At 51.5% G+C, this 51,478-nt stretch carries 33 protein-coding genes; 19 read left to right on the top strand and 14 right to left on the bottom strand.

The features are described from left to right. The 5 genes from Q0W37_RS04540 to Q0W37_RS04520 form a co-directional block, all read right to left on the bottom strand. Positions 1–545, bottom strand: a 545-nt coding sequence (locus tag Q0W37_RS04540; RefSeq protein ID WP_297699205.1) for a 3-methyl-2-oxobutanoate hydroxymethyltransferase, incomplete at its 3' end; no start/stop codon positions are given. Further along, on the bottom strand, positions 524–1,312 hold the full coding sequence (recO, locus tag Q0W37_RS04535) for a DNA repair protein RecO (protein ID WP_297699203.1): 789 nt from the start codon (positions 1,310–1,312) through the stop codon (positions 524–526). The genes Q0W37_RS04540 and recO, both read right to left, overlap by 22 nt. Before the next feature lie 129 nt (positions 1,313–1,441). Then, entirely contained in the window at positions 1,442–1,798 is a 357-nt protein-coding gene (locus tag Q0W37_RS04530) for a histidine triad nucleotide-binding protein (RefSeq protein ID WP_297699201.1), read from the bottom strand. 86 nt (positions 1,799–1,884) lie between these two features. After that, positions 1,885–2,676, bottom strand: a complete 792-nt coding sequence (locus tag Q0W37_RS04525; RefSeq protein ID WP_297699199.1) for a type IV pilin protein — start codon at positions 2,674–2,676, stop codon at positions 1,885–1,887. Between the two features lie 54 nt (positions 2,677–2,730). Beyond that, positions 2,731–3,513, bottom strand: a complete 783-nt coding sequence (locus Q0W37_RS04520; protein WP_297699197.1) for a type II secretion system protein — start codon at positions 3,511–3,513, stop codon at positions 2,731–2,733. A gap of 287 nt (positions 3,514–3,800) precedes the next feature. On the opposite strand from Q0W37_RS04520, the gene Q0W37_RS04515 reads away from it, so the two are divergent. The 6 genes from Q0W37_RS04515 (at position 3,801) to truA (ending at position 12,517) form a co-directional block, all read left to right on the top strand. Continuing rightward, positions 3,801–6,200, top strand: coding sequence for a Tex family protein (locus Q0W37_RS04515; protein ID WP_297699195.1), 2,400 nt, complete (start codon positions 3,801–3,803; stop codon positions 6,198–6,200). Positions 6,201–6,739: 539 nt separating this feature from the next. Then, entirely contained in the window at positions 6,740–7,582 is an 843-nt protein-coding gene (locus tag Q0W37_RS04510) for a TIGR02147 family protein (protein ID WP_297699193.1), read from the top strand. Continuing rightward, entirely contained in the window at positions 7,582–9,057 is a 1,476-nt protein-coding gene (locus tag Q0W37_RS04505) for a LamG domain-containing protein (RefSeq protein ID WP_297699191.1), read from the top strand. The genes Q0W37_RS04510 and Q0W37_RS04505 overlap by 1 nt, the downstream gene beginning before the upstream one ends. A 60-nt stretch (positions 9,058–9,117) precedes the next feature. Next, on the top strand, positions 9,118–10,473 hold the full coding sequence (locus Q0W37_RS04500) for a GGDEF domain-containing protein (protein ID WP_297699189.1): 1,356 nt from the start codon (positions 9,118–9,120) through the stop codon (positions 10,471–10,473). 308 nt (positions 10,474–10,781) lie between these two features. After that, positions 10,782–11,765, top strand: a complete 984-nt coding sequence (locus Q0W37_RS04495) for a hypothetical protein (RefSeq protein WP_297699187.1) — start codon at positions 10,782–10,784, stop codon at positions 11,763–11,765. Beyond that, positions 11,765–12,517, top strand: coding sequence for a tRNA pseudouridine(38-40) synthase TruA (gene truA / locus Q0W37_RS04490; protein ID WP_297699185.1), 753 nt, complete (start codon positions 11,765–11,767; stop codon positions 12,515–12,517). Before Q0W37_RS04495 ends, truA begins: the two co-directional genes overlap by 1 nt. A 427-nt stretch (positions 12,518–12,944) precedes the next feature. Here the strand turns inward: truA and Q0W37_RS04485 are convergent, their stop codons facing one another. After that, positions 12,945–14,582, bottom strand: coding sequence for a fumarate hydratase (locus Q0W37_RS04485; RefSeq protein WP_297699183.1), 1,638 nt, complete (start codon positions 14,580–14,582; stop codon positions 12,945–12,947). Between the two features lie 331 nt (positions 14,583–14,913). Here Q0W37_RS04485 and Q0W37_RS04480 point away from each other — a divergent pair, with 331 nt between their 5' ends. The 10 genes from Q0W37_RS04480 to Q0W37_RS04435 all read left to right on the top strand — a co-directional run bounded on the left by Q0W37_RS04480 (position 14,914) and on the right by Q0W37_RS04435 (position 37,010). Then, the gene (locus tag Q0W37_RS04480; protein ID WP_297699181.1) at positions 14,914–15,570 is read left to right on the top strand and encodes a hypothetical protein; all 657 of its coding nucleotides are present in this window, start codon (positions 14,914–14,916) and stop codon (positions 15,568–15,570) included. Between the two features lie 407 nt (positions 15,571–15,977). Further along, positions 15,978–22,445 carry a glycoside hydrolase family 9 protein gene (locus Q0W37_RS04475; protein WP_297699180.1) on the top strand — a complete coding sequence of 2,156 codons (6,468 nt, stop codon included), beginning with the start codon at positions 15,978–15,980 and terminating at the stop codon, positions 22,443–22,445. A 127-nt stretch (positions 22,446–22,572) separates the two neighbouring features. Beyond that, complete coding sequence (locus Q0W37_RS04470) at positions 22,573–28,497, top strand: glycoside hydrolase family 9 protein (protein ID WP_297699178.1); 5,925 nt, start codon at positions 22,573–22,575, stop codon at positions 28,495–28,497. A 1-nt stretch (position 28,498) separates the two neighbouring features. Beyond that, complete coding sequence (locus Q0W37_RS04465; protein ID WP_297699176.1) at positions 28,499–30,838, top strand: ATP-binding protein; 2,340 nt, start codon at positions 28,499–28,501, stop codon at positions 30,836–30,838. Further along, the gene (locus Q0W37_RS04460; RefSeq protein ID WP_297699175.1) at positions 30,838–31,212 is read left to right on the top strand and encodes a response regulator; all 375 of its coding nucleotides are present in this window, start codon (positions 30,838–30,840) and stop codon (positions 31,210–31,212) included. Before Q0W37_RS04465 ends, Q0W37_RS04460 begins: the two co-directional genes overlap by 1 nt. A gap of 8 nt (positions 31,213–31,220) precedes the next feature. Then, the gene (locus Q0W37_RS04455) at positions 31,221–32,687 is read left to right on the top strand and encodes a sigma-54 dependent transcriptional regulator (RefSeq protein WP_297699173.1); all 1,467 of its coding nucleotides are present in this window, start codon (positions 31,221–31,223) and stop codon (positions 32,685–32,687) included. Between the two features lie 17 nt (positions 32,688–32,704). Continuing rightward, a complete protein-coding gene (gene dnaB, locus Q0W37_RS04450; protein ID WP_297699171.1) occupies positions 32,705–34,117 on the top strand; it encodes a replicative DNA helicase in 1,413 nt (470 codons plus the stop codon). A 10-nt stretch (positions 34,118–34,127) separates the two neighbouring features. Beyond that, positions 34,128–34,910 (top strand): ABC transporter permease, encoded by a 783-nt coding sequence (locus tag Q0W37_RS04445; RefSeq protein WP_297699169.1) that lies wholly within the window; start codon positions 34,128–34,130, stop codon positions 34,908–34,910. 8 nt (positions 34,911–34,918) lie between these two features. Further along, positions 34,919–35,704 carry an ABC transporter ATP-binding protein gene (locus Q0W37_RS04440; RefSeq protein ID WP_297699167.1) on the top strand — a complete coding sequence of 262 codons (786 nt, stop codon included), beginning with the start codon at positions 34,919–34,921 and terminating at the stop codon, positions 35,702–35,704. Positions 35,705–35,828: 124 nt separating this feature from the next. Next, positions 35,829–37,010 (top strand): hypothetical protein, encoded by a 1,182-nt coding sequence (locus Q0W37_RS04435; protein WP_297699165.1) that lies wholly within the window; start codon positions 35,829–35,831, stop codon positions 37,008–37,010. Between the two features lie 83 nt (positions 37,011–37,093). Here Q0W37_RS04435 and polA read toward each other — a convergent pair whose 3' ends face one another. From polA to Q0W37_RS04420, 3 genes are all read right to left on the bottom strand, one after another. Then, positions 37,094–39,970 (bottom strand): DNA polymerase I, encoded by a 2,877-nt coding sequence (polA, locus tag Q0W37_RS04430; protein ID WP_297699163.1) that lies wholly within the window; start codon positions 39,968–39,970, stop codon positions 37,094–37,096. Between the two features lie 60 nt (positions 39,971–40,030). Beyond that, entirely contained in the window at positions 40,031–40,987 is a 957-nt protein-coding gene (locus tag Q0W37_RS04425; RefSeq protein WP_297699161.1) for a hypothetical protein, read from the bottom strand. A 115-nt stretch (positions 40,988–41,102) separates the two neighbouring features. Next, positions 41,103–42,275: a sugar transferase gene (locus tag Q0W37_RS04420; RefSeq protein WP_297699159.1), complete on the bottom strand. Its 1,173-nt coding sequence runs from the start codon at positions 42,273–42,275 to the stop codon at positions 41,103–41,105. Between the two features lie 219 nt (positions 42,276–42,494). Here Q0W37_RS04420 and Q0W37_RS04415 point away from each other — a divergent pair, with 219 nt between their 5' ends. The 3 genes from Q0W37_RS04415 (at position 42,495) to nadC (ending at position 46,254) form a co-directional block, all read left to right on the top strand. Further along, positions 42,495–43,784: a homoserine dehydrogenase gene (locus Q0W37_RS04415; RefSeq protein ID WP_297699157.1), complete on the top strand. Its 1,290-nt coding sequence runs from the start codon at positions 42,495–42,497 to the stop codon at positions 43,782–43,784. A gap of 42 nt (positions 43,785–43,826) precedes the next feature. Next, a complete protein-coding gene (locus Q0W37_RS04410; protein WP_297699155.1) occupies positions 43,827–45,278 on the top strand; it encodes a sugar transferase in 1,452 nt (483 codons plus the stop codon). A gap of 112 nt (positions 45,279–45,390) precedes the next feature. After that, positions 45,391–46,254 carry a carboxylating nicotinate-nucleotide diphosphorylase gene (gene nadC, locus Q0W37_RS04405; RefSeq protein ID WP_297699153.1) on the top strand — a complete coding sequence of 288 codons (864 nt, stop codon included), beginning with the start codon at positions 45,391–45,393 and terminating at the stop codon, positions 46,252–46,254. 89 nt (positions 46,255–46,343) lie between these two features. Here nadC and nth read toward each other — a convergent pair whose 3' ends face one another. Genes nth through Q0W37_RS04380 form a run of 5 tightly spaced genes read right to left on the bottom strand, consistent with a single transcriptional unit; the run spans position 46,344 to position 51,226 of the window. Further along, positions 46,344–46,967: an endonuclease III gene (gene nth, locus Q0W37_RS04400; RefSeq protein WP_297699152.1), complete on the bottom strand. Its 624-nt coding sequence runs from the start codon at positions 46,965–46,967 to the stop codon at positions 46,344–46,346. Beyond that, positions 46,960–47,748 carry a serine O-acetyltransferase gene (gene cysE / locus Q0W37_RS04395; protein ID WP_297699150.1) on the bottom strand — a complete coding sequence of 263 codons (789 nt, stop codon included), beginning with the start codon at positions 47,746–47,748 and terminating at the stop codon, positions 46,960–46,962. The genes nth and cysE overlap by 8 nt, the downstream gene beginning before the upstream one ends. Next, complete coding sequence (locus Q0W37_RS04390) at positions 47,745–48,251, bottom strand: hypothetical protein (RefSeq protein WP_297699148.1); 507 nt, start codon at positions 48,249–48,251, stop codon at positions 47,745–47,747. The genes cysE and Q0W37_RS04390 overlap by 4 nt, the downstream gene beginning before the upstream one ends. Further along, positions 48,252–48,797, bottom strand: a complete 546-nt coding sequence (hpt, locus tag Q0W37_RS04385; protein WP_297699146.1) for a hypoxanthine phosphoribosyltransferase — start codon at positions 48,795–48,797, stop codon at positions 48,252–48,254. A gap of 14 nt (positions 48,798–48,811) precedes the next feature. After that, the gene (locus Q0W37_RS04380) at positions 48,812–51,226 is read right to left on the bottom strand and encodes a DUF3536 domain-containing protein (protein ID WP_297699144.1); all 2,415 of its coding nucleotides are present in this window, start codon (positions 51,224–51,226) and stop codon (positions 48,812–48,814) included. Between the last annotated feature and the right edge of the window lie 252 nt (positions 51,227–51,478).

Genomic DNA, 51,478 nt, shown 5'->3' with positions numbered 1-51,478 from the left:
GTGCCGAGCTCTTCGGGAATGTGTTCCAGCACCATCTCGAAGCATCCCAGGCTGTCTACGTACTTGGCCGCCTCGATGATTGCGGCCGCTTCTTCTTCGGTGCGGCCCTTCTGCTTGAAGTTTTCGGCCGTCTGCGGCAAAAGTCCGAGGTGCGCGCAAATAGGAATGTCGTGGCTCAGCAAATATTCGTGCACGCCAGCGGGAGTACCCTCGATTTTGACGCAAGAAGCTCCCACGTCCATAAAGCGGCGAGCGTTATCGTAGGCCGTTTGCGGGTCCTTGTCGCTCAAGTAGGGCATGTCGGCCACTACGTGGGTGTTGGGGGCGCCGCGGCAAACCGCCGACACAAAAATCAGCATCTCGTTCATGCCAATTTCGCGGGTACTCTTGTAGCCGAGCATGGTATTTGCAAGGCTGTCGCCTACCAAAATCTGGTCAACGCCTGCCGCTTCTGCCATCTGGGCAAAAGCGTAGTCGTAGGCTGTAATCATCGAAACTTTTTCGCCTTTAGCCTTCTTGTTCTTTATGTCGATGGGGCTGAGCATAACTTACGAACCTCCTGTAGCCATGAAAGGGAATGGATTTCTTTCAGGAATCCGATGTGATTGCGCAGATAAGATAGCAAAGCGTTCTCCACAAAGACGCGCCCGCTCAAGTTTTGTACGGCCTGATTCGGGTGAATTTCGTGCAGATGTAGTTCCCATAGGCCCTTGAGCGTCTCTTGGCGTGCGCGGGGTGACTGTACGCCTAGGCAATGCTTGCAAATCAGCGAGCCAGATTCCGGAGAAAAGTCTGCCGCGGGTTCTACCAGAATTTTTTCGCAGCGGCTGCATACGCCTAGGTCCAGGTGGTAGCCCCACAGGTCGCAAATGTCTAAAAGCCAACGGGAAAATATGGAATCGTCGGTGCTTGCTTGGCCTGCGGCGTGGCTTGCGGTGGAGTCGAGTTCTGCGAGGGCATGGTCGAGTAAGGTAAACTCGTCGGGAATTGGGGTCGCGGGCGGTGCATACCGCAGCACGATTTCTGCCATCACCTGGGCGATGGCAAGCTCCATCAGCGAGGCCCGTAATTGACCGTGCCAATCGATGATGGAGGCCTCCTTGACGAACTGGAGGTCGGTCGAGGGATTTTGCCGGAATACCACTTCCGAAAGAGCGAGCGGGTCGAGTGCTCCCTTAAAGGGAGACTCCTTTCGCTTTGCTCCCTTGATAATAAAGCTCACCACGCCACACTCTTCCGTGAGCGCTTTCACGATAAAGCTGGAGTCGCTGTAGGGGAAGCGATGCAGTACAATGGCGCGAGACTTAATCATAGACGAGAGACGAAAGACGAGAGACGAAAGATGATGAATCGCGGCACTGCCGCACAATATTAATGCGCAAAGCGCCTTTATAAAATCTATCGTCTCTAGTCTGTAGCGAGTTTACGAGCGTTCTTTCGTCTATTTTTCCGGGAACGGAGGCCAGCCCATGACTTGTCCGCCGAGCACGTGCAGGTGAATGTGGAACACCGTCTGTCCGGCGTCGGCCTTGCAGTTGAATACGAATCGTGCACCGGATTCCTCGATGCCGAGTTCCTTCGCGATAATTTGTGCGCGGTAGAGCATCTTGCCCACGAGTTCGCAATCTTCAGGCTTCATGTCCATGATGGTTGCGATGTGGCGCTTCGGCACCACCAGAAAGTGTACCGGAGCCTGCGGGGCGATGTCATAGAAGGCGAATACGTCATCGTCTTCGTAGATTTTCTTGGAAGGGATTTCTCCCTTGATGATTTTGCAGAAAAGACAGTTTTCACTCATAGTAACTACAAGGTAGTAAAAAGAAGGGCCGCCCGTTTTCCTTTTTGGGGCGACCGCGATAGGAAAGGGTTGTTGGTAGAAGCGCATTAGTTGCAGAGTGCGTGATCTGTTGAAAAACAGGTGCCGAGACGTGTCGTAAACGGTTTTCCCGCTCCTGTGCCTTGTGCGCTCTGTATGAAAACTTCGAGAGAATGACTTTTCTCGTTTGCGCCAGTCCACCTGATTTTAAAGTTGTACCTATTTTGCCCACCGACTCCAGTCATGGCGGCGTCAGGGTCTCCATTCATGGCCTTGCTGACAAAAAGGGACTTGGTGGGGAACGTTCTCCACCAGTTTTGGTTGTTAATCTTCACTTGGTAGGCGGTGTAACCCTTATCTTTTCGGTATTTGCCGGTTTGCCTGTCGATGAGGATGTTCGCTACGGCTTCGAAACCAGCTTCCCTAAGAGCGTCGTTCCAAAAGCCTTCGCTTGTAAGGAGTCCGCACATGTTTTGGTTGTCCGAGATTCTGTTCTTGTTGTCAGGTTGATAATTGGCAGGGAGTATATCGTGTAGCTCGATAATGAATAACGTTACGCCGTCTTTGCTAGCTAACCATTTGCTTAAGTTTTCTTTGCTGTTTTTTCTGCCGCTGCAGGTTGTCGATTCATCGATACGTGAAAAGTCGTCCTGGTATAAAGCCCTGCTTAAGGCGTCGCGCAAGGAATAAAGTGTCAAAAGATCAATTTTCTGTTTAGTTTTTTCGATATAGTCCGAGAGTTTGGGTATGGCAACGCCTGAAAGCACGTTAATGATAATAATAACGACCATTAACTCGATGATTGTAAATCCGCCTTTCCTACGTTTTTGTTTTGTTTTATCTAAAACCTTTGTAAGCATTAGATTTTCCCTTCTTGAGCATCTGTGTCTTAAATATAAAATTTTTGAAGTCTGTTATTTGCACCCTTTGGCATCGTAGTTGGCCATTGTTGCAAATGTCGTGAAAACTCCTTGTAGCGGTTTATGGGTTGACTCGTTCATAAAGAAAACGTCTATAGAATGGCTGCTAGGGTCGCAGTTCCTCCATCTTGCGCGCATGGTAATTCGAGACTGATTTTCGCCCTTTGCACCGTAATCAGAAGTCATGGCTTTGCTCTGGAAGAGTGGTTTGGTGGGGTAGGTTCGTGTCCATGTTTTGTTATTGACAGTTTTGACGTTTTTAGTGGTATAGAGCTTTGAGCTTCTATTAAAACTGTTATTGTTGGCTCGGTCAGAAACGATTGCCGCTACGGCTTCAAAGCCGGATTCCTTAAGGGCTGTATTCCAGAATCCGCCGTCATAGACAAGGCCGCACATATTGTTTTCTTTTGCTTTGTCGTGTATTCCTTGATAATTTGCAGTAAAAGAATCATGTCTTTCAATCACAAATAGAGAAACGCCTTTTTTGCTAGAAAGATATTCGTCCAACTTAGATTTGTTTGATGTCGCGTTTCCGCATTTTGCTCCTTCAGAGATGTTATGAACATCGTTTTCGTACAATGCTCTTTCTATTGCATCGCGCAAGTAGTAAAGTTTAAGCATGTCGACGCGTTCTTTTGCTTTTTCAATAAGCTCGGTGCATTTGGGAACTGCGATCCCCGAAAGTAGGTTCACAATAATAATCACCACCATTAACTCGATAATGGTGAAACCCGCCTTTTTGCTCAAAGCTTTTTTATTTACCAAATTACCAAACATACTAGACTCCTTTGTTGGAGTTTAACACTATAAATATAAAACAAATTTTTACAAACATAATTTTGTAAGAAGAAAATATGTTCTCAAATTGTTCCAATTTGGAATATTCCTCTTCATTTTGACATTTTGCTGTCATTTTTTTATTCTATATTCATTTTTGCTTTCGGGATCGTGTTTATCCCCGGGGCACTCGACGGAGGTCGTCGGGTTGAACTTAGGGCCGCGCGTCTTGCGTGAAGAACAGGACGGTTGGACCCTCGAACCGAACTTAAAAACGGAACTACATTATGGATTTTTCTGCAATTATTGCCGAAGAGCTTAACCTTGAAGTATGGCGTGTCGCCAAGGCACTCGAATTGATGGACCAGGGTGGTACCATCCCCTTTATCGCCCGCTACCGTAAAGACCAGACGGGCACGCTGAACGAAATCGAGCTGCGCGATATAAGCCACCGCCGCGATTACTTGCAAGAACTCGTGGACCGTAAGGAAACGATCCTCAAGAGTATCGAAGAACAGGGAAAACTTACTCCCGAACTCAAGGCGCAGATCGAAGCCTGTAAGGACAAGACTCTTCTCGAAGATATTTACGCTCCGTACAAGCCCAAGAAGCGCACTCGTGCGACTGCCGCAAAGGAACTTGGCCTCGAACCCTTGGCCCGTCTCATGTGGGCGCAGGAAGAAACCGGCAACACGGCCGAACAGATTGCCCTGATTTACCTGTCCGAAGAAAAGGGCCTTGCCGATCCGAAGGCCGCCCTGAAGGGGGCCGCCGACATTCTGGCCGAAGAAGTGGCTGACAACACTGAATTCCGTCAGTATCTGCGTAACAAGATGGAAAAGACGGGCGTCATGATTTCGAAGGTCAAGAAGGATTTCGAAAATCAGGAAACCAAGTTCAAGGACTACTACGACTTTAGCGAACCGGTCGGAAAGATTCCGAGTCACCGTATGCTCGCTCTCCGCCGTGGCGAAAAGGAAAAGGTACTCCGCCTCTCTATCGAAGTGCCGAACGAAGAAATGGTGGGCTACCTCAAGACTCAGATTATCAAGGGCAATACGACTTGGACTCCGTATTTGGAAGCCATGTGCCAGGATGCCTGGGAACGTCTGCTCCAGCCCAGCATGGAAAGCGAAGTGCGCCTGATGCTCAAGGACGCCGCCGAAGAAGAAGCTTTCAAGGTGTTCAGCAAGAACCTGCAAGACGTTTTGCTCGCCGCTCCGGCAGGTCACAAGGCTGTGCTCGCTCTCGACCCGGGTTTCCGTACGGGTTGCAAGGTGGCCGTGCTCGACGAAAACGGCAAGTTCATGGATCACGGCATTATCAAGCCGCATGAACCGTGGAACGACAAGGCCGGTGCCGCTGTGTACCTGATGGGCCTCATTGACAAGTACAAGATTGATTTGATCGCTATCGGTAACGGTACTGCTAGCCGCGAAACGGACGCCTTCTGCGCTGAAATGTCTGCCAAGTTCAAGGGCAAGGTTCCGCCGCGCGTCATCGTTTCTGAAGCCGGTGCTTCTGTGTACAGCGCAAGCATGGTCGCCATTCAGGAATTCCCGAAGGAAGACGTGACGACTCGTGGCGCCATTTCCATTGGCCGCCGCTTGCAGGATCCGCTTGCTGAACTCGTGAAGGTCGATCCGCAGTCCATTGGCGTGGGCCAGTATCAGCATGATGTGAACCAGCGCGAACTCAAGAAGCGCCTGGACGAAGTGGTGGAAAGCTGCGTGAACATGGTCGGTGTCGACGTGAACAGCGCCTCTGCTCCGCTTCTTTCTCATGTGGCAGGCCTCAGCAACACGCTTTCCGAAGCGATTGTGAAGTACCGCGAAGAAAACGGTGCCTATGCTAGCCGCGAAGCCTTGAAGAATGTGAAGGGCTTCGGTCCGAAGGCCTTTGAACAGGCTGCTGGCTTTATGCGCATTCCGGGTGCCGAAAACCCGTTGGATGATTCTGCCGTTCACCCCGAAAACTACGCCCTCGTGGAAAAAATGGCCGAAAAGGCTGGCGTGTCTGTGAAGGATATGGTGGGTAATGCCGAAGCTGTGAAGGCGATTAACCTCGAAGAATTCCTCTCTGACGAAGTGGGTAAGGCTACTTTGGAAGACATCATGAAGGAACTTCAGAAGCCGAGCCGCGACCCGCGTAAGGAATTCCGCTACGCCAAATTCGATGACAAGATCCGCACGATTCAGGACCTGATTACGGGTAGCTGGATGGAAGGTGTCGTCACCAACGTGGCAAACTTCGGAGCCTTCGTGGATATCGGTGTTCATCAGGACGGCCTCGTGCACGTTTCTGAAATCAGCGACAAGTTCGTGGAAGACGCAAAGACGGTTTTGACCGTGGGCGACATCGTGAAGGTGCGTGTCGTGGCTGTTGATGTGGGACAGAAGCGTATTAGCCTCTCTATGAAGCAGGAATCTACCGATGGTGTCGCTGGTGCAGGTGCTAATGGCCCGCGTGGCCAGCGTGCTGGTGGTAACCGTGGCGGATTCGGTGGCCACGGCCGCGACGGTCGCGGCAATGCCCGCCCGCAGGGCGGCATTCAGGGCCATGCAACTCTCGCTGACCTCAAGGCGAAAATCGCCGGCAAGGAACGCCCGGGTGCAGCTCCGAAGAAGGCCGCAGCCATGCCTGGCAAGATGAGCGCTCTGCTGAAGAATTTCAAAAAAGGCATGTAGATTTGATTGCGGCGGCAAGCTCGCTTGCCGACATAAGCAAATCTACGCCGTTTGCGCTACGAAGTAGCGCAACAAGGGTATGTAGCATACAAAGGCGAACATCGCCTTAATTGTCACACGGATAAAATCCGTGTGACATTTTTTATGGGGGCGTTACGGGGGCTCCCCGTTAGAGAGGGTAACGATAGACACGACGAAAGCCTGGCCGCTAAGCGAACGTTCCGGAACGGCCATTTGTGAGCCTAAAGTCCCATGCGTTAAGCTGGGACTGTGGCGAGAGTGAGGCTAAATAGACAAATCTTTTCTGCAATAGGGCCGAACGGTCTTGATGGCGTGCGGAGCAGGCTGAGCCGTGGCTAGAGTTAGGGAGAGGATTCTCCCTTTTTAAGTGTGTAAACAATTTTTGAACGGCTCGAACTGAAACAAATCGTATCGGTAATGTGATTTTTGTCAAATTTCGCCTTAAAACGGCAATTTGGGGTGTGTAAAAATTTCCTCGGGCTATTGATTTTCGTGTAAAAAATATTTATTTTACGAATATGTGTATTGCGCTAGATCATCTGTTTGATTACGACGACTTCCGCAAGTTCCTGCAGGATTACTTCGAGGAACAGAAGAAGATGCGGGCTGTTTTTTCGCACCGCTTTTTTGCGGCGAAAGCGGGATTCAGCAGTTCTTCTTATTGCTTGAACGTGATCCGTGGACGTTTTAACCTGACGCCGAAGTCCATTGAAAAAATCGCGAAGGCGATGAATTTCGAACCGTTGCAGAAAGCCTATTTCGAGGCGTTGGTGCAGTACAATCAGGCCCAGCAAGTGGGGGAACGCGAAAACGCCTGGGAACAGATTGTCCAGATTCGTAAGCAGATTGAATTTACACATGTCACGACTCGCGAACAGGCGTACTTTAGCAAATGGTACTATCCGGTGGTACGCGAAATGGCCGTGAATGCCGATTGGCATGGCGACTATATGTTGCTTGCCCGTATGCTTACCCCGCAGATTACGACCGACGAAGCCCGCGAGGCAGTCAAAAACCTTTTGGACTGGAATCTGCTCAAGAAAGTGGGAGATCGTTTTGAGGCGACATCGCAGATGCTCGATGCCTCCGAGATCCCGCCGATAGCCTTAAGACAGATCCGTCGCGAATATATTCAGCATGCCATTGGCGCCGTAGAATCGATGCCCAAGAACGAACGCTTTGCTGCGTTTACGACTCTTGCCATGAGCGAAAGTTCTTATGATTATGCGGTGGAGGTGCTGGAGGAGGCCCGCAAAAAGATTATTGCGCGGGCAGCCAATGACCTTAATGTAGAGCGTGTGTACGAAATGATGCTTGTTGCGTTCCCGATGAGTAAGAAAATTGAAAAGGAGGCGAAATAATGGATAACTTGTTCAAAAATGCCTCTGGCGTTATTTCTTTGAAAAATTTGTTGGGCTTTGCGGCCGTGTCCTTGTTTGCGCTGGTCTTGTCGTCTTGTTCCAAAGGTGACGATATGGCGGGCGGCGTGACGGATATCGGAAACTCCGTTGCGGAAGGCTTTGTAGTGACCGAGAGCAATCAGCCCGTGGCCCGTGCCCGCGTGGTAGCCTATTACGATGACTGGGGTAAAACCGCGCTAGAAGATTCGTCCGTAGTCGTATTTGCGGACGATAACGGAATGTTCAGCTTGAAGTTCGACAGTACGCGCTCCGTGGTGCTCTATGCCGAAGGGGGCGACGGTACAATGGGACTTTCCCGCATCCAGAATAAGGAAAGTGCTCATGTGATGGTTGGATATCCGCGCAGGCTCGAAAGCAGTGTCGCCGATGCCAGTTCCGGTTATATGCGCATTGTCGGACGCAGCGAAACTGCTCCCGTGAATTCTGACGGTTCGTTTGCATTCTCGTCTATGCCTGTGGGTGAAATCTCGCTGGTGTATGTGGCGGATGAACAGCCTATGGCGCACTTCGATTTCATGACGGCCGCTGTTGGTGATACGCTTAAGATTCCGTCGCTTGAAAAGCGTGCGGAAAACAACGGGTTGCTCACGATTTCGGATTATCGCTACTATAGCGGGGTTACCTTTGCCGGTATTATGGTTGATGTCCCTGCGGGAATCACTGTTCCTGAACCGGTTGTCGTACCGGATGATTCGCTGGAAACGCCTCCCGTTGAAACGGATTCGACCGAGGTCGATACGACTGAAAATCTTGCCATTTCGATCAATCTTCACATGGACGGCGAAAATGACGGAACGGTTGTTTACAACAGCGATGGAACCCTTGCCGATCCGGACAGTGTTGAATACGTGGATGGTATTTCAGGAAAGGGAATTTCCCTGAAGGTTGGACAGTACATTGGTGTTGGCAATGTCGATCCGTGCGAGGGTGACTTTACCCTTTCGATATGGACCGTTTGGAAGGGCTTCCGTGTCGGTAGCATCTACCAGCTACTTTTTGCCCAGCGAATTGATTGGACTCAATCGGCCGCAAGGTTCCAGCTGCAGTATGACTTCTTGACGAGTTCCATTGTCGCCGTGAGCGACGGAATCACGTCTACGGGTTATGTTTCGCTTTCTAAGGGCAATACCGAAAGAGGCGGAGTGCTCCCGCCGAACGAATGGGCGAATATCGTCCTTGTTTACGAAAGTGGAAAGTTGTATCTATACGTGAATGGAGAACTGGCTAATGAGTCGGCAACCGGTGACAAGTTTACTCCCAAGGATTTTGCCGAACCCGTTCCCTTCTGCATTGGCGGAAGTGAAGTCGCCAATGACACTTGGAATGGAATCATCGACGAATTGACCATAGAGTCTACCGCCCGCAGTGCAAAATGGGTGAAGGCCCAGTACGATGCCATGAAAAGCGGTGAGTAGAGCCTCTTTTTGGAAATATTCGGGTTGCCCGTTCTTTTCTCAATTAACTAAATTATTGGTATGAGTTTCTTGACTTACATCTTTTGGTTAATTGCATTTGTCGCAGGAGTTGTCGTTTCGTACTTTGTGCCCGAGACGACTCTTTCTGTAGGTGGAAAGTTCTTTTTTGTCGGCGCCTGGGGCATTGTTCTTGGGTTTGTCCTGTACAATATCTGCAAGAAGAAGGTGGAAAACGCTGAGGCGGAATTCACCGAAACCCTGAATTCGATCAAGGGAGAAAAGTTTGATTTCGTGACGGGGCTTCCTGCAAGCGAAAAACGCGAACCGGAACTGGAACCCGAAGATATGCCGCTTCCCAAGGGAGCCCTTCCCGCTAAGGCGGCTCTCGAAAAATTGGATGAACAGGCTGTGCGCGTGGGCTTTCCGCTGGACGTGTGGAAACAGTATTCCAGGGTACTCCTGAAAGACCGTCCTGTTCCCGAGGTGGTCAAGGCGCTCGAAAACCTGCTGCCGAAGCTTTTCCCCAACGCGGCGGGTATCCTGTATATGTATGCAGGGACGCAGACTGATTTGCACAAGGTGCTTTCTTTTGGCCCCTACATCATTAGTGACGATGTGATCCGTCCGGGTGAATGCGCAAGCTATGCTTCGGGCGATATCGTAATCACCGATTATTCTACGCCGGAACTCACGGGCGGCTGCACCCATCTGCATCATCATCCGAAGGGAGTTTCTTTCTGCGCTCCGATTGAAGGCATCGAGGAACATTTTGGCATCTTCTCGTTGCAGACGGACGTCCTGCCCGACAACGAGTCCCTGGATGACTGGCATGCGAAGGTGAGCATTGTTGCAACGACCTTTGGACAGTACATTGCAAACCAGAACTTGAACGTCCGTTTCAAACAGCAGAGCATTCGCGATAACCTGACGGGGCTGTTCAACCGCCGCTACATGGAAGAATCTCTTTCCCGTGAGGTGTCTGCGGCAATCCGTCACAAGAATCCGATTGGCCTTATCATGCTTTATCCGGATGCGGTGGTCGATATTCAGCAGACCCGTGGCCGCCATGCCGTGGAACAGCTCCTGTGGGAACTGGGCCAACGTTTGCCGGGTTATGTCCGCAGCGAAGATATCCCGTGCCGTTACGAAGGCGAGGTATTCTGCGTGATTCTCCCGGGTGCAGACCTCAAGATTACGCGTCAGCGTGCCGACAAGATTCGCAACGAGATTTCGCAGTTGCAGATTGCCTACGGCGACACGATCCTTGCGACGACGCTCAGCATGGGTGTCTCGGTAATGCCGGTGCATGCCTCCGATGTGAATTCGCTCCTTTATACGGCGGCGGCTTCGATGCAGCTCGCCATTCAGTCGGCGGGCAACAGGGTCATCATTGCCGATGCCTTGAACAATCGCTAATTACGGGCGTAAGCCTTTTGGACGGGTTGCTTTCGAGGCAATCCGTTTTTTTGTTGGGCTTGAAAAACAAAAACTCCCTGACTTGCGCCAGGGAGTTTTTTGGGGGTTAGGAGGAGAACAAAGAGTTCTTGACTGTTAAGTTAGAAATCTGATCCCTTCTTGACTATGGGGACTGCGATTTCTCTTTAAGAAAGTGTTGAGAAATTTTCAACGATTGACAACATTCCCTCGATGCAGGAGTTTCTTTTTCGAAACGATTTGTCTTTTGAATTTGGATGCTTTGGTTAAAATTTGCTATCTTATTGAACATGAAGAAGTTTGTCGCGCCCCTAGTGCTGCTTGTACTGGTTTGTGCTCTTGCTGCCTATTTGACCGTAGATTTTTCCGGTGCCAGTTCGTCTTTCAAAGCCGATGCCTATCTTGTGGCTCGTTCAAGGATCGATTCGCTGGAGCTTGCCTTGTGGAATTCCCGAGGTACGCCCGATGCGCAGGTGGCTATTCGGTTGCAACTCGATTCCGCGTGGGAAAACTTGGCTTCGATGCGTGCCGCGCCTGCCGTAGAACCGGGAGAGGCAACGACGGTTGGCGGAATCCCCCTGTCCTTTGAAACGGTAAAGTGGATTGTGGGCGGTATTGCCGCTGTTGCCCTTTGCGTTGTCATCTTGATCTTTGTGTTGCGTAAGCGTCAGGAAATTATTACCCGCCGCATGGAAGCGGTGAAGGCGGAGCGTTTCAAGGAAACCAAGGGTGGACTTGACGATGCGACGATTCCTCCGCGTCCGCATCCGCGCCGCGAAAAGCGTTCCATTATTGCCGATGCCGAGGCCTATGCGGCCCGCAAGCGTGAAACGATGGAACAGCAGGCGACTCAGACGACGGCGGTACCTTCGGAAAACGCCGAAAAGCCGCAGATTGTATTTGAAGACGAAAACGGCGTCCCTGAAAATAAGATCTTGACGACCGAATCGCCCGACAGTAAGCCGACTCTTCGTCCGACGGCCAAGGAACGTATCACTTCTGCGATGCAGAACCTGTCGGATGTGTTGCGTACACCGCGTGGCCTTTCCCGTGAAAGGACGATGAAGCTCCGTGCGCAAAGTCGCAATATGACGGGTGACCCGAACCTGCAGTCGAAAAGCCCGCTCGAGGTGACCCGCTTCGATCGCGAATCTAGCGAAAAGGTCAAGATCTTGCAGATGTCGCGTCGCGGTTTCCCTGCGTCTGCCATTGCCTCAAGCCTGAAGATTTCTCAGGAAAAGGTCGAGGCGGTTATCAAGGAAGCCATGGGCTAATGCGGTATCGCTTTCGTTGCGAATACCTGGGCAGCGCATTCTACGGTTGGCAAGCCCAGAACGAGGGCGGCAAGACCAAGTTTGTAACGGTACAGTCTGCGCTGGAAGAAGCTTTTTCCGTTGCGCTTCGTACGCCTATTCGTATTACGGGTTCTGGCCGGACCGATACGGGGGTGCATGCCCGCGGTCAGTGCGTCCACTTTGATTTTGACGGTGAACTCGATTGTGCCAGGGTTGTACGTTCGGTGAACGGCCTTACCAAAAGACTGATTCGCATTCGCGATCTGGAACCTTGCGCTCCCGATTTTCATTCCCGCTATGATGCCCTTTGCCGCTATTACCAATACACGCTGTTTACGCGTCCGGTCGCGCTGTTGCGTGACTTTGGCTGGGAATGCGGATCGCTGAACCTGAATTTGGATGCTATGGAACAGGAGGCAAAGTCTTTCCTGGGACACCATGACTTTATCGACTTTTGCATTCCTCGAAACGATGGTAAGCCGACGGACTGCATCTTGACGGAATTTCGGCTGGAACGCCTGAACGACTGGAGTTGCATGTTCCATATCAAGGGAAACCGTTTCTTGCACCGGCAGGTGCGTGCAATGGTCGGAACGCTCTTTGATGTGGGCCGTGGACGATTCCCGCTTGGAACCGTGAACCAGATTTTCGAGAAGAATTTTAAGGGTGAACGCACTTGGGCGCCTCCGCAGGGGCTAGTCCTCCAGAACGTGGAATACAAGGACTACTAGGAATCCGCGACAATTGCTTCCGAATTTATCTGACTTTGTATGAAAAATCCCGCCGGTGTAACCGGCGGGAAAATTTTATCTGAGTCGCTCTCACCTCAAAGCGAGTTTTCGAGCGCACTCATGCTTCGAAGCGAAGCTTCCTTAGAGGAGATCCTTGAAGAAGTCATTCCCCTAATGAGACTCCGTATTTGACCCCCGCAATAAAGAATCTACGAAGCCAAATACTCCGCGCTCCTACGGCTCGTTAAGACGAGCCGCATTCGCTTGGCGCAAGGGCAACGGCCTTAGAGGAGATCTTTAAAGAAGTCGTTGCCCTAATGAGACTCCGTATTTGACCCCCGCAATAAAGAATCTACGAAGCCAAATACTCCGCGCTCCTACGGCTCGTTAAGACGAGCCGCATTCGCTTGGCGCAAGGGCAACGGCCTTAGAGGAGATCCTTAAAGAAATCGTTGCCCTTATCATCCACCAAGATGAAGGCGGGGAAGTCCTTGATGGTGATCTTGCGGATGGCTTCCATGCCGAGTTCCGGGAAGGCGACGATGTCGTTGCTCAGGATATTCTGTTCGGCGAGGATGGCTGCCGGGCCGCCGATGGAGCCGAGGTAGAATCCACCGTACTTGTGGCAGGCGTCCGTGACATCCTGGCTGCGGTTGCCCTTAGCCACCATGATCATCGAGGCGCCCTTGCTCTGGAAGCGCATTACGTACGGGTCCATACGGCCGGCGGTCGTGGGGCCGAAGCTTCCGGTGGGCATGCCTTCCGGAGTCTTGGCGGGGCCAGCGTAGTAAATCGGGTGGTTGGACACGACTTCGAGAACGGTCTTTTCGATATCGGTGAGGGCTTCGCCCTTTTCCTGCTTGTCGAAGATTTCGGCAATCTTTGCGTGTGCCATGTCGCGGGCGACAATCATCGTGCCCTTGAGGTTCAGGCGGGTCTTGACCGGGTACTTGGTGAGTTCGGCGAGCACGTCCTTCATCGGGCGGTCGAGATCGATTTCCACGGCCGGGGCCATGTTCACGGCGTCGCCCTTCGGCAGGTACTGTTCCGGATTGTGTTCCATCTTTTCGAGCCAGAGGCCGTTTTCGTCAATCTTTGCCTTGATGTTGCGGTCGGCGGAGCAGCTGACGCCGATAGAGACCGGGCAGCTTGCTGCATGGCGCGGACAGCGGATGACGCGTACGTCATGAACAAAGTATTTTCCGCCGAACTGGGCGCCGATGCCCGTCTTCTGGCAGATGTGCAGAACCTTTTCTTCCATTTCCACGTCGCGGAACATACGGCCGCCTTCGCTTCCTGTGGTCGGAAGGTCATCGAGGTAACCGCAGCTAGCGAGCTTCACGGTGTGGGTGTTCATTTCGGCAGAGGTTCCACCAATCACGATGGCGAGGTGGTACGGAGGGCAGGCTGCCGTACCGAGCGTCTTTACCTTGTCTGCAATAAACTTTTCAAGGGACTTCGGGTTGAGGAGCGCCTTGGTCATCGGCCAGTAGTAGGTCTTGTTGGCAGAGCCACCGCCCTTCGCAACGAACAGGAACTTGAGGTCCGCGCCCTCTTCGGCGTGAATGTCGATCTGAGCCGGGAGGTTGCAAGCCGTGTTCTTTTCTTCGTACATGGTCAGGGGGGCAATCTGGCTGTAGCGCAGGTTCTTGCCGGTGTAGGCGTTGTAGATACCTTCGGAAATTGCCTTTGCGTCGTCGGCGCCGGTCCAGACCTGCTGGCCTTTGTGGCAAATACAGATGGCGGTACCGGTGTCCTGGCAGAACGGGAGGATTCCCTTGGCGGCGACACAGGCGTTCTTCAGAAGCGTGAGGGCTACGAACTTGTCATTATCGGAGGCTTCCGGGTCCTGAAGGATTTTTGCCACCTTCTGGGTGTGGGCCGGGCGGAGCCTGAAGCTCACTTCTTCGAATGCTGCCTGGGCGATCTTGGTAAGGGCCTCGGGGGCGACCTTCAAAATCTTCTTGCCTTCGAATTCGGCAACGGAAATGCCTTCCTTGCCGAGGTTCACGTATTCAGTCTTGTCTTCGCCGTGCTGCACGGTCGCTTCGTATTTGAATGCCATAGTAGATAATAGGGGTTAAGGGTTAAAGGTTTGATCCTCTGCAGTCATTCTCGACCGAAGGGAGGGATTCCAGTACTGGTTCCCGTCGCTGCGCTCCAGGATGACGCCTATGTGTCTTCTTGCTTTAAAATTTAAATTCTTTCGTCTTTTGTCTTTCGCCACTCCCCTAAAAAAGCCTGCTATTGTTGATAACTAGTGCTTAGTTTTGCTAAAAGGCGATGAAACGACCAAAAAAACAGATAATTTGTAATTTTTTTTAATTTTTTTGAACAAAAAGGTGTGATTTGTACTATTTTTTACACTGTAAAAAGTTTAAACTGAGAGGAATACTATGAAGATCAAGAATCTGATGCTTGCAACTATGCTTGCCTCTGCTGTTGTTTTTGCAGCCCCCGCTGCCAAGAACGCCGCTCCGGCTGCCAAGGCCGCCCCTGCTGCCGAAGCCGCAAAGCCGGCCGCTGAAGCCCCGAAGGCCGAAGCTGCCGCTCCCGCTGCTCAGCCTGCTGCCGAAGCTCCGAAGGCCGAAGCCGCTGCAGCCCCTGCTGCTGAAGCTGCTGCCCCTGCCGAAGCCCCGAAGGCTGAAGCACCCGCTGCTGAAGCCGCTGCCGCTCCTGCTGCTACAGATTCTGCTGCTGCACCTGCCGCCGAAGCCGCTCCTGCTGAAGCTGCCGCTGCTCCGGCTGACTCCGCCGCTCCTGCCGAAGCTGCCGTAGCCGCCGAACCTGCCAAGGATAGCGCCGCTGCCGAAGTTCTCGAAGCAAAGGCTGAAGAAGCTCCGGTCGATAGCGCCGCTCTTGCCAAGGCCGAAGAAGAAAAGAAGGCTGCCGAAGAAGCTGCTAAGGCCAAGGCCGAAGAACAGGCTGCTCTCGAAAACAGCTCTGCCGGTTCTGCTAAGTCCACCATCATGGAAAACCCCTGGGAATTCCTGATCGTGTCTGCAGCATTCGTTGCATCCGTGCTTGTGATTATCTTCACCGGCAAGGACTAATAAGTTCTTTTTGCAGTTCAAATCCTTTGAAGAAAGGTCGATGCCTATGGGTGTCGGCCTTTTTCTTATAGTGTCATCCTGAGCGGAGAGCCGTAAGGCTCGTAGTCGAAGGATCTATACTTGAGTAGTTTGCCACAGATTCGTTCCGGAAGCATCTCCTTTTTTAACTGCCGTTTTGTAAACATTCTTAAACTTAATTTCGCTTTTTTCTTACCAAAAACTTTTATTCAAAATAACGTGTTTTAGGTCATAAAAAAATGTCTTCTAGGGGAGCAAAAAGGGAACATTTTCTGCTTTTGACGTGAGACATTTTGGCTTTATAAATCTATTTTATAGAGTGTGTATTTGGGCTTTGATGCGGACGCATTTCGTGTCCGTCCCTTACTTGTATATGAAAGGAGGCGTTTGTGCCGATAAAGAAGTTTTTGACCGTTGCCCTGTTTGCCGCTGCCGCCGTGATGGCCGCTGAACAGGAACAGCCGACTCCTTATGACCTGATTCGTCCGGTTTATCCATTGACATGGGATACGACGGTATTCGATCATTACGACACGACTGTAACGACTAAGCACAATATGGTGCCCAAAAACCGTACTCCGGCGTCTTATGTACCGAACGCGCTGATTCCTGATACGCTGAATCAGGCTTATCTTGATGCGATCAACTACCGTATGTCGCCAATCCGTATTAACCAAGCTGGCTATTTGGAAAGTGATCCTGAAAAGCAGTTTTACTACATTGGTACGGCGTCGACTTTCGAAGTGGTGGATGTTGATGGCAAATCTTTGAACCCGATGGTGACAGGAGAGCTTGCCAATAGCGGTCAGCAGACGTCTTCTGACTGGACGATTATTGCTGGTACCAATGCGGCCACTAATGACCAGAAGCGATACCAGGTCGACATCACGGGTCAGTCCGGTATTATTCAGGTGGGACGTATTCCGGGCACTGTTCCTACGGAGACCCGTTTGCGTATCAAGGTGGGCAACGATATCTCGAGCACCTTCATTGTGAGCAATAAGGTGTACACCATGGTGAAGGACGCTGCCCTTAAGTTCTACGGCATTAACCGTAGTGGTTATGGTGATTCCTGGTTCCATCCGGCAAGCCATACCTTAGATGGTGGTGCCTCTTCGGATTCCGGTGTCTATTCATTTGATCAATCTCTAGCAGGGACTTTGGAAGGCGGTTATTATGACTGCGGTGACCACCTGAAGGAATCCCAGACCCAGATGTATGCTTTTATGGTGGCAGCCTTGATGGCCGCAACGAATGCGGATGCCGACGAAGACCACTATGCTTTTAATCATGGTGAAACGGTCAATAGGGATGGTATTCCGGACATGTTGCGCGAAGCGAAGCATGGTGCCGACTTTGTATTGCGCGCTTACAAACGTGCAAAGGGAGTCATTGACGATATGGCGCTTTCTGTGGGTGATTTCGGTTCGGACCACGGTTGGTGGGGACGCCCGGAATCTCAGGATAAGTTGCCTTTGGACCCCAGTAGGGGAGACCCGGCACTTCGCAGAGGTGGTCCGCTTTCTAGAACCGTGCGCTTGGGTGAAATCGGTGCAAATATCGGTGGTGAGACTGCCGCGGGTCTCGCTATTTTGAGCAAGATGTATGCCGAATACGACAAGCCTTTCGCTGACAGCTGCTTGAAGGTTGCTAGGGAAATGTATAAGTTCGGTAAGGATCTTGCCCAGGGAAAAACTTTCACGCACAATAAGAAAGCTGCCGAATGGTCTAGCCCTGCCTATAACGGTAACAACGAATTCGTGGATGACATGGCTTTGGCTTCTGTGGCGCTCCTTTATGCAACTGGCGAAAAGCAGTATGCCGATGACATGATTCGTAACACGAATATGTATACGGGCCAGCCGACGAATGAACAGGACGGTCCGGGCTACTTCAAGGGTGGCTGGTTCGTGTCGCCGGACAAGGGCTTCTTGAAAAATGGCAAGAATACCAGCTGGGCAAACTCTTACGCCTATGCGACCTACGCTCTTTATAAGTTGATTCTTGCCGATGAAAACAAGGCTATAAACGAATACGGACTCACCGCGGATGAACGCCTGAACGCGATTGAAGACTGTATCGTGAACATGATTTTCAACTTGGGTGATGTTAGTAAGGGTACAGCGACAATCGTATTGCCTAAGAGCACTGGCTGGAATGGCATTGGCTGGAAAATGAATGAGGTGAAATACGATCCGATTTGGTATTCTATGCAGACGGACCAGGATTGGATTTACAACCGTTACCAGGCGGGCAACATTTTCGAAGTGCTTGCATACGCCGATGTGGCAAAGGATATTGAAAAGCAGAATCTGACGCTTCCGAATATGGGTGATGCGGATTGGAAGGCCGATGAAATGCACCAGCTTGCCATTAACCAGCTGAACTACCTGTTGGGCGTGAACCCGTGGGATGTGTCGTACATTTTGGGTATCGGTGACAAGAACGATGCTCACCCGCACCACCGTGCTGCTAACCCCGAAGGCAAGAATATGCCGGGCGCCTCTTACAAGTATAGACCGCCTGTAGGAGCCCTTTATGGTGGTGTTGTTCCGGGAACGACAAACTCGATGGTGCCCGACAATAAGAGCTGGGAAGATTACCACAAGTCTGAAACCTGTATTGACGCTGCTGCGACGCTCGTAAGTTCGGGTATGCTTGCTGCCGCCAAGTTTGACCGCACGGCGGCTCCGGGTGTGAGCGTGGAAATTCGCCATGTGAGCATGGATTCTGCAATCGTGATGGTGAAGCTTTCCACTCGTGGAAATGCTACTATTTACTATGGAACTGCCGAAGGCTCGATGACGACTACCGCTACTTCAGACGAAAACAAGTCCGGTGTGCAGCATGAAATTGTTTTGCGTGGCCTTACGAACGGAACCGCCTACTACTTCTATGTTGAAGGCCAAAATGCCTACAATACGAGCAACGTTACCTATAAGTACATGGTCGATTCCACCAAGACTCCCTTTAGCTTTACGACGCTCAACTCCGTGGAAAGCGCACAAATTGCGAACGTGACCGTCTGTAACATGCTCGGTGACAGTGCCGAAATCATGTGGTACACTCCGAATGGCGAGTACGAATCCAAGGTTTATTGGGATACAGTTCCCCATACGACGGCTGCTGAATACGCCTTTAACAGTGGCTCTGGCAATGCCGATGTGTCCGGCATTCCGACCAAGTTCCACTATGTAAAAATTGGTGGCCTTAAGGAACAGACGACTTATTACTATATGGTCGAAAGCAATGGTCAATTTGCAAACACCGACGAAAAAACTGGTGACCTGTTGAAGTTTACGACTCCGGTGGGTTGGTACGACTTTAGCGTCCGTGCCTACCAATACGAGTTCGACAATCTTCAGAACTTGAATTTGAATATCTACAATAACGAATCTAGACCTTTTGATAGTCTTGAATTGCGCTTGTACTTTACGGCATTGCCCGAAGAAGTGGACAATTGCGCCTTCCTTATTGATACGGATATTCTGCAGGCTTATGATGAAGCTGGCTTTAACCATCCGCTTCTCGATAAGGATGGAATCGATGTTGGTAATGATGTTCGCAAGTTGATGAGAAATGCAAGACCGCATCAGTTGCAAGATACCTATGATGCGGCTACAGGTAAGTATTCTTACTACTTCCCTGTTCCTCTTGGTGGAGCAGAAATGAAGTCTGCCTCCAGAATCCGATTGGACTTCGCCTTCTCTTATGGTATTTCAAATGACGGTTTCAAGACTTGTGAGACGCTTCGCCAGCCTCCCAAGAAAGTACTGAATGCAAAGTCTGGCGACTGGTCCTGGGCTCCGCACGAATTCCTGGTGGATGGTGCTGACTATGATGGTATGCCGGAAGAATCCAAAGACTATGGCGATATGGATGTGGAAATAGCGATAAACCCGTATATTACCGTTTACCGCAAGGACGAATTCATTTGGGGTTACAGTCCCTCTTACCAGGAAATGACGACTAAGCGTGCCCATTATGAAATGGATGTGTCGCTTGATGCTCCGTTCAATGTGTCCAATAACTCGTACGTGCAGATCGACCAGACGAGCAGCACCGTGTTCGTGAAGGGCTATGCTCACGTGTCCGAAGGCGGCTTTATCACGCGCATTTGGGCGAACGGTACCGAAATCGACACCTATGTCAAGCGTATCGGAAAAGAAATCCTGTTGCTCAGAAGAGAAGACAACCTTATCGTTGCTCACTACAACGTCACATCCGGCGGTGGAGAAATTGACTCGACCGGTCTCTGGTCCTTGAACATTCCGGTCAAGATGAAGATCGGTAGCAACAAGGTGGACCTCACGATTTTTGCCGGTGCAGACCCAGAATGCGCCGAATGTGCCGAAAACGGTGGTTGCGCCTTTATCAACCGCACCTACTACGTACAGTTCACCCGTGGTAACCTGACGGCCTCTAGCCTTACGATCAAGAGGGAAGACGGAAGCCCGGTTTCTGTGGACGGTAAGCCTGTTGATCCTGAAAATACGCAGTTCTACATTTACCTGACGGATAAGGATAAGGCTAACACCAGCTCGACGATTAACGTTCTTGTCATCAACAACAAGAAGGCCGACACCTTGAAGGTCAAGATGATCGAGGATTCCTCGAATCCGGGAACGTTCAAGAGCGAGTATCTCATTTCGGCGGTGTCTGTTCCTAAGGAAGGTCGCGTCGGTAACCAGATTTCGTTCTTTGCGGGTGACACTATCCAGGTGATTTACATTGACCCCGACGACGAAGAAGATGTGTCGAAGCAGAGCTTCTATGCAGAATCCAAGTACCCCGAACCGCAGAAGGTTTTGGCTCAGGATACCGACTGTGACAATATTGCCGACAAGCTCTTGATTGAATTCAGTAACGTGCTCGAAGCGGCTTACAGTTTCGACAGTATCAGCGTCTATCTGCCGGGTATGTCGGATACTGTGACGCTCAAGGTCGATCAGTCGGCGGCCCTGAACAATTCCGAAGTCCTTGTGGACTTGCCGCAGTCCTTGGGTATCAAGGAAACGGCTGCACCTACGGGTATGTCCGTTGTATACCTGAAGGCCGAAGGGGCGACCAATATCGAAAGGGTGCCTATTACCGACGGTATCTTGCCGAGACTTTTGAGCTTTACGATTCTTGAAAACCCGGAGCCTAGGTCTGTTCAGGATACCTTGATGGTTGCCTTTACGGAACCTGTTCTGCTCGCCTCCCTGAACACCTGGTTCTACGAGGTGGATGGCGCGTCGGTAGACATTAGCGTGGTTGGAAAGGCGACTACAAGTAACGACGGCAAGAGCTGGCTATATGTGGTAACCGGAAATACCGAAGGAAAGATCCTGCCGGTGGGTGGACAGGTGCGCGTCAAGGCTTCTTCTGTAGCGGACAAGGCGTTCAATTACCTGGATCCCGCTTCTGGATGTAAGGACAACGTAAAGATTGTGGAAACTCCGAAGCCTGTTCCTGTGACGCTTGCTGAAATGCGCGACAAGGAAGGCGACGGCTATGTCGATGAACTTTACATGAAGTTCGAAAAGAAACTCCGCGACAAGGACATGCTGGATAGCTTTGTGGTCGAATGGGGCAAGAAACCCGAAGTGTTGAGCTTTAAGCGCAGCGATTCCAATTGGGTCCATACAAAGGAATTCTCGCAGCATTGGCAGAAAACTTCGACGCTTGATTCTACGACGGGCGAAGTGACGATCGATTCTGTCCAGGTGAGCGACACGATTTCGATTATCTCGATTCCGCTTACGCCGTCGAATACGTTTGCCTACGGTACGACGAACGGTCCTTACGACGGTTATGGTCGAGTGACTCCGCGCCTTGGCCCCGAGGGAGGCTTCTTCGACAAGTATTATTCTGTCGTTGACAAGTGCCCGCCGATTATCCTTTCTGCGATTTGGCAGGGTTACGACGTGAAGAACGACGAATCCCAGGGATCGCAGGACTATGTGACATTGACGTTCTCTGAACCGCTGGATACCGTGGGCGGACACTCTGCCGTGGTGGAACGTTTCCGCGATGGTGAACCGAAGGTCATTTTCGATCTCAAGGCTAGTACGGGATTGTCGCTGGAATACACCCCGAATACGACGACGGCCCGTCTTGGATACAGGCATAAGAACGAAAAGGCCATTTGGATTGCGGACTCCGTGCGTCTGATTTCGGATGAAGAAACGTCGGTGTTCAAGGATCAGGCCGGAATGTTTGCCGGTTACGGTACCCCGTGGGTGCCGGTGGCAGGTTCTGTGTCCAACATCAAGTTCTCGATTTCTATGGCCGAAAATGTCGCGAGGGGCAGGAATGCCGATTCTGTCTACTATGGTGGACAGGCTCTCTTGCCGGACGAAAACTTCCGCCTCACTGCCGAGACAAAGGACAAGGAAACGGTTGTGATTGCCGCGGGCGAAAGCAAGCTCAAAGACGTGTTTAGCGCACCTATTAAGGATTACCGCCATGCTGGTCCGGTGTTCGTGATCGAAATCGCGTTGCCCGATGTCAAGGATAGCACGGAAAACGGCGAACCGAAGCGCAACTACGAAATCAAGCTTGAAGTGGATTTGTTCACCAACATGGGTGCCTATATCAACAGGGCAAGCTACGAGTTTACTTCGGAATCGGTGGCTGAGTACATATCGGCAAGCAGTACCCTTACCCTTAACCTGGAATGGTGCGCTCCCGAGGATTACCCCCTCAGTGCCGGAGGAAAGAAAATCGGAACGGGTCCGTACATAGCGAAGTTTGCAACCGAAGCGATGAGCGAATACCTGCCGAAGGAACCTGATGAAGGAGACCGTACGGAAAAACTGAAGGAATCCGATGCCATTACCAAGACATTCGGCTTCAGGAGAACCAAAAAGTAGATGTCTCGCTTGATAAAAGGACTATGATTAGGGATTTAGACACTGTGCTATAATGCTCAAAGAATGTGTTCCCGAAAGGGTCACATTCTTTTGTGTTTAAAGATGGTGGAGGATAAAAAGGAAGAGTATGAAAAGAATGGTTAAATTAGTGTTGCTTTTGGCACTGTTTGCCGCGGACGCAGTCCTCGCGGATGCTTTGCCCAACTTGGACCGTACCGACAAGGTGCATAGCCGTCGCTACTTGGACTCGATGAATGTCTACAACCGTAGAGCCATTCGCGTGAACCAGGCGGGTTATAGGCCGGACCATTACAAGTACGCATACGTTGCCGATCCGAAAGACACTAAGTTTAAGCTGATTGATGCCAAGAGTGGTGCCGAGGCGTGGAGCGGCTCCTTAAGCTTGATTAATCCCAGTGTCGTAAAGCCAAACATTTGGGTGAGGGGCGCCTTTAATTCCCTGGAAAGCATCTACACGTTTGGAAATCTGGATTCTGTCAGTACGGAAAAGGAAGCGCTTTACAGGGCCGACTTTACGGGCTTTGTTCCGAGTTCGCCGGGTGAGTTCTTTGTGGTGGTTGGACCGGACACCTCGGCGACGTTCCATATTCATCCTGCAGTCTACAATTCGATTCTTGAAAAGTCCCTGATGTTCTTTGGCATTCAGCGTTGCGGTAACACTGATTCGCATTTCCACAAGGCGTGCCATTTGCAGGATGGCTCCGAAGTGAGTCACGACTTGACGGGTGGCTGGCACGATTGCGGTGATCATTTCAAGGTGGCTGAAACGGTGGGCTATGCATCCTACGTGCTTTCGATGGTTTACTTGACCTATATGAATAAGGCGGAAGACCGCTTTGGACATTCCTATGCCGATACGACATTTGTCGACGGTATTCCCGACGTCTTGTACGAAGCGAAAATGGGAACCGATTATATATTGAAGCTGTATAACGCCTCTGTGGAAGATGGCCTTATCGAAAAGGGGGACATGTACCATACGGTGGGTATGAGTGATTACGACCACAGCTACTGGGATTTGCCGGAACGTCAGGACCAGCAGGAACAGACAAAAGGTGGCCCGAAACGCTTAGTCATCAGTGGAATTGGCACGAACGTGGCGGGCATCTATGCAGCAACGCTTGCAAACGTAGCGGCGGGCTATAAGCCCTACAACCCGTTTTATGCGGATTCCCTCCTGAATGCGGCAAAGACCATTTATTCGAAGATCGTGAAGCCGACTTTCCAGAATTATTCCGGTCCCGATGGTTGTGCTAGAAAGGGCAAAGCGACGACCTACCGTCATGAAAATCCCGAATTTAACGGAAAGGGCTATTATAGCGGTATGGGTCTTTGCGAAGACGATGCCGCCGCTGCCGCCGTCTCGCTTTGGTATGCCACCGGCGACACCATGTACGCTTATGACTTGTATAAAAACAAGGACTTGAATTCGAACGGAACCGCTAAATTCGACCTAGCTTTCTTTGAAGCGGGGTATTTGGGAACGGGCCCTGGTTTCAACAACTCCTGGGCAACCGACTACCAGAACCTTTTTGCGTACGTCCTGTTTGCAATTCAGAAATTGATATTGAACGACCCCGAATATGAAACAAAGTTCAACATATCTGAAGAAGAGAGAAATGCCCTGTCCAAGCGCGTGATGGCGTCTTTCCGCAAGCAGGTCCAGACGAATTCGAATGGCGATTCCATTGCCGCAACTTATCCGGGGTCTGGAGACGGGGAACCTCGCGAAGGGGCTTCGTCGCTCCATGTGGAGCCTCCCTATAACTTGGTGTGGACAAGTTTTGACTGGGGCGTGATGCGTTACAACATGGGTTCTGCCGTGGCGGTGTTCCTGTTGTACGAATTGACAAAGGATGAACGTTACCTGAAGGTGGCGCTCGACAATATGTACTATGTACTGGGTGCGAACCCCTGGGATATTTCGCTTTTGATGGGGGCAGGCGACAAGAACCCGCAGCACCCGCATAACCGTTCGGCAAACCCCGATGGCTACAACGCCGGTGCAATGCCCTATGAGTACAAGTGCCCGATTGGTGCCCTGATGGGTGGCCGTGCTCCGAACAAGACCTTGATTGAAGACTGGGAAAAATATACATCGACTGAAACCTGTATCGACTTCTCGGCTCAGTTCCTGTTCCCGGCCCAGAGCTTGGCGCAGACGCTTCCGCCAGACAACGAGGCGCCCCTGTTCAGTAATATTGCGGGAACTCCGATTACAAAGACTTCTGCAATCGTGAGCTGGGATGCCAACGAGGTTGCCCTGGTGACGGTTTTCTACAATACGACTCCCGATGTGAGTGGCGCGAAGTCGGTGCAGCAGACTACGGCTTCTAAGGGCGGCTCGGTCGTTCTCGAAGGTCTTGAAATGGGCGTGACTTACTATTTCTTCTTGGAAGGAATGGATACCAAGGGTAATTTGGGCAAGGACGATAACCATGGACTCTGGTACCAGTTTACGATGACGGAAGCTAACCCCAATATTAGTGGCGTGACGATTTGCCAGGTCGATAACCGCAGTGCGAAGATTTATTGGTGGACGGACGTGCGTTCCAATGGCCTTGTTAAATATGGAAAATCTATGAGCTCGCTAAGCGAATCGCAGTCGTCGACCGACGGTGCAGTCCTTTTCCACGAGGTGCTTTTGAATAACCTCACTCCGGGAACGACCTATTTCTTTAGCGTGTCTTCGGGAATGAGGGAAGATGACAATGGCGGTGCGGGCTACAGCTTTACCACTGAAAGCGAAGCCGCGTATGCAGACCTTGCCATATTTATGAAGCCAAGTTCCTACGGTTCTGAAGCTAGCTGCAGCTCATGGCAAGATTGTAAAGCGTTTATTTTGTCCATTTCAAACAACGATACCATCCCCTTTGAAGATTTCGAAGTCCGTTTGTACTTAAAGGATCCTAACTTGGCGGCTCTAGGGAACTGCCACCAGAATTTTGGTGGCGATGGTCAAATGGGTAAGCCCATCAATATCACGTTTGGAAGTTCTCAGTCAGACGGCCATGGCGGATACTACCTGCCAATCAATGTAAAGGGAACTCTAGAAGTTTCGGGGCAGTTGATTATTCAGGTCATATTCCATAGTTACGATTATAGTGTAAAGACGGTTACCTTCAAGGACATTGAAGGGTCCTGGTCGCTCCGTCCGCATACTGCTGAAGACGATCCTGAATACTTTGAGGGAATTGACTTGACGCAGGCTCCCTACTTTAAAGGCTCAGAAACAACATTCCTTGAATATAATTCCAATGGTGAAAAGGTTATTGCCTTTACGAAGGACCCCTATGTGACGGTCTATTATCATGGCAAGCATATTTACGGCTATGGTCCGGATTACACTCCTGAAAATGGTCCGCAGGTGCCTCGCACCGTTTCTCTTGAATTTGAAAAGCCCTTCCAGAGTCCTTATTTCTCGATTGAAACGGGCGACTCCGTGGCAACTTACAAGGGCAAGAGTAGGGTTTCTCCGACGGGATTCCTGGATGACCTCGAAATGAATGGCTCGACCGTGATAAGAAACAACGTGCCTATCTTCAGTTATGTGCCCGCGAACCGCAGGGATGCCTTTGAATTCGCAATGGATACGACTCTTGCGTATGGCAACAACTACATGGAATGGGTGAGCTGGCATAATCACGGGGCAAATCAGAAATCCGAGAACAAGTATGACTGCGCCTGTGCCGTGATGCGTACGAACGTCGAAGTCGATACGATTGTAGATCCGCTCGAAAAGCGATACCTGGTGTTCGACAAGACGACTTACAAGACCTACCAGACGGTGGCGGGTGGAACTCCCAAGATGGTGGAGATCCGTGTGCAGTTGCTCGACAGCTTGGGAAAGCGTTCCCTGGATTCGGTGCGCCTTACGCTTGAACTAGGCGTTGCCGAAGGCGACGTATTCTTCTGGGGTTCGCCTACGGCGACGATTCCGACAACTACCATCACTCTTGAAAATGGCGAAGCCGTTTTCTACGTGAGTTCCGAGCAGGTCCTTTCGACGCACTTGGTTGTGAGTGTGCTGAATTCGCCGCAATATGCGTATGAATCGAGTAATCCGGAGCTGATTATCGAGGAACTTCCGCCTTGGCCGATTATCGATATTGCAAAGATGATCGATACCGATTGCGATAACGTTCCCGACGCCCTTGATATTCGACTTTCGAACGAATACCAGGAAAATCAGTCTTTCAATTCGGTGACGTATACGTACAAGGGTGATACGGTTACCACGACGGATATTATCAAGCGCGATGGCAAGAACATCTTGATCAGGGCTTCTGTCAAGGATACGTCGGTCAATACCAATCCGAGCGGTTCCGTGACCTTGTCGTCGAATGTAGACGGAAAGGTGGAAAGCCACACGGACTTCTACCAGGACGGCATGGCTCCGACGCTTTTGGCGGTTGCCGTTTTGGAACGCCTCGATACGGCGACAAGCGACCGCGTCTATATGCAGTTCAGCGAACCGATTTCTGCACCGGGTGACCAGTGGCCGGTAAAGCTATTTGCAAAGGACGGCAATACGGAAGAAAGCGCCCCCGTAGTCAAGTTCTCGAGACTCTACAATGATGCTAGAAACGTGTGGGAATTTGAAATCGCCTTTGGTGCGAACGGAACCTCTGTTGTCACCGAGGGTATGTTTGCCCAGCTCCTTGCTGAAAGTGACATCAAGGACAAGAGCGGTAACGGCGTCTCTACGGAGTGCGGACAACCGAAACTTCGCATAACGTTAAAGCTGCTTCCGGTTCCTATCACCTATGCCTCGATTACGGACAAGGACGAAGATGGCACCGCCGAGCATATCCACATGGAATACGTGAGGGCGATCGATCCGAAGCATTATCCGGATAGCATTTCGCTTGTCTTTGGTAGGAACGTTCCCGAAACCTTGTGGGTGGCAGGAACTGTTCCGACCTATGCCGCCGATGGTATGAGTGCTGAACTCGACTTGCCGTCGCCTTTCGTCTACGGCATTACCAGCGGAACTTACGAAGGTTTCCTGAATGGTTCCGATGTGACGGGTGCGGGCCTTGTGACGCAGCATTTGGGCACGGGTGCCTCCTATGAAGCCGATTCCTCCTTGGCCGAAGACAAGGTGGGACCTGTCATCGTGACCGCCTTTATCGATTTCTCCAAGTCAAGCAAGTACGATATGCTCGACATGAACCTCAGCGAACCGGTAAAGGTCGTGGATTCGTCGATGACGTATTACCGCCAGAAGCAGGGCGACCGCGATACGGCGATTTACAGAAAGTCGCTCCCGCTGGTGACTGTCGGTATGAGCGACATGGTGCTCTCTGCGACGTACAGCAAGGAAAGTGAACTAGCGGTAAACGACGGTGACTACGTTCGCCTGCAACCGAAGGAATTGAGTGCCCTAGTCGATGGCCATGGAAATATTCCGTCGCTGAATGCCCCCTGGATTCCGATTACGAGCAGCGGCAAGCCGAAAATCAAGTTCAACGTTAATTTGCAGGAACTCGTTTCGACATCGGGTGGCTCCGCTCGTTCTCAGGTGGCCTCGTCTGAAAGTATTCGACTTTACGTGCTGAACCCGGCGACGAATCGGCTTGACCTGATAAACAACGGCGTTGTCGTTGCAGAAGGAATCGATACGATGGCGATTCATGGCGCTATCTGGAAAATCAATATGACGATTCCGCGTGGAACTCCGGGGGGAACGGCTGCCGCCTGGGATTCGCTCGAGCTAAAGTATTCGCTCCCGATTTATACCAACCTGGGAAACTACGTCAACCGCCTTTCGGAAAAATACAGCTTGCCGTCGGACAAGTATTTGTCGCAGACGGGCAAGGTGGTGATGTATGTGGAATGGGCAAATACCAGTGTAGGCCTGCAATCCGAGCAAGGAAGGGCCGTTGCGACGGGTGCCTATATCTACAAGATCGATTTGGAATGTAAATTTATTCCGAATATGAATCTTGACGAAGAAACTGTGGAACACTTTAGTGGAAAGGATTCTTACGACAAGACGGAAACGTTTGGTGTTCGCCGTATGAGGTAGCATGTCCGAAAGTCTGTATTCCGATTCCCCGTACCTCCTGGTACTTTCGGTAGTGGCGCTAGCGCTGTCACTATCGTTCCCGATGATGCTCGGACGAAAAATTTCGATGCATTACTTGCCGGTACCGCTGCGCCGGATGACGCTCATCAACATTGCCTGGAACTTGGGCGGGATTATCGGAATTATCTTTTTCGGTGGAGAAATCGAGGTGGGAACACCGGCCTATGTGGGCCGTATGCTCCTGTTTGGAATTCAGGCCTTGTTCTGGGTTCGCGTAACAATGGTTACCTATGATATTGGCGAACTGGTTCTGTTCGACAAACGCAGTTCTGCGGGAATGATGTCTTCTGTGATGGGTTGCGTGACGGTCGCATTGATTACTTTGTTGCTAATCATTGCGCCCGAAGCGGTCACGAATGTACAAATTCTAGGAATCCGGCCTTTCGAAAACTATCCTATTTTCGTGTGCTTCACGATTGCCTACCTGATTTTTGTGCTGCCTTCGTGCGTTGCGACTATTTATCAGCTTTTGCGCGGTACGCTACATTCCCTGGATGCGACCGTGACGCAGACGGGGGCCTATATGGTGGGCTGCTACATTGTGCTGGTTGTCCTTGCAACGCTTTTTGATTTTGTGATTCCGATTGCGACCCGTTTCGAAGTCTGGGTGGGCAGTTTCCATTTCCTGGTGTGGCATCAGTTTATCTGCCTGTTCCTTGCGATTCTTTGCGGACAGTATTATACTTCGGCGAGGTTTAGGGACAAGAGCGCCTACTGGTTCTTGCAGAAACTCATCAGCAGGCTTGACGACGGTATCATTTATTTCGATGACCGTGGCCGCATTGAGTACGTGAACCGTGGCGCCTCCAAGCTGCTTGGACAGTCGTCGGCCAGTCTGCATGGAAAGTCCATCAAGAGCCTGTTCCCGCCGAATCTCGATTTTTTCCGCGAGTCGTCGTATAGCGATGTTCGCGTGAGCATGGGGGGAGAAGTCCATGTGCTCAGGATTCACTTTTTCAAGTGCCGTCAGACTTTGACCTCGGTCATAAATGTCGCCTACTTTGCGGACCAGTCCAAGACGCTTCTGTTGCAGCAGAATATCAAGACGCTGAACGAACAGTACGTGGAATATACGCATGACCTGGTGCGTTATCAGGACCGCCTGAACAAGGAAGCCCACGTGAAGGCGGAAAAGGAAAATGTGCTGAACACGCTGATTAACGCGCTTCCGTTTAGAGTGTGGTATAAGAGCGAACGCGGCGTGTTCCAGATGCAAAACGACAAGGACCTGGAAAAACGCGGCCCCCGTTGGGGCGCAAGCGACAATCCCGAAGATATTACGACCTACGAGAAAGAGGCCCGCGAAAATGGCGAAGTCATGGTCTACACGTCTTTCGAGGATAAGACGGGCAAGGAAATTTCGCAGGACGAAGCCAACAGGCTTTCTAAGGACGGCGAACCTATCCAGACGTTTGACAACATGTACATTCCGATCATTCAAGGGCGCGCTCCGTATAAGGTGCTATTCCTTAAGGTGGATATGACTGAACAGCGGCGTCTTGAACAGGAACGTAACATGCTGCGCGAACAAAAGTTCATTCATTCGAGACTCGAAGAACTGGGAACGATGTGCGGCGCGTTTGCCCACGACTATAACAATATCCTGGGTTCGCAGATTGGTTTCTGCCAGCTGGCGCAGGAAATGCTTCCGCCCGACCACCAGGCGTATATGTTCATTACGGAGGCGCTCAAGGCCGCTGAACGTGGCAAGACTTCGCTCGGCGAACTGCTGAACGCCATCCGCGGCAATGCGAACGCGGCAACGCCTGCGATTGTATTCTCGCCGTACATGATTATCGAAGACGTGGTGAAGAAGATTTCCTTGACGCTTCCGCCGAACATTGTGGTGCATAGCGACGATCTCGACCGAACGCTGAAGATCAAGGGAATCGTGGCTTCTTTGGACCGCATTATAAGCAACCTTGCGAATAACGCCATTTTTGCCATGAAGACGACCGGTGGTAGGCTTACCTTTAGACTGCAGGAGGCTGTGCTGGAAACGCAGCTGGTGATGCCTTACGCTCCTCCGGTTCCCCCGGGAAAATATGCCAAGATGGATATTTCCGATACGGGTACGGGCATGGATTCCAATACCCTGGAACGTATTTTTGCACCGTTCTTTACGACTAAGGCACCCGGCGAGGGTCTTGGACTGGGCCTTTCTTCTGCTTTAAGGCTCCTAAAAGAGGGTAATGCCTACTTTACGGTGCAGACAACTTTGGGCGAAGGAACTACATTTTATCTATATTGGCCATTGGAAACCGAAACGAAGGAGGATTAGTGCCTACTATTCTGATTATCGACGACGACGAGCAGTTCAATCTGATGTTGAAGTCTGCCCTGGAAATTAAGGGCTACAACGTGGAGACTGCGAAAAATGGTCGCGAGGCGAAGGCTCTGTACCAGAGCAAGACCTACGATGTCATCATCACCGACATCATTATGCCGGATGTTGATGGTTACGAGGTCATTCTGGATCTCCGCCGCCTGGGGATGAGCGACCGTACCATTGCCGTGAGCGGTGGTGGAAGAACCTCTGGTGAGGACTACCTGATGATTGCCCAGCATTTTGACGCTGCGGCGACCTTCAACAAGCCCGTGGACCTGCAAGCCCTTCGCGCTAAAGTCGAAGAAATTATCAAGAGCCACAGCTAGAGTTCGCGATGAATGTCCTGATCGCGGATTTGGATCAGAAGTTTATCGACGGTGTGGAACGTTCCTGGTCAGTACCGGGAGCGAACTTGTTGGTGTGCCGTAACGAAAAAGACCTCATGCCCATCGTCAAGAAGAACCCGATAGACCTTGCGTTTGTCGAGGTGCCTTTCTTGATGCAAGACAATATGGACATGGTGAGTTTCTTGAAGGAACTCAAGCCGGGAATCGAAATCTTTGTTTTGTGCGATGACCGCAATTGGCAGGGGGCGGCATCTGCGATTACCCGCGGTGCGACCAGTTTTCTGAAAAAGCCCCTGACGGTTTCGCAACTGGAAACGCTTGCGCAAAAGGTGCAGTCGCAGCTGCAGAACAAGTCCAACAACCAGCTGATGGAATCCCAGGTGCTGGACGGACTTTTGGGAAACACTCCCGAGATGCGCAAGATTCTCAAGACGGTCTACAAGGTGGCGCCTACCAACAGCTCCGTGCTTATCACCGGCGAGTCCGGTTCGGGCAAGGAATTCCTGGCAAATGTCATTCACCGTTACAGCAAGCGTTCGGCCGAACCGTTTGTGGCGGTCAACTGTGGCGCCATTCCCGAGAACCTGGTGGAAAGCGAACTTTTCGGAAGCAAGAAAGGTTCCTATACGGGATCGACCGCCGACAAGAAGGGCCTGTTTGAATCCGCGAATGGCGGAACCCTTTTCCTGGACGAAGTCGGCGAGCTGTCTGCAGCCACGCAAGTCAAGCTGTTGCGCTTTTTGCAGAGTCACGAAATTCGGCGCGTGGGCGAGACTGAACCTCGCTACTTGGATGTGCGCGTCTTGGCGGCGACCAACCGCGACCTGCAGGAATCTATGCAGAACGGGTCTTTCCGCGAAGACCTTTACTACCGACTGAACACTTTCCACCTAAGACTTCCGCCCCTCAGGGAACGCAAGGCGGCGCTTCCGAACCTGATCAAGTATTTTATCCTCAAGAACAAGGATGCGCAGGGGAAAGAAATTGTCGATGTGGAACCGGCGGCCCTCTATGCGCTTACCAAGTATTCTTATCCTGGCAACATCCGCGAACTGGAAAACATTCTCGAACATGCGATTGTCCTTGCCGAAGGTGGCGTGATTCACCTGGAGGACTTGCCCGAAGAAGTACAGGCGGAAGCCCGTGAACAGACGGTTGCCATTCCGCATATCAAGGATGGTGCGCTAGAAAGCGAAGTGGTGGTGCCCTCGGTTGAAATCCCCGGAATATCGTTTGACGGTGCCGACAAGCAAAAGAAGGCGGGGCATGCTGCAGAGGAATCTTCCGATGAACTGCTTTCGCTCGAAGAAATGGAACGTAGGCACATTCTGCATGCCTTGAGTGTATGCGACAATAACCGAACCGAAGTCTGCAAGCGGCTTGGAATCAGCCGTGCAACTTTGTGGCGCAAATTGAAAGAACTTAAAATTATGATGGATGGCGACGAGGAATGATTCGTCGCTAAGGTGTTATGGCTGATTTTGAAAATCAACAGAGTAGTTACGAAGGTCGCCAGGTCCCGATGGACCTGGATGCCGAACGTTGCCTGCTGGGAAGTATTTTGCGTGACCCCGATGTGATGGGAAACGCCGTCATGATTATCAAGGACGAAAGCTTTTTCTATCTGGAAAAGCACCAGCTGATTTGGACGGCCCTTTGTACGCTTAACCGCAACGTGACTCCGATCGACCTGGTGACGCTTGCCGCCGAACTGGAGACCATGAACAAGCTTACGCTCGTGGGCGGTCGCGAATACCTGTTCGAACTCATGGAATCGGTGGCGTCTTCGGCGAACGTGGAGTTCCATATTGAACTGTTGCGCAAGAAGGCGACGCTTCGCAAGTTGATCAAGTCTTCGTCGACGGTGATCAAGAATGCGATGGATCCGGCCGCTTTACCCGACGAGGTTTTGCAGGACGCCGAACGCGACATCTTTGCCATTGCCGACGACCAGATTCGAGACTCCCTGAAGCCTATCCAGAGCTTTGTGACACCGCTCCTTGAACGCCTGAACAATCGCAAGGACGGCATTACGGGAATCCGTACGGGCATTACCGAACTCGATGAACTCACGAACGGTTTGCAGCGTTCCGACCTGATTATTTTGGCGGCCCGCCCCGGTGTGGGTAAGACGTCTTTTGCGCTCACGATTGCGGCGAATGCTGCAATCAACTACAACCAGAACGTAGCCTTTTTCAGCCTCGAAATGGATGGCGTCCAGCTCGCGCAACGTTTACTTTGTTCGCAAGCGCAGATTGACCAGAGCAAGCTCCGTAATGGTTACCTGAACAGCGATGAAAAGAAAAAGCTGATCGCCGCCGTGTCGCCTATTCAGAAGGCGCCTCTTTACGTGGACGATAATGCCGACCTGGGCATTATGGAACTGATGAGCAAGGCGCGTCAGCTTAAGCGCAAGAACAAGCTTGACCTGCTCATTATCGACTACTTGCAGCTGATGAAAACCGGCAAGGAAGAAAACCGCGCGGTCGCCATCGGCGCGATTTCCCGTGGCTTGAAAATCCTCGCGAAGGAAATGCAGATTCCTGTGATTGCTCTTGCCCAGCTTAGCCGTAAGGTCGAAGAAAAGGGCCGCGAACGCCCGCAGCTGTCTGACCTTCGTGAATCGGGTTCTATCGAACAGGATGCCGACATGGTGTGGTTCGTGGAACGTAAGTTCGTGCAGACTCACCGCGAAGAAGACAAACATTCTGCGGAACTGATTGTTGCAAAGCACCGTAACGGTTCGGTCAAGGATATTCCGATGACGTTCATTCCGGAATATACGACCTTCTACGACGCGGCCCCCGAAGAAGAGGGCGGTGGCGAGGCCTACGCCTACGATGACAGTAGCGATATGGGTGCAACCGATTTCGGGAGTTTCTAGGAAGTAGCGTATGTCGTTTGTAGTACTCCCCTTTGCCTGGCTTGGAAAGATTATCGTGACCGGTATTGCCAATATCGGTGAGGTGGTGTGCATCCTGTTGAATACGCTCAAGCAGATGCGGTATGTCCATAAGAATCCGTCGCTGATAGTGAAGCAGATGATTTCGATTGGCGTGTCATCGCTTCCGTTGCTGTTCGTGACTTCGATTTTTACGGGCATGGTCGCGACGGTGCAGGCGGAATTCGAATTCCACAACCTGGTTGCAGACAAATTTGTGGGGACGGCGGCGTGTAAGATGATCCTGATTGAACTTGGACCGCTCCTTACGGCGATCGTGCTTTCGGGCCGCGTGGGTTCTGCTGTTGCTGCAGAACTCGGTTCCATGAAAGAAAAGGAAGAACTTGCGGCTTATACGGTGCTGGGACTTGAACCTTACCGTTACTTGGCGCTTCCGCGTTTTGTGGCGTTCTTTACGATGGTGCCCTGCCTTACGGTGATTTCGAATGCGCTTGCCATTATCGGTGGCTGGATCGTGTGCGTGCTCGGTCTCGACATCACGACCTATACCTACGTAACTGGGATGCAGTACCTGTTCGACCCGATGGACTTGTGGTCCGGGGTGCTCAAGTCGTTTGTCTTTGGAACCCTGATTTTCTTGCTGGGTTACTACCACGGCATCAATGCCAAGGCGGGTGCCCGCGGCGTGGGAATTGCTACCATGAGCGTGGTGGTTTCCAGCTGCCTCATGATTTTGATTGCTGACTTTGTGATGGATGCTATCCTGTTCTTCTAAGGTAAGTTATGCCTAACGTAAAAATCGATCCGAACGATATTGCCATTCGCCTCAAGGGACTGAAAAAATCCTTTGGCCCGCAGGATGTGCTTTGCGACGTGAACCTTGACATTCGCCGTGGCGAGACGATGGTGATTATCGGTAAGTCCGGTGGCGGAAAGTCGGTGATTCTAAAGCACATGATCGGCCTTTTGCAACCGGACGGTGGTGAGGTAACAGTGGACGGTGTAACGATCAGTACGCCGAAGTTTTTCGATACGCATACTATCCGCCGCAAGATGGGTATGCTTTTCCAGATGGGTGCGCTTTTTGACTCGATGGATACCGGCGAGAATATTGCGTTCGCTCTGCGTGAACATCACCCGGAACTTTCCGAAAAGCAGATTCAGGATGTGGTGACCGAAAAGCTCCAGATGATTAACCTGGTGCCTGAATTCCGCACCAAGATGCCGTCTGAACTTTCGGGCGGTATGCGTAAGCGCGTTGCCTTGGCTCGCGCGATTGCCCTGAACCCTGAAATCCTGTTGTACGACGAACCGACGACCGGCCTCGATCCTATCACGAGTGACGTGATTAACGACTTGATTCTCGATATGCAGAGCAAGCTCGGGGTGACGTCTGTGGTGGTGACGCACGACATGGTGAGTGCCTTCAAGGTGGCCGACCGTATCGCGATGCTTTACAACGGCCGCATTATCGAAGTGGGCACCGTGGATGAAATCAAGAACACCAGCAACCCTTACGTGCACCAGTTCATTACCGGCCAGCGCAAGATTTCGGTGGAAGAAGAATAGTTTTTGTAAAAAAATCGCAAAAATACGCGAAAAAGGGCAAATTTCAGTGCTTTTAGACACGAAAATGCTTACAACTGTAACGCTTTGACTTCTAATAATGTATTTTTCGCACAAGAGGTTTTATATGAATAAGAAACTTTTGGCAGGACTTTCTGCGCTGGTTGCCACTGGAGCATTTTGGGCCTGTGGCGAAGGTAATATCAATAAGTACGATGAAATGGACGGTATCGTGGCTGACCAGTACACCACGCCCGAACAAAGAGCCGAGTTGAAGAAAAAGGCGATTGAAAGCTGCAAGGCCGATAGCCTGGGCTGCGCCTTGACTTATGCCGATTATTTGAAAGATCCCGACGCCCCGATGAGCAGCGAGGGAGACGTAGCTTCTTCGGAATCTACGGTGAATAGCAGTAGCGACGGAACGATTCCCAAGAGCAGCGCTGGTTGGGTGATTAAGAGTTCTTCGTCCTCGGTTGGTGGAACTGACCCGGTCGGTTCGTCTTCTTCTGCCGGTGGCGTAGTTGTGACTGGCCTTGGTGGTTGTGCCCCGGGTAAGGCAACGATAGACAAGGGTGGTTCTGTTGCGTGGAACTTTACCCCGAATTTGTCGGAAGGTTCGATGCAGGATTTCCTTGGCGCATCCTATTCATGGAATTTCGGTAGCGACGGTGATGGTACGGGCATGACCTCTTCTCCGGTAACCTATGGAACATCGGGTAAGAAAACGGCCACGCTGACCGTGACGATGGGCATGAAGAATTCTGTAATTGAATGTTCTCCGCTGCAGGTGAACGGTGTCGCGATTACCTGTACTTGTACAACTGAAGCTTTGTCTACATACGATTATACCGGAGCTTCAGGTGCAACTGTTTCCTGGACGGCGACATGTAGTTCTGCAGGCGCTACGATTACGGGATACCAGTGGTCTGGCGCAGAAGGAACTTCGGAAATCGGTACGTATACATTTACCAGTGAGACTACTGTTGCTCCGAAGGTTACCGTCAGCAATGATGACAATTCTGTTCAGGAATTTGAATGCCCGGCTGTTAGGGGTACGGAAGGTCCTGAAAACGAATTTGACTTGTCGACAGCAACAGATGATGAAAAGACACTGAAGGAAGGTGTGACTTATACCATCACGCATCCTTACTCTAGTGCGATTAGCTTCAACGGCTCCACTGCGGATTGCAAGGTTGAACTTAATGGTGAAAGTGTTGAAGTGTCTCATTATAAGGCTATTCAACCTGCTCCGGCATCTCCGTTGATTGTCAAGCCCCTTAACTGCACCGCGACCATTGGTGGTTACTAATAGGTGAAGTTTTAGGTTATTTAAAAAAGCTCCCTTCGGGGAGCTTTTTTTTGTATATAAGGTTTTCGCCGGTTTAGGGTTGCTTAATGCGCCTCTAGCCAGTTCTCGCCGAAGCCGACGCTTGCGACAAGCGGAACCTTGAGCTGCATGGCGCCTTCCATTTCGGCTTTCACCATTTGCGACATGGGTTCCACTTGGTCGCGGGGGCATTCAAATACGAGTTCGTCGTGCACCTGCAGCATCATCTTGAGTGGAAGGTTTTCTTCGTTGATTCGCTTCTGGATGCGGATCATCGCAATCTTGATGAGGTCGGCGGCGGAGCCTTGGACGGGAGTATTCACGGCCATGCGCTCGGCCATCTGCGATTCCATGCGATCGCTGGAGTCAATGCCTGCAATGTAGCGGCGGCGGCCCGAAAGCGTTTCTACGTAGCCGTCGCGGTGGGCGGCCGCTTTGATGTCTTCGATGTATCGCTGCACGCCTTGATACATGTCGAAGTAGCCGGTGATAAAGTCCTTTGCTTGCGACATCGGAATTTTCAGGTCGCGGCTTAGGCGGAAGGCGGTCATGCCGTAGAGTACGCCGAAATTCACCACCTTGGCATCGCGGCGCATATCGCTGTTGACTTCGTCGAGCTTGACTCCGTAAATGGCTGCAGCGGTGCGGGCGTGAATGTCGATGCCTTCCTTGTAGCTTTCGATAAGGGCAACGTCCCCACTCAAGTGGGCGAGCATGCGCAATTCAATCTGCGAGTAGTCTACCGCGAGGATAACGTTGTCTTTGTGCTGCGGAACGAACGATGCGCGAATCTTTTTACCGAGGTCGCTGCGAACGGGAATGTTCTGTAGGTTCGGATCGCGGCTGGAAAGGCGGCCCGTTGCGGTGCCCCACTGGATAAAGCTCGTGTGGATGCGCTTGGTATCCGGATTCACCAGCGTCGGGAGCACGGAGATGTAGGTGCTTTGCATCTTCTTGAGTTCGCGGTATTCGATGACGGCGAAAACGATTGGGTGCGGGGCCTTGTAGCTGAGTTCTTCGAGGACGACGGCGTCGGTGCTACGCTTCTTGATTTGCGGAAGTCCTAGCGTATCGAAAAGGACTTCGCCGAGTTGCTTGGGCGAGCCGATGTTGAATTCGACTCCCGCCATGTCGCAGATTTCTTTTTCAAGATTTTCGATGCGGCGTTGCAGTTCCTGTTCCAGCGTCTTGAGGGTGGGAACATCGATTGCGACTCCCACAGATTCCATTTGGTATAGAACCTTCAAGAGCGGCATTTCTTGCTCGAAGAAATACTTCACGTAGTCGAGCTTTTCTAGCTCGCGGCGGAGCGGTTCCCACAGGCGAAGCGTATAGACTGCGTCTTCGGCGCCGTATTCTGTTGCATCCTTGATGTTGACTCGGTTAAAAGTAATCTGATTCTTGCCGCGACCAATCAAGTTTTCAATCGGAATCATTTCGTGCTGCAGGCGCTGCATCACCTGGTTGTCGAGACCAAGGCCCGACTGCCCCGGCGAAAGCATCCATGCGGCAATCAGCGTGTCGATGAGGTTCGCGTTGTCGATAGCGCTCTGCGGAATCCTGAAGGCGCGCGCGAGTACATGCAAGTCGAATTTTGCGTTATGGAAAACGAGTTCGCGCGGTTTCTCGGTGCCTGCGACTGGCGCGTTGTCGGCGATGAATTCGCTGAACCATGCCTTTACCTTGTTCAAGTCGTAATTGCCCTTGGGACCTGTCGGCAGCGGGAATCCGATGTCGTCGCAGTGCCCGAGCGGAATGTAGTAGCCCTTGGCGGGGTCTGCCGAAAGGCAAAGCCCCACGAGGTTACATTGCATGGGGTCGAGTCCGTCGGTTTCGGTGTCGATGCCTACTGTGCTTGCAGCGGCAAATTCGGCTTTCATCTGCTCGAAGATTTCGTCAGTATCGACGCAAATGTATGTCGGCGGTGCATCGATTGTTTTATTCTGATTCACTTCGGCAGGCTCAGTGAACTTGCCGTCGTCATTTAAGGTCCCTGAGCTTGCCGAAGGGCCTTTGGTTGGTTCGGCAGGCTCACCAACCTTTTTTACAAAGCCCGTCTTGCTGGGAATACCTTCCAAAAGGCGAAGCAGGCTGTTGATTTCGTGATCTTTGAACATCTGCGCCAAGGTATCAACGTGCAGGCCGTTGTATTCGAGCGTGTCGAGGTTTCCGCTAAAGGCGCGTTTTGTCTGGAGCGTCACCAGTTCGCGGCTGAGGAAAGCCTTTTCGCGGTTGTTTTCCAGATTGTCGTGCAATCCCTTCTTGGTGACTTTATCCAGGTTTGCGTAAAGGTTGTCCATGTCGCCGAAGTCGTTCAGCAACTGGATGGCGGTTTTCGGGCCCACCTTCGGAACGCCGGGAACGTTATCGCTAGCGTCTCCCATGAGTGCCAGATAGTCGCGAATTTTTTCGGGCGGAAGTCCGTATTTTTCAAGAACCTGTTCGGGGCCAAAGTCGATGCCGTCGGCGCCTTTTGTCAAGTGGAAAAGATGGATCTTGTCGGTTACAATCTGCGACATGTCCTTATCTTTACTCAAGATGACTACGTGATCAAAGCCAGCCTCGATTGCGGCGGTGGCAGTAGAGGCCATCACGTCATCCGCTTCGTAGCCCGGTTCCGACAAGAGCGGAATTCCGCTTGCTTCCAGACTTTCGCCAAGGAGCGGCATCTGTGCCGCCATTTCTTCGGGCATGGGGCCGCGATTGGCCTTGTAGTCGGGGTAAAGTTCGTGCCTGAATGTCTTGGTGTGAGCCACGTCGCGTGCAATCGCAAAATGCGTCGGCTTGTGCTTCGCGAGAATGCGGAGTACCGCACCCCAGTAGCCATGCATCATCGAAACCTCTTCGCCCTGGCTGTTTTTCAGCGGGTTCTGCGAATAGGCGTAAAACATGCGGAACGCAAGCGCGTAGGAGTCAAGCAGAAGTAGAGTCTTTTCAGGCATGACTTGAATGTAGAAAAATAGTAGGCAGTAGACAGTGATTAGGTGTCAGGTGACTCCGAACTATTTAATCTCGTACAGTTTCGGGAACGCTTCCTTGCAATTTTCGTCTTTGGGAGTGGTGGTGTACCAGACGAGTTTGTCATCTTGAACGGACGCAGAGAATGTCCAGATGGATCCTGTTTTGCAGGCTGTAATAAAGGATCTATATTTGATGCTTATCCCTATCCCAAGGTCTTGTGAGACAAAGTGATTGATGCGGCATTTGTATGCGGTCGGGATGAACGCAATTTCTTCGAAATTTCCTAACCGTTTTTCGGCTGCAAAGAATTTCTCTTGTCTATTGATGTAATCTTCTACAGAAGAGGCCATGCTTTCTTGACAGGCTTGAACGTTGTCATCGGTTCTCTCGTAGGTTTCTATGTTGAAAAATCCGTTACTGATGGTTTTGGTGGTTGAAGCTGCAATAAATATTCCGTTACTCATGTAACACAAAATGGCAATGGCGAACATCCATTTTGCGCCTGTATATGCAAAGCCTTTTTTGAAATGAACGTATTTGCCTTGTGCAATCTTCCAGACGTCGATGCATGCAAGGACTGTAACGACGATGCTTGCCAGGTTCATCAGAATATGCACCCCAAGCGGGAAATGGATGTTAAGTGGACTTAGAAATCCTTTCAGAAAATTGAATGTGAATCCTCCGAAAAAGAGGTACAACCATCCTCTCAAGGTTCTCCCGCTCATAATGCAGTGTACACCCAACTCACCGAAAATAACGCTCATCCAGAAAATAAGTGTCCCTTTGCGGGGCTTGGTGTTGTCTTCGGGTTCTTTAGTTTTAGAGGATTCCGAACATTCGTAATTTTGCTCTGCAGTTACACTTGTTCCATCAATCTTTTCTGGAATTGGTTCTTGTGCGGGTTCCGCTTGCTTATTCATTGTAGGATTGGGAGCGTCACACCACAGGCATTGGGGCATGTCGTTTTCATATTTTCTACCGCATTTAGGACAAATCATCTTCTAACCTCCTTCACAATTCAGATTAAATATAGTTTTTAATGTATTTGTATGCAATGGATTTCAAAAAACGCCCGACGAATGTCGGGCGTGACAAGATGAAATGCTTTGTCGATTAGTAGGCGCCGTCGCCCTTGAATACGACCTTGAACGTTTTCAGAATGAGCGCGAAGTCGTCGCCCAGTTTTCCGTTGCGTTTGATATAGTCGTTGTCCAGGCGCATCTGGCCTTCGAAACTGATGTTGCTTCGTCCGCTCACTTGCCAAATGCAAGTGAGTCCTGGGGTTACGGATAAACGCATTCTGTGCCACGGTTCGTATTCTGCCACTTCGGATGGAATTGGCGGACGCGGACCCACGATGGACATGTCGCCCTTGATGATGTTGAAAAACTGCGGGAGTTCGTCGAGGCTGAACTTGCGGAGAATGTGACCGAACGGATAGATACGCGGGTCGTTCTTCATCTTGAACGTCTTTCCGCCCGTCTCGTTGAGGGCCATCAGTTCTTTCTTGCGTTCTTCGGCGTCCACGTACATGCTGCGGAACTTGTACATGGTAAACAGCTTGCCGTTCTTGCCTACGCGGGTCTGCTTGAAAATGACGGGACCCTTGGAGTCGCTAATCTTGACGGCGAGCGCGCAGAACAAAAGCAGGGGAGACGTCAGTACGATTGCAAAGCTTGTGCAGGTGACGTCCACAATTCTTTTGATGATGTGACGGAAGCGGATGGTATGCGGATGTTCCCAGATATGGTCGAGGTTCAGGCGCGAAAGGGTAAAGAAGCTTCCGTTGGTGCTGTTGAATTCCTGGATCTTGTCGGTCAGTTCCAGATTATCCTTTTCCTGAAGTCCGGTGTAGATGTAGGCTTCGAAAATTGGACGTTTCGGCTTGATGCGGAGCGTCTGGATGAGGCCCGCGTCGTTCAGCTTGTGTAGAATTTCCTTTCGAATCGATTCCAGCGTGGAAAGGTCGGAATTGAGCAAGATGAGCCCGATACCGCTACCATCGGAAAGGAATCCGAGGACATCGATAAAGCGCAGGTGCGAAAACATGGTGAGGATACTGATTTTCCAGGTGTCCTCGACGGTCTTGTTCGGACTGCCCCAGCCGAAAAAGTCGTACTGGTGGGCATACATCTTGATATAGAGGAAGGGCTTGCGGGTTCGGTTCGCTCGTAAAAATTCTTCGTTTAGGCGAGTCCTGAATAGTCTAGCAGGGTAGACGATGTTCTTCAGTTTTTGCTCATCGAGAATAGAGCCGATTGCCGGGTTAACGGATGCTTGTTCCATAATTATAAATATAAAAAAAGGAAAAAGGCCGCATTCGATGGGAGCTATTTTTGTAAAGGGAGATAAACGAAATCCGGTTGCCGAAAATGTTTTTTTTATTACATTTGTAAGAAGAAGGAAAAAAAGTTGATGAAGTTATTTTTGCTCGCTGTCTATTGCCGACAGCCTACAATCTACTTTACTAAATTTACCCCGTAAAATTTAAAATGGAGACGCCCTATGCTGCGTATTGGACTTATTGGTACTGGAACCGTCGGTGGCGGTGTTATTCAGATTCTCGAACAGAAAATCGCCGAATACAAGGAAAAGCTTGGCGTTGAACTGCAGCTTGCCTGCATTTGCGCAAAATCCGAAGAAGAAGTTGCCCCGTACAAGGCAAAGGGCTACAAGGTTTCGACCAACGCCGACGAAATGATCGCCGGTGACGACATCGACGTGCTCGTGGAACTCGCCGGTGGCTACAACATGCCGCGCAAGTGGATCTTGGCCGCCCTCAATTCCGGTAAGCACGTGGTGACGGCGAACAAGGCTCTCCTTGCCAAGTACGGTCACGAAATTTTCCCGCTCGCAGCCGAAAAGGGCCTGCATGTGCTGTTCGAAGCAGCCGTGGGCGGTGGCATTCCTATTATCCGTAGCCTGCAGGAAGGCCTGCTCGGTTCTACGGTGGAACACCTGAGCTGCATTATCAACGGCACCTGTAACTATATCCTTTCCCGTATGGCCGACGAAGGCCTCGACTTCGACGTCGTGCTGAAGGATGCCCAGAAGCTCGGCTTTGCCGAAGCGGATCCGACTTTCGATATCGAAGGTATTGACTCTGCTCACAAGACTGCCTTGCTTGCAAGCCTTTGCAGCGGCAAGCGCGTGGACTTTGAAAAGATTCACGTGACGGGTATTTCGAAGATTACCGCCCAGGATATCGCGTTTGCAAAGGAAATCGGCTGCTGCGTGAAGCTGCTCGGCATTTACCACCGCGACGGTGATCGCGTGGACGCCCGTGTGCATCCGTGCTTTGTCTCTAACGAAAACCTGCTCTCGAACGTGAACGGCGTTATCAATGCCGTGTACCTCAAGTGCGATAACCTTGGCGAAACCGTCCAGACCGGTGCCGGTGCTGGCCGACTCCCGACCGCCTCTGCCGTGGTGGCTGACCTCGTTTCCCTTGCCCGCTCTACTGACAACGGTAATCGCAAGGCGCTCCCGATGGGCTGGTTCAACGTCGAAAATTCCGCAACGCTCGTGCCGATTTCGGAAACGTCTTCTCGCTACTACCTGCGTTTCACTTCCCGTGACGCATGCGGCGTGCTTGCAAAGATTACGAGCATCCTCGCCGAAAACAGCATCTCGATCGAAACCATTATCCAGAAGAACGTGAACGATCCGGGTAAGGTCTCTGTGGTGGTGATTACCGAAAAGACTCAGGATTGTAGGGCTTCCAAGGCTGTGGACGCTATCGATGCCCTGCCCGAAATTGTGGAAAAGAGCCAGGTGATTCGTTTCCTCGCGTAACGGATAACTTTCTCGACCTCGATTTTGTAGTTTAAGGTCATTATGATTCGTGCCGCTACATTGGAACGTATCCTCGTTGTCCTTTCGGACTTCGTGGCGTTGTTTATTTGTTTTGTACTCGCCTTTTGGGTGCAGTTCCATAGCGGCTTGATTGCTGACAAGTTCGACCCGAACAAGGCCTTTGCCGAGTATGCCCACATGGGAATTGTCCTGAACGTGGGCTGGCTTTTGTTGTTCACCTGTGCGGGGCTTTACCGGTCGTGGCTGTTGATGTCGAGAACGCACCAGATTCTGCGCGTTCTGCGTGCGGTGGTTATCGGTATCGTTGTCATTATCGCAGTCCTGTTTGGCGCTGAATTCATCAGCAAGATCGTGGCGAACGAACCTCTCAGTAGCGGATACCTTTATGGGTCTCGCTTCCCGTGGATTTTCATTTACGGCGGCTTTGCGCTTTTCCTGGTGGTGCTTTTTAGAATGGTGATTTATCGCTGCCTACGTGGACTTTTGAGCCGCGGCTTTGGGGCGAACAACATTCTGGTGCTCGGGGCTACTGAAGCGGGCCGAAAAATTGCCGAGGCCTTGGCGAAGACTCCCGAACGCGGTCAGCGTGTCGTAGGCTTTGTCGATGAACGTTTCCAGGTGATGGATCATGAGTTCGCGAATGTTCCTGTGCTTGGAAAGTACGCCGACCTTGCATCGCTTATCAAGAAGTACAAGGTGACGGGCATTATCATTGCGCACGAAAGTTCTTCGCCGCAAGAAATTATGCGCGTGCTTGTTTGGGTGTGCGATCAGCGCGTTCATATTTACCTGGTACCGGAACTTTACAATGTCGTGCATGGGCAGTTCAAGGCGAACCTTGTTTACGGTTTTGAACTCCAGGAACTTTTTGCCTTTACGATGCCGTTGTGGCAGGTGCGTGTCAAGCGCATCATCGATATCTTGTTCGGTGCTTTCTTGGGACTGATTTCGTTCCCGGTCTGCTTGTTTGCGGCTATAGCGATTAAGCTCGATGACCGTGGTCCGATTTTTTATTCGCAGGAACGTATTGGCCTTTATGGAAAGCCGTTTACGGTTTACAAGTTCCGCACGATGCGTACCGATGCTGAAAAGTTCGGTGCCCAGTGGGCGACTAAGGATGATCCGCGTATTACGAAAATCGGTAAGTTCTTGCGCAAGACCCGTATCGATGAACTCCCGCAGATTTTATGTGTGTTGAAAGGTGACATGAGCATGGTGGGTCCGCGACCGGAACGTGCCGTGTTCATTAGCCAGCTTCGCGAACAGATTCCCTATTACATTAGCCGCCTCAAGATGAAGCCGGGCCTGACCGGTTGGGCGCAGGTGTGCCACCACTACGACACTAGCACCGAAGACGTGAAAATCAAGCTGCAGTACGACATGTATTACTTCGAGAACATGAGCTTGCTCCTGGATTTCCAGATTCTGGTTCGCACGGTGTATGTGGTGCTGACCGGTAAAGGCGCACAGTAACAGTAGACAGTAAACAGTAGGCAGTAGACAGGAATAGTAAGGCGGCAAAGCCGCGATTATAAGAAAACTTCCTACGGCCTAACCACTAACCACCAACCACTAACCACTACCTATGTACGGTGATAATTCTACTCCAGTTTTTCCTACCGAAGATGCCCTCACCATGATTCGTCTGGCTTTGGCCGAAGACGTGCGTACGGGCGATGTCACCAGCGAATGGACCATTCCTGCAGACCAGAAACAGCATGCCCGCCTGATTGCGAAAGAAGACGGTGTGCTTGCCGGCCTCCCGGTGATTGAGCTTGTGTTCCAGGAACTCAAGGCGAACGTGAAGGTGACGCTCCATAAGAAAGATGGCGACGTCGTGAAGAAGGGTGACCTGATTGCCGAAATGGACGGCACGACTCACGAACTTTTGACGGGTGAACGTACGCTCCTGAACTTTATCCAGCAGCTTTCCGGTGTGGCGACCGTCGCCCATACTTTCCAGGAAGCCTTGAAGGCGGGAAAGACGAAGGTGCTCGATACCCGTAAGACGGTTCCCGGTTTCCGTACCTTGCAGAAGTATGCGGTCCGCGTAGGTGGCGGTTCCAACCATCGCATGGGTCTCTTTGATATGGTGCTGGTGAAGGACAATCACATTGCTGCTGCAGGTGGCGTGCTCCAGGCGCTTGAAGTTGTGAAGAAAAACAACAAGCAGAACCTGATGGTCGAAATGGAAGTCGAAAACTTCGACCAGCTGCGCGCACTCTTGAACAAGGGCGTCGATGTCATTATGCTCGATAATATGAGCAACGAGATGATGGCTGAAGCTTTGAAGATTATCAAGGAAAGCGGCGACAAGTGTCTGGTGGAAGGTTCCGGCAACATGACGCTTGAACGTGCGAAGGAAATCGCGACGCTTGGTCTCGACTACATTTCGGTCGGTGCACTTACGCATAGCGTGAAGGCGCTCGACATCTCGATGCGCATTTAAAAATTGCATTGGCTTATACAAAAAAGGCTGTTCTCATCATTTGAGGCAGCCTTTTTTAGACCCTTCGGCAGGCTCAGGGACCTTGCATCCTAATTACTGCCTACTATCTTACAGATGGGGCAGTTTTCGTTTTTATGGCCGAGTGCCCTGCAGTAGGTGCGGCCGAACAGAATGATTTGCAGGTGGCGCTTTTCCCATTCGCTTTCGGGGAAAATTTTCTTGAGGTCCTTTTCGGTCTGTTCGACGGAGCTGCCGTCGGAAAGACCCCAGCGCTTGGCGAGGCGGTGAATGTGCGTGTCTACGGGGAAGGCGGGAACCTTGAAGGCGTGAATCATCATGACGCTTGCCGTCTTGTGGCCTACTCCGGGGAGTGCCTCGAGTTCTTCGAAGGTGCGAGGAACTTCGCTGTTGTATTTTTCGACGAGAATTTTAGACAGGTTGAAAATGTTCTTGCCCTTGGTGGTTGAAAGTCCGCAGGGCTTGATGATTTCGGTGATTTTCTCGACGCCGAGTTTTACCATGGCCTTGGGCGTATTCGCCTTCTTGTAAAGTTCCTTAGTAACTTGGTTTACGCGGAGGTCGGTGCATTGGGCGCTCAGGACTACGGCGACCAGGAGCGTGTAGGGATCAGAATAGTCGAGAGGAATCGGCGGGTCGGGAAAGAGCTCGTCGAGAGTTTTCGAAATGAATTTTATTTTGTCTTTTTTATTCACAGTCGCGCGTAAAGTCCTGCTGCATATTGAAGCTCGGCATTTCGTCGGTGGGGTGTCCGACTTCGACAGCGGGGACGCCTGCGTAAGTGGTATGCGGCGGAACGTCCGTAACCACTACGGCTCCCGCGCCAATCTTTGCGCCATCGCCAATATGAATGTTGCCGAGCAGCTGCGCATGGGCACCGAGCATCACGCCATTGCCAATTTTCGGGTGACGGTCGCCGGTTTCCTTTCCGGTACCGCCGAGGGTGACGCCGTGCAAGAAACTCACGTTGTTTCCGACTACGGCCGTTTCGCCGATCACGATGTTGGTGGCGTGGTCAATCAGGAGGCCGTGGCCAATCTTTGCGGCCGGGTGGAAGTCCATTCCGAACTTGCGGCTCACGATGCTTTGGATCATCTTTGCCGGGAAAGAACGCCCCTCTAGCCACAGGGCGTGTGCTGCGCGGTAGGCCTGTAGTCCCTGGAATCCCTTGAAGAACAGGAGCGGCTCCAGGTAGCTGGTGCAAGCGGGGTCGCGAAGGACTGTCGCGTGCAAGTCCTTACATGCGCAGGTCAGAAGTTCAGGATATTTCAGGTAAAGAATGTCGAACATCTTTTCGAGTTCCGCACGGTCCATCACTTCGCCGGCGAGTTGACACGAAAGCGTTACCGAAAGCATGGCGGCAAAGTCCTTGCAGTTAAGGACCTGCTCGGTGAGCATCAGCACCGAAAGCGGTTCGTCGTGAACCAACTTTTCGGCTTCAATTCGGATCGCTTGTTCTATCTCTTCGATATTCATTTCTTGGCCTTGTCCTTCGTCTCTTCTTCTTCCTCGTCCAAAGTGGGGATCACCTTGTTTTCTTTGCACAGGTTTTCTTCGCGGATTTTGAAGGTGAAGTCTACGAGGTTGTTTTCAAACATTTTTTGATAGGGCTTTTTCTTTTGCACACTTTCGAGGGCGCAGGTGCAGTAGTTGATGCGCTGGATAAGGGACTTTTCGTTGTGCGGAGTCCCTTTTGCGAATACGCATTCATGCATAATGGCGTATTCCATGGCGCGGTCGTAGCGGTACTTGCACTTGTTTACCATGTCGGGCTGTGCGGCAACCCGTTCGATCGCCCCTTCGGTAGGAACGCTGTTGAATACGTTGCATGCAATAAAACCGGCGATAAAGAACAATAGGCATACGGCAAGATTGATCAGGAACCGCTTTCCGCGGCCAATCTTGTTGTAGCTGCGTTCTACCGCTTCGAAAGTCTGGGTGGCATGAAGCCTAACGTCATCGAAATCGTTATTCGCCATTTAGTTTGCTTCCTGTAGAGTCCATATTTCGGGGAGCATACGGTAATCGTTTGCATAGTCGAGACCGTAGCCCACTACGAATTCGTTTGCAATCTCAAAACCGACAAAGTCCGCCGTGACGTTGACTTCACGGCGTTCCTGCTTGTTCAACAGGACGCAGGTACGGACTTCCTTGGCCCCGGCATTCTTGAGCATATCCAAAAGTCCAAGAAGCGTGGTTCCGGTGTCGGCGATATCGTCTATCATCAGGACCTTTTTGCCCTGAAGGTTGATTCTTTCGAGACCCTGCACCTGGAGCTTTCCGCTGGATTCGGTGGAATCCCCGTAGCTGGACGCCTTGATAAAGGCGATTCTTTTCTGAATGGCTGCGGGACCTTGAACCCTTGCAATTTCGCGGCACAGGTCGGCGGTGAACATGTAGGCCCCGGTGAGGGCCGAAAGCAGGATGTCGAAATCGTAGGCAACGACGATTTCTTGGGCGAGTGTAGAGACTCGCTCACGGATTCTTTTTTCGCTAATCAGCGGCTTTTCGGACATCTTGTACATATTCACCTCGGTGGTTAAACCTCGAAATTCAGCCAGCTGAACATCGGCTTGAGTGCCGAAATCTTGCTGGTCGGGTATTTCACGTATTCCTGGTAGGCGGGGAACACCTTGTTTTCGAGGCTCGTCTTGTCGATTTCGAGCTTGAGCCAGTCGGCGACCGTGATAAGCCCGGTGATGTGCTTGACGGCATCCTTGTCAAAGCTTTCGAACACGGAGTCGATCAGCTTGATGAGCTTCGCATGGAACATGCGGCCCGTACCGCCGAACGAATAATGCGTATGCAGCGCATTCGCTTCTTCGATCAGGTCCTTGATTTCGTCGAAAACCTTCTGGTCGTCGTTTTCCATGTATTCGAGTGCCAGGTGGTGAATCTTGGAGTTGATTTCGAGCGAAAGAATTTTGCGCATGGTATCGGGCAGGGTGTGGTCGAGGTCGGCCAGGCTGTCGATCGAAAGTCCGTGAGAAAGCGCAAAGCTCGAGAACGATTCCGTGAGGCTGTTCAGGTACTTCTTGGTCGAAATCTGGTTGATGCGCTTGATGGAGTCGCTCATCAGGTTGCGCATGCGAACCACATAGGCGGTGGGGTAGAGCGCCTGCAGTTCCTGCGTGCTCATATTCGGATTTTCAACAAACTTAAGCCCGTTCTGCTCGTTTTCGCCATCGGCGACGACCAGGTTGATGCGGCCGAGCATGTCGGTGATGGCGAGCACCGTCGAAATGCGGCGTTCGTTGATGTACTTGTCGAAATATTCCGTGCGTACGAGCGTCTGGCGCCTGCGCGATGCAATCTTCGTGGCGACAATCTTCTTGTTCTTTTCGGAGTCATCTTCCAGGTTCAGGTGGAACATGGCGGCCTGTTCGGCCAATTCTTTCACGACCACTGGAACCTTCTCTTCGGCATAGTTCGTAAACACTTCGGCACCGTTCCACTTGTGTTCGTTACTCGTGGCGCGGGCGAGAATGCTGATGACTTCATTCTTGATGTGGTGACCGTAGGGGAGGAACGGTTCCAGGAGTTCCATGGCACGGAGCGCGTAGCGCATGTTCTGCACCGGTTCCAGACCTTCGATATCGTTGAAGAACCAGCCACAGCTCGTGAAGCTGAACAGGCAGAACTTCTGGATTTCGAGGAGACGGATAGCCTTTGCGCACATGTCTGCGTCGTTCGGATTTTTGACCGTCTTGGCGAGGAATGCCTGTACACGCGATTCGTCTTCGGGGGCGACCAGGACTTCGACAAAATTGTTGCGTGCTTCCCACGGGTCTACGTCGGATATCTTTTCAAATTCGCGGACGAAAACATCGTCGGCGAGTTTCTTCAAGTGGTTGAAGGCATCGCGGAGCGGACCGCGCCATTTCTGGTTCCAACCCGGCCCACCGCCAGTCGAGCAGCCGCAATCGCGGTACCAGCGGCCAACGCCGTGGGCACAGCTCCAGGCGCAGCCTTCGCTGTAGAAGTTCTTGAGCATCACCTCGTGTTCGGGCGGGAACTCTTCCAGGAACCAGCCGTAGTTCACCGGGACCATGTTGTGTTCCGGGGCGTAGTGGTTGTAGAGCCAGGCGGCGCACATGTCGCCGAACGGTTCGTGGTGACCGTAAGATTCACCGTCGGTACCGATGCTCACTAGCTGCGGATCCTTGCGCTTTTCGTCCCAGGCGTCCTTGATGCGGTTGCCGAAAGTACCCGCGTCGCGGAGCAGGTGTTCAAAGCCCACTGCCGAAGAAAGCCACGGGTTGTAGAAGAATACGTCGAGGTAGCCGTCGCAAACGAGAACGCCGTCCTTGTTGCGCGGGTAGATGCGGTAGGGGCGTGTCGTGTCGATGTCGGTGTTGCTGCAGCCGGTCCATTCGGTACCGCCCAGCTTGCGGAACTTGTCGGCCTGCGTCGGCGAAAGAATGGTGAACTTGATGCCTGCCTTGATGAGTTCCACCACCGTCTCGAAGTTGATGGCGGTTTCGGCGAGCCACATGGCTTCGGGCATGCGTCCGAAGTGGAACTTAAAGTCTTCGATGCCCCAGCGGATCTGGGTTTTCTTGTCCTCTTGCGAGGCGAGTGGCATGATGATGTGGTTGTAGACCTGGGCAATCGCGTTACCGTGGCCTTTCAGACGTTCTGCACTCCGCTTGTCGGCTTCCTGGATGCGCTTGTAGGTATCCGGCGTGTTCGTACGGATCCATCCCATGAGGGTCGGCCCCATGTTGAAGCTCATAAAATCGTAGTTGTTGACAATATCGACAATGCGCCCGTTCGGCGAAAGAATGCGGCTCGCGGAATTGGGGCTGTAACACTGGCTAGCAATGCGGTCGTTCCAGTCGTGGAAAGGGCGTGCACTGGGCTGGTTCTCGATAACGCCTGTCCAGGGGTTTTCGCGTGGCGGCTGGTAAAAATGACCGTGAATCGTAAAGTAAAGGGGGTGCTTCTTTTCCATGAGCGCAAAAATAGAAATTTAGTAGGCAGTGGGCAGTGGTTGTTGGCTAGAAAGGTTACGAAACTTTCACCGTATGAGGGGAAGACTAGCAAACGGAAAAGCCCTTGTTTTGCAGATAGGGATTTTCATTTGACACCTCTGGAGTCGGTTGTCTGTGCGGATTTTATTGTGATTGTAGATAAAGTAAATGTTGTGCTTGTGGGCTGATTTCGAGTGTAAATTTTTCTTATGTTGGCAACCTGTTAGTTGCTG

This window comes from uncultured Fibrobacter sp. (genome assembly GCF_947166265.1).
GTDB lineage: Bacteria > Fibrobacterota > Fibrobacteria > Fibrobacterales > Fibrobacteraceae > Fibrobacter.
This window is presented reverse-complemented; position numbering and strand designations above follow the sequence as displayed.

Coding starts and splice junctions, on each gene's coding strand:
- Q0W37_RS04410 (WP_297699155.1), top strand. CDS start 43,827: ATGATTCGTGCCGCTACATTGGAACGTATCCTCGTTGTCCTTTCGGAC.
- Q0W37_RS04510 (WP_297699193.1), top strand. CDS start 6,740: ATGTGTATTGCGCTAGATCATCTGTTTGATTACGACGACTTCCGCAAG.
- truA (WP_297699185.1), top strand. CDS start 11,765: ATGCGGTATCGCTTTCGTTGCGAATACCTGGGCAGCGCATTCTACGGT.
- Q0W37_RS04485 (WP_297699183.1), bottom strand. CDS start 14,582: ATGGCATTCAAATACGAAGCGACCGTGCAGCACGGCGAAGACAAGACT.
- Q0W37_RS04505 (WP_297699191.1), top strand. CDS start 7,582: ATGGATAACTTGTTCAAAAATGCCTCTGGCGTTATTTCTTTGAAAAAT.
- Q0W37_RS04380 (WP_297699144.1), bottom strand. CDS start 51,226: ATGGAAAAGAAGCACCCCCTTTACTTTACGATTCACGGTCATTTTTAC.
- cysE (WP_297699150.1), bottom strand. CDS start 47,748: ATGAATATCGAAGAGATAGAACAAGCGATCCGAATTGAAGCCGAAAAG.
- Q0W37_RS04500 (WP_297699189.1), top strand. CDS start 9,118: ATGAGTTTCTTGACTTACATCTTTTGGTTAATTGCATTTGTCGCAGGA.
- Q0W37_RS04480 (WP_297699181.1), top strand. CDS start 14,914: ATGAAGATCAAGAATCTGATGCTTGCAACTATGCTTGCCTCTGCTGTT.
- Q0W37_RS04390 (WP_297699148.1), bottom strand. CDS start 48,251: ATGGCGAATAACGATTTCGATGACGTTAGGCTTCATGCCACCCAGACT.
- hpt (WP_297699146.1), bottom strand. CDS start 48,797: ATGTACAAGATGTCCGAAAAGCCGCTGATTAGCGAAAAAAGAATCCGT.
- dnaB (WP_297699171.1), top strand. CDS start 32,705: ATGGCTGATTTTGAAAATCAACAGAGTAGTTACGAAGGTCGCCAGGTC.
- polA (WP_297699163.1), bottom strand. CDS start 39,970: ATGCCTGAAAAGACTCTACTTCTGCTTGACTCCTACGCGCTTGCGTTC.
- Q0W37_RS04440 (WP_297699167.1), top strand. CDS start 34,919: ATGCCTAACGTAAAAATCGATCCGAACGATATTGCCATTCGCCTCAAG.
- nadC (WP_297699153.1), top strand. CDS start 45,391: ATGTACGGTGATAATTCTACTCCAGTTTTTCCTACCGAAGATGCCCTC.
- Q0W37_RS04495 (WP_297699187.1), top strand. CDS start 10,782: ATGAAGAAGTTTGTCGCGCCCCTAGTGCTGCTTGTACTGGTTTGTGCT.
- Q0W37_RS04465 (WP_297699176.1), top strand. CDS start 28,499: ATGTCCGAAAGTCTGTATTCCGATTCCCCGTACCTCCTGGTACTTTCG.
- Q0W37_RS04455 (WP_297699173.1), top strand. CDS start 31,221: ATGAATGTCCTGATCGCGGATTTGGATCAGAAGTTTATCGACGGTGTG.
- recO (WP_297699203.1), bottom strand. CDS start 1,312: ATGATTAAGTCTCGCGCCATTGTACTGCATCGCTTCCCCTACAGCGAC.
- Q0W37_RS04525 (WP_297699199.1), bottom strand. CDS start 2,676: ATGCTTACAAAGGTTTTAGATAAAACAAAACAAAAACGTAGGAAAGGC.
- Q0W37_RS04445 (WP_297699169.1), top strand. CDS start 34,128: ATGTCGTTTGTAGTACTCCCCTTTGCCTGGCTTGGAAAGATTATCGTG.
- Q0W37_RS04520 (WP_297699197.1), bottom strand. CDS start 3,513: ATGTTTGGTAATTTGGTAAATAAAAAAGCTTTGAGCAAAAAGGCGGGT.
- Q0W37_RS04425 (WP_297699161.1), bottom strand. CDS start 40,987: ATGATTTGTCCTAAATGCGGTAGAAAATATGAAAACGACATGCCCCAA.
- Q0W37_RS04415 (WP_297699157.1), top strand. CDS start 42,495: ATGCTGCGTATTGGACTTATTGGTACTGGAACCGTCGGTGGCGGTGTT.
- Q0W37_RS04515 (WP_297699195.1), top strand. CDS start 3,801: ATGGATTTTTCTGCAATTATTGCCGAAGAGCTTAACCTTGAAGTATGG.
- Q0W37_RS04470 (WP_297699178.1), top strand. CDS start 22,573: ATGAAAAGAATGGTTAAATTAGTGTTGCTTTTGGCACTGTTTGCCGCG.
- Q0W37_RS04530 (WP_297699201.1), bottom strand. CDS start 1,798: ATGAGTGAAAACTGTCTTTTCTGCAAAATCATCAAGGGAGAAATCCCT.
- Q0W37_RS04420 (WP_297699159.1), bottom strand. CDS start 42,275: ATGGAACAAGCATCCGTTAACCCGGCAATCGGCTCTATTCTCGATGAG.
- Q0W37_RS04435 (WP_297699165.1), top strand. CDS start 35,829: ATGAATAAGAAACTTTTGGCAGGACTTTCTGCGCTGGTTGCCACTGGA.